The 54,363-nt window shown below is 70.7% G+C and carries 59 protein-coding genes and 1 pseudogene (2 of these 60 only partly in view); 17 read left to right on the top strand and 43 right to left on the bottom strand.

All coding sequences use genetic code 11. The annotated features are described in order from the left end of the window. The 4 genes from F6J85_RS18200 to F6J85_RS01850 form a co-directional block, all read right to left on the bottom strand. Nucleotides 1-208, bottom strand: partial view of a LuxR C-terminal-related transcriptional regulator gene (locus F6J85_RS18200; RefSeq protein ID WP_338037097.1) — the 5' portion only. The gene continues 203 nt to the left of window position 1, outside the view; only the first 208 of its 411 coding nucleotides appear in the window; its start codon is at nt 206-208; the stop codon falls past the left edge of the window. Next, nucleotides 136-414 (bottom strand): response regulator, encoded by a 279-nt coding sequence (locus tag F6J85_RS18195; protein ID WP_338037110.1) that lies wholly within the window; start codon nt 412-414, stop codon nt 136-138. Before F6J85_RS18195 ends, F6J85_RS18200 begins: the two co-directional genes overlap by 73 nt. A 32-nt stretch (nt 415-446) precedes the next feature. Beyond that, nucleotides 447-1,631, bottom strand: a complete 1,185-nt coding sequence (locus F6J85_RS01855) for a sensor histidine kinase (protein WP_150923606.1) — start codon at nt 1,629-1,631, stop codon at nt 447-449. A 92-nt stretch (nt 1,632-1,723) separates the two neighbouring features. After that, a complete protein-coding gene (locus F6J85_RS01850) occupies nt 1,724-2,755 on the bottom strand; it encodes an FAD-dependent monooxygenase (protein WP_202980864.1) in 1,032 nt (343 codons plus the stop codon). Between the two features lie 238 nt (nt 2,756-2,993). Here F6J85_RS01850 and merB point away from each other — a divergent pair, with 238 nt between their 5' ends. The 3 genes from merB to F6J85_RS17865 all read left to right on the top strand — a co-directional run bounded on the left by merB (nt 2,994) and on the right by F6J85_RS17865 (nt 5,269). Continuing rightward, on the top strand, nt 2,994-3,638 hold the full coding sequence (merB, locus tag F6J85_RS01845; RefSeq protein WP_202980863.1) for an organomercurial lyase: 645 nt from the start codon (nt 2,994-2,996) through the stop codon (nt 3,636-3,638). A 69-nt stretch (nt 3,639-3,707) separates the two neighbouring features. Beyond that, nucleotides 3,708-4,910, top strand: coding sequence for a multicopper oxidase family protein (locus F6J85_RS01840; RefSeq protein ID WP_238707027.1), 1,203 nt, complete (start codon nt 3,708-3,710; stop codon nt 4,908-4,910). Further along, a complete protein-coding gene (locus F6J85_RS17865) occupies nt 4,901-5,269 on the top strand; it encodes a multicopper oxidase domain-containing protein (protein ID WP_238707026.1) in 369 nt (122 codons plus the stop codon). Before F6J85_RS01840 ends, F6J85_RS17865 begins: the two co-directional genes overlap by 10 nt. Nucleotides 5,270-5,606: 337 nt before the next feature. On the opposite strand, the gene F6J85_RS01835 is transcribed toward F6J85_RS17865, so the two are convergent. Next, entirely contained in the window at nt 5,607-6,359 is a 753-nt protein-coding gene (locus tag F6J85_RS01835) for a TSUP family transporter (RefSeq protein WP_150923604.1), read from the bottom strand. A 15-nt stretch (nt 6,360-6,374) separates the two neighbouring features. Continuing rightward, nucleotides 6,375-7,019: an HD domain-containing protein gene (locus F6J85_RS01830; RefSeq protein WP_191906709.1), complete on the bottom strand. Its 645-nt coding sequence runs from the start codon at nt 7,017-7,019 to the stop codon at nt 6,375-6,377. A 133-nt stretch (nt 7,020-7,152) separates the two neighbouring features. Between F6J85_RS01830 and F6J85_RS01825 the strand changes: the two genes are divergently transcribed. Together F6J85_RS01825 and F6J85_RS01820 are read left to right on the top strand one after the other, a co-directional pair. Next, a complete protein-coding gene (locus F6J85_RS01825) occupies nt 7,153-7,740 on the top strand; it encodes a TetR family transcriptional regulator (RefSeq protein ID WP_150923602.1) in 588 nt (195 codons plus the stop codon). Between the two features lie 101 nt (nt 7,741-7,841). Beyond that, a complete protein-coding gene (locus F6J85_RS01820; RefSeq protein ID WP_150923601.1) occupies nt 7,842-8,201 on the top strand; it encodes a DoxX family protein in 360 nt (119 codons plus the stop codon). A 12-nt stretch (nt 8,202-8,213) separates the two neighbouring features. Here F6J85_RS01820 and F6J85_RS01815 read toward each other — a convergent pair whose 3' ends face one another. The 7 genes from F6J85_RS01815 to F6J85_RS01785 form a co-directional block, all read right to left on the bottom strand. Then, nucleotides 8,214-8,675, bottom strand: a complete 462-nt coding sequence (locus F6J85_RS01815; protein ID WP_202980862.1) for an SRPBCC family protein — start codon at nt 8,673-8,675, stop codon at nt 8,214-8,216. Nucleotides 8,676-8,919: 244 nt separating this feature from the next. Further along, complete coding sequence (locus tag F6J85_RS01810; protein ID WP_150923600.1) at nt 8,920-9,900, bottom strand: fumarylacetoacetate hydrolase family protein; 981 nt, start codon at nt 9,898-9,900, stop codon at nt 8,920-8,922. Continuing rightward, entirely contained in the window at nt 9,897-10,919 is a 1,023-nt protein-coding gene (locus F6J85_RS01805) for an amidohydrolase family protein (protein ID WP_420846118.1), read from the bottom strand. The genes F6J85_RS01810 and F6J85_RS01805 overlap by 4 nt, the downstream gene beginning before the upstream one ends. Further along, entirely contained in the window at nt 10,916-12,049 is a 1,134-nt protein-coding gene (locus tag F6J85_RS01800) for an FAD-dependent oxidoreductase (protein WP_150923599.1), read from the bottom strand. The genes F6J85_RS01805 and F6J85_RS01800 overlap by 4 nt, the downstream gene beginning before the upstream one ends. A gap of 33 nt (nt 12,050-12,082) precedes the next feature. Further along, nucleotides 12,083-13,099: a cyclase family protein gene (locus F6J85_RS01795; RefSeq protein WP_150923598.1), complete on the bottom strand. Its 1,017-nt coding sequence runs from the start codon at nt 13,097-13,099 to the stop codon at nt 12,083-12,085. Next, the gene (locus F6J85_RS01790) at nt 13,096-14,073 is read right to left on the bottom strand and encodes a fumarylacetoacetate hydrolase family protein (protein ID WP_150923597.1); all 978 of its coding nucleotides are present in this window, start codon (nt 14,071-14,073) and stop codon (nt 13,096-13,098) included. Before F6J85_RS01790 ends, F6J85_RS01795 begins: the two co-directional genes overlap by 4 nt. A 23-nt stretch (nt 14,074-14,096) precedes the next feature. Further along, nucleotides 14,097-15,107 (bottom strand): VOC family protein, encoded by a 1,011-nt coding sequence (locus F6J85_RS01785; RefSeq protein WP_150923596.1) that lies wholly within the window; start codon nt 15,105-15,107, stop codon nt 14,097-14,099. Nucleotides 15,108-15,217: 110 nt separating this feature from the next. Here F6J85_RS01785 and F6J85_RS01780 point away from each other — a divergent pair, with 110 nt between their 5' ends. Then, entirely contained in the window at nt 15,218-16,162 is a 945-nt protein-coding gene (locus tag F6J85_RS01780) for a LysR family transcriptional regulator (protein WP_150923595.1), read from the top strand. A gap of 18 nt (nt 16,163-16,180) precedes the next feature. On the opposite strand, the gene F6J85_RS01775 is transcribed toward F6J85_RS01780, so the two are convergent. The 3 genes from F6J85_RS01775 to F6J85_RS01765 are packed head-to-tail and all read right to left on the bottom strand — an operon-like array spanning nt 16,181 to nt 17,645. Further along, nucleotides 16,181-16,657, bottom strand: coding sequence for an SRPBCC domain-containing protein (locus tag F6J85_RS01775; protein WP_150923594.1), 477 nt, complete (start codon nt 16,655-16,657; stop codon nt 16,181-16,183). Further along, entirely contained in the window at nt 16,654-17,307 is a 654-nt protein-coding gene (locus F6J85_RS01770; RefSeq protein ID WP_150923593.1) for a dihydrofolate reductase family protein, read from the bottom strand. Before F6J85_RS01770 ends, F6J85_RS01775 begins: the two co-directional genes overlap by 4 nt. Beyond that, nucleotides 17,304-17,645 (bottom strand): ArsR/SmtB family transcription factor, encoded by a 342-nt coding sequence (locus tag F6J85_RS01765; RefSeq protein ID WP_150923592.1) that lies wholly within the window; start codon nt 17,643-17,645, stop codon nt 17,304-17,306. Before F6J85_RS01765 ends, F6J85_RS01770 begins: the two co-directional genes overlap by 4 nt. Nucleotides 17,646-17,714: 69 nt before the next feature. On the opposite strand from F6J85_RS01765, the gene F6J85_RS01760 reads away from it, so the two are divergent. Next, nucleotides 17,715-18,185: an acyl-CoA thioesterase gene (locus F6J85_RS01760; RefSeq protein ID WP_150917895.1), complete on the top strand. Its 471-nt coding sequence runs from the start codon at nt 17,715-17,717 to the stop codon at nt 18,183-18,185. Between the two features lie 33 nt (nt 18,186-18,218). On the opposite strand, the gene F6J85_RS01755 is transcribed toward F6J85_RS01760, so the two are convergent. From F6J85_RS01755 to F6J85_RS01725, 7 genes are read right to left on the bottom strand one after another with little or no spacing between them, the layout of a single operon-like run. Continuing rightward, nucleotides 18,219-19,823, bottom strand: a complete 1,605-nt coding sequence (locus F6J85_RS01755; protein WP_150923591.1) for an ABC transporter ATP-binding protein — start codon at nt 19,821-19,823, stop codon at nt 18,219-18,221. Then, nucleotides 19,820-20,968, bottom strand: coding sequence for a serine hydrolase domain-containing protein (locus F6J85_RS01750; protein ID WP_150923590.1), 1,149 nt, complete (start codon nt 20,966-20,968; stop codon nt 19,820-19,822). Before F6J85_RS01750 ends, F6J85_RS01755 begins: the two co-directional genes overlap by 4 nt. Continuing rightward, nucleotides 20,961-22,157 (bottom strand): anhydro-N-acetylmuramic acid kinase, encoded by a 1,197-nt coding sequence (locus F6J85_RS01745; protein ID WP_150923589.1) that lies wholly within the window; start codon nt 22,155-22,157, stop codon nt 20,961-20,963. The genes F6J85_RS01750 and F6J85_RS01745 overlap by 8 nt, the downstream gene beginning before the upstream one ends. Then, nucleotides 22,154-23,062 carry an N-acetylmuramic acid 6-phosphate etherase gene (murQ, locus tag F6J85_RS01740; protein ID WP_150923588.1) on the bottom strand — a complete coding sequence of 303 codons (909 nt, stop codon included), beginning with the start codon at nt 23,060-23,062 and terminating at the stop codon, nt 22,154-22,156. Before murQ ends, F6J85_RS01745 begins: the two co-directional genes overlap by 4 nt. 4 nt (nt 23,063-23,066) lie before the next feature. Further along, nucleotides 23,067-23,948, bottom strand: coding sequence for an ABC transporter permease (locus F6J85_RS01735; RefSeq protein WP_150923587.1), 882 nt, complete (start codon nt 23,946-23,948; stop codon nt 23,067-23,069). Beyond that, a complete protein-coding gene (locus F6J85_RS01730) occupies nt 23,945-24,916 on the bottom strand; it encodes an ABC transporter permease (RefSeq protein WP_150923586.1) in 972 nt (323 codons plus the stop codon). Before F6J85_RS01730 ends, F6J85_RS01735 begins: the two co-directional genes overlap by 4 nt. Before the next feature lie 55 nt (nt 24,917-24,971). Then, nucleotides 24,972-26,513, bottom strand: coding sequence for an ABC transporter substrate-binding protein (locus F6J85_RS01725; RefSeq protein ID WP_150923585.1), 1,542 nt, complete (start codon nt 26,511-26,513; stop codon nt 24,972-24,974). Between the two features lie 125 nt (nt 26,514-26,638). On the opposite strand from F6J85_RS01725, the gene F6J85_RS01720 reads away from it, so the two are divergent. Beyond that, nucleotides 26,639-27,547, top strand: coding sequence for a MurR/RpiR family transcriptional regulator (locus F6J85_RS01720; RefSeq protein WP_150923584.1), 909 nt, complete (start codon nt 26,639-26,641; stop codon nt 27,545-27,547). A 48-nt stretch (nt 27,548-27,595) separates the two neighbouring features. On the opposite strand, the gene F6J85_RS01715 is transcribed toward F6J85_RS01720, so the two are convergent. Next, on the bottom strand, nt 27,596-28,546 hold the full coding sequence (locus F6J85_RS01715; protein ID WP_150923583.1) for a manganese catalase family protein: 951 nt from the start codon (nt 28,544-28,546) through the stop codon (nt 27,596-27,598). Nucleotides 28,547-29,213: 667 nt separating this feature from the next. Continuing rightward, nucleotides 29,214-29,376 (bottom strand): annotated as a pseudogene (locus tag F6J85_RS17860) (WYL domain-containing protein); the annotation flags it as partial. A gap of 164 nt (nt 29,377-29,540) precedes the next feature. Here F6J85_RS17860 and F6J85_RS01705 point away from each other — a divergent pair. Next, nucleotides 29,541-30,068, top strand: a complete 528-nt coding sequence (locus F6J85_RS01705) for a PadR family transcriptional regulator (protein ID WP_150923582.1) — start codon at nt 29,541-29,543, stop codon at nt 30,066-30,068. Here the strand turns inward: F6J85_RS01705 and F6J85_RS01700 are convergent. After that, complete coding sequence (locus tag F6J85_RS01700) at nt 30,043-30,690, bottom strand: DedA family protein (RefSeq protein WP_150923581.1); 648 nt, start codon at nt 30,688-30,690, stop codon at nt 30,043-30,045. The genes F6J85_RS01705 and F6J85_RS01700 overlap by 26 nt on opposite strands. A 124-nt stretch (nt 30,691-30,814) precedes the next feature. Between F6J85_RS01700 and F6J85_RS01695 the strand changes: the two genes are divergently transcribed. After that, nucleotides 30,815-31,924, top strand: coding sequence for a serine hydrolase domain-containing protein (locus F6J85_RS01695; RefSeq protein ID WP_150923580.1), 1,110 nt, complete (start codon nt 30,815-30,817; stop codon nt 31,922-31,924). Here the strand turns inward: F6J85_RS01695 and F6J85_RS01690 are convergent. From F6J85_RS01690 to F6J85_RS01675, 4 genes are all read right to left on the bottom strand, one after another. Next, nucleotides 31,911-32,651, bottom strand: coding sequence for an ABC transporter permease (locus tag F6J85_RS01690; protein ID WP_150923579.1), 741 nt, complete (start codon nt 32,649-32,651; stop codon nt 31,911-31,913). The two genes, F6J85_RS01695 and F6J85_RS01690, sit on opposite strands and share 14 nt — an antisense overlap. Nucleotide 32,652: 1 nt before the next feature. Further along, nucleotides 32,653-33,402, bottom strand: coding sequence for an ABC transporter ATP-binding protein (locus F6J85_RS01685; protein WP_150923578.1), 750 nt, complete (start codon nt 33,400-33,402; stop codon nt 32,653-32,655). A gap of 92 nt (nt 33,403-33,494) precedes the next feature. Continuing rightward, entirely contained in the window at nt 33,495-34,097 is a 603-nt protein-coding gene (locus F6J85_RS01680; protein ID WP_150923577.1) for a hypothetical protein, read from the bottom strand. 94 nt (nt 34,098-34,191) lie between these two features. Then, nucleotides 34,192-34,638, bottom strand: coding sequence for a hypothetical protein (locus F6J85_RS01675; protein ID WP_150923576.1), 447 nt, complete (start codon nt 34,636-34,638; stop codon nt 34,192-34,194). Nucleotides 34,639-34,836: 198 nt separating this feature from the next. Here F6J85_RS01675 and F6J85_RS01670 point away from each other — a divergent pair, with 198 nt between their 5' ends. After that, the gene (locus tag F6J85_RS01670; protein WP_150923575.1) at nt 34,837-35,838 is read left to right on the top strand and encodes a helix-turn-helix transcriptional regulator; all 1,002 of its coding nucleotides are present in this window, start codon (nt 34,837-34,839) and stop codon (nt 35,836-35,838) included. Here the strand turns inward: F6J85_RS01670 and F6J85_RS01665 are convergent. The 6 genes from F6J85_RS01665 to F6J85_RS01640 all read right to left on the bottom strand — a co-directional run bounded on the left by F6J85_RS01665 (nt 35,769) and on the right by F6J85_RS01640 (nt 41,265). Next, nucleotides 35,769-36,974, bottom strand: a complete 1,206-nt coding sequence (locus tag F6J85_RS01665; protein ID WP_150923574.1) for an MFS transporter — start codon at nt 36,972-36,974, stop codon at nt 35,769-35,771. The two genes, F6J85_RS01670 and F6J85_RS01665, sit on opposite strands and share 70 nt — an antisense overlap. A 109-nt stretch (nt 36,975-37,083) precedes the next feature. Continuing rightward, on the bottom strand, nt 37,084-37,863 hold the full coding sequence (locus tag F6J85_RS01660; RefSeq protein ID WP_238707025.1) for an alpha/beta hydrolase: 780 nt from the start codon (nt 37,861-37,863) through the stop codon (nt 37,084-37,086). A 235-nt stretch (nt 37,864-38,098) separates the two neighbouring features. Beyond that, nucleotides 38,099-39,553 carry a glyceraldehyde-3-phosphate dehydrogenase gene (locus F6J85_RS01655; protein WP_150927097.1) on the bottom strand — a complete coding sequence of 485 codons (1,455 nt, stop codon included), beginning with the start codon at nt 39,551-39,553 and terminating at the stop codon, nt 38,099-38,101. Nucleotides 39,554-39,776: 223 nt separating this feature from the next. Then, nucleotides 39,777-40,460: an ArsR/SmtB family transcription factor gene (locus tag F6J85_RS01650; protein WP_150923573.1), complete on the bottom strand. Its 684-nt coding sequence runs from the start codon at nt 40,458-40,460 to the stop codon at nt 39,777-39,779. Continuing rightward, nucleotides 40,457-40,816 (bottom strand): amino acid-binding protein, encoded by a 360-nt coding sequence (locus tag F6J85_RS01645; RefSeq protein ID WP_150923572.1) that lies wholly within the window; start codon nt 40,814-40,816, stop codon nt 40,457-40,459. Before F6J85_RS01645 ends, F6J85_RS01650 begins: the two co-directional genes overlap by 4 nt. After that, complete coding sequence (locus tag F6J85_RS01640) at nt 40,813-41,265, bottom strand: OsmC family protein (protein WP_150923571.1); 453 nt, start codon at nt 41,263-41,265, stop codon at nt 40,813-40,815. Before F6J85_RS01640 ends, F6J85_RS01645 begins: the two co-directional genes overlap by 4 nt. Before the next feature lie 181 nt (nt 41,266-41,446). Between F6J85_RS01640 and F6J85_RS01635 the strand changes: the two genes are divergently transcribed. Then, on the top strand, nt 41,447-41,929 hold the full coding sequence (locus tag F6J85_RS01635) for a hypothetical protein (protein ID WP_150923570.1): 483 nt from the start codon (nt 41,447-41,449) through the stop codon (nt 41,927-41,929). 37 nt (nt 41,930-41,966) lie between these two features. Here F6J85_RS01635 and F6J85_RS01630 read toward each other — a convergent pair whose 3' ends face one another. Beyond that, on the bottom strand, nt 41,967-42,959 hold the full coding sequence (locus tag F6J85_RS01630; RefSeq protein WP_202980861.1) for a LysR family transcriptional regulator: 993 nt from the start codon (nt 42,957-42,959) through the stop codon (nt 41,967-41,969). Nucleotides 42,960-43,024: 65 nt separating this feature from the next. Between F6J85_RS01630 and F6J85_RS01625 the strand changes: the two genes are divergently transcribed. Beyond that, the gene (locus F6J85_RS01625) at nt 43,025-43,747 is read left to right on the top strand and encodes an alpha/beta fold hydrolase (protein ID WP_150923569.1); all 723 of its coding nucleotides are present in this window, start codon (nt 43,025-43,027) and stop codon (nt 43,745-43,747) included. A 44-nt stretch (nt 43,748-43,791) separates the two neighbouring features. Here the strand turns inward: F6J85_RS01625 and F6J85_RS01620 are convergent, their stop codons facing one another. Beyond that, entirely contained in the window at nt 43,792-45,066 is a 1,275-nt protein-coding gene (locus F6J85_RS01620) for a glycosyltransferase (RefSeq protein WP_191906708.1), read from the bottom strand. Nucleotides 45,067-45,204: 138 nt separating this feature from the next. Here F6J85_RS01620 and F6J85_RS01615 point away from each other — a divergent pair, with 138 nt between their 5' ends. Both F6J85_RS01615 and F6J85_RS01610 read left to right on the top strand, forming a co-directional pair. Beyond that, entirely contained in the window at nt 45,205-45,909 is a 705-nt protein-coding gene (locus F6J85_RS01615) for a spermine/spermidine synthase domain-containing protein (RefSeq protein ID WP_150923567.1), read from the top strand. Between the two features lie 72 nt (nt 45,910-45,981). After that, nucleotides 45,982-47,244: a phosphotransferase gene (locus F6J85_RS01610; protein WP_150923566.1), complete on the top strand. Its 1,263-nt coding sequence runs from the start codon at nt 45,982-45,984 to the stop codon at nt 47,242-47,244. Between the two features lies 1 nt (nt 47,245). On the opposite strand, the gene treS is transcribed toward F6J85_RS01610, so the two are convergent. From treS to F6J85_RS01585, 5 genes are all read right to left on the bottom strand, one after another. Further along, on the bottom strand, nt 47,246-49,543 hold the full coding sequence (gene treS / locus F6J85_RS01605; RefSeq protein WP_150923565.1) for a maltose alpha-D-glucosyltransferase: 2,298 nt from the start codon (nt 49,541-49,543) through the stop codon (nt 47,246-47,248). Nucleotides 49,544-49,633: 90 nt separating this feature from the next. Continuing rightward, nucleotides 49,634-51,061 carry an HNH endonuclease signature motif containing protein gene (locus tag F6J85_RS01600; RefSeq protein WP_191906707.1) on the bottom strand — a complete coding sequence of 476 codons (1,428 nt, stop codon included), beginning with the start codon at nt 51,059-51,061 and terminating at the stop codon, nt 49,634-49,636. Nucleotides 51,062-51,173: 112 nt separating this feature from the next. After that, nucleotides 51,174-51,545, bottom strand: a complete 372-nt coding sequence (locus F6J85_RS01595) for a VOC family protein (RefSeq protein WP_150923563.1) — start codon at nt 51,543-51,545, stop codon at nt 51,174-51,176. 127 nt (nt 51,546-51,672) lie between these two features. Beyond that, nucleotides 51,673-53,109 (bottom strand): multicopper oxidase family protein, encoded by a 1,437-nt coding sequence (locus tag F6J85_RS01590; RefSeq protein ID WP_238707024.1) that lies wholly within the window; start codon nt 53,107-53,109, stop codon nt 51,673-51,675. A 179-nt stretch (nt 53,110-53,288) separates the two neighbouring features. Continuing rightward, on the bottom strand, nt 53,289-53,747 hold the full coding sequence (locus F6J85_RS01585) for a hypothetical protein (protein WP_150923562.1): 459 nt from the start codon (nt 53,745-53,747) through the stop codon (nt 53,289-53,291). A 333-nt stretch (nt 53,748-54,080) separates the two neighbouring features. On the opposite strand from F6J85_RS01585, the gene F6J85_RS01580 reads away from it, so the two are divergent. Both F6J85_RS01580 and F6J85_RS01575 read left to right on the top strand, forming a co-directional pair. Continuing rightward, nucleotides 54,081-54,347: a PASTA domain-containing protein gene (locus F6J85_RS01580; protein ID WP_150923561.1), complete on the top strand. Its 267-nt coding sequence runs from the start codon at nt 54,081-54,083 to the stop codon at nt 54,345-54,347. Continuing rightward, a protein-coding gene (locus F6J85_RS01575; protein WP_150923560.1) for a hypothetical protein crosses the window boundary here: on the top strand, nt 54,344-54,363 show its start. Its footprint extends 925 nt past the window's final position; 20 of the gene's 945 nt are visible here — the first part of the coding sequence; its start codon is at nt 54,344-54,346; its stop codon lies beyond the right edge, outside the window. The genes F6J85_RS01580 and F6J85_RS01575 overlap by 4 nt, the downstream gene beginning before the upstream one ends.

Below are 54,363 nucleotides of genomic sequence, written 5' to 3'. Positions count from 1 at the left end.
GCGGGTCGGGGGTGGGGGCGGCCTGCCCCGCCGCGACGAGCTTCATCACGCGCTGCGTCACCGACGGCGACAGCAGCCATTCCCCGCGCCCGGCCCGCTCGACGGCATCCCGCAGGTCTTCGGCGGGCGCGTTCTTCAGCAGGTAACCGCTGGCCCCGGCCCTGATGGCCTCGACGATGTCGGCATCGTCGTCGAAGGTCGTGAGCACGACGACCCGCGTACGGGCCAGGCGCTCGTCCCCCGGATCTCCCGGGTGGCGGCGATACCGTCCATGCGCGGCATCCGCAGGTCCATCAGGACCACGTCGGGGCGGTACCTCCGAGCCGCCTCGATTCCGGCCCGTCCGTCGCCGGCTTCGGCCACGACCTCGATGCCGGTATCCCGCGCGAGCAGCGCCCTCAGCCCTGCGCGCACGAGGTCCTGGTCGTCGACCAGCACGACCGAGGTCACGACGTCACCTCCAGCGGGATGCGCGCACGCACGGCGAAACCGGAGTCCTCCGGGCCCGCGGTGAACGTCCCGCCCAGCAGCGCCACCCGCTCGCGCATCCCGATGATGCCGTTGCCCGGTGCGTTCGCCGCGCTCGGCTCCCGCCCCGGGCGGCGCCGCACGTCGTTGACGACGGCGACCGACACCGACGATCCCTCTTCCTCTTCACGGATCTCCACGGCCACTCCTCTCGCGTCGGCATGGCGCACGACGTTGGTGACGGACTCCTGCACGACGCGATAGATGGCGGTCTCCACGACCTGGGCCAGCTTCGTCGGCACCGACACGGCCACCGACACCTCCAGGCCCGCCTGCCGGGCCGGGGCGATCGCCGTCTCCAGGTCGGACAGCGCGCGGGGGGACCGCGCGGCCGGTTCGTCGCTGCGCAGGCCCGCGACCGTCCTGCGCAGGTCGGCGAACGTGTCGGCGGTGGTGTCCGAGATCGTCCGCAGGGCGCGTGCGACGGCGCTCTCGTCGGTGGGCAGCGCCTCCTGCGCGACCTGCGTGTGCAAGCCGATGACCGTGAGCGAGTGCCCCACGGTGTCGTGCAGATCGCGGGCGAGCGCGAGGCGTTCGGCCAGCACGCGCTGGTCGGCGGCGCGCGCGTAGCGCTCTGCGGTCAGCCGCGCGATCTCCTCCGCCTGCCGCCGCAGCAGCCTCCGCGAGCGCACGCTGTAGCCGAACGCGACCGCCCCGGCCAGCAGGATGGCCTCGCGCGGCAGCTCGTACAGCACCACGAAGGCGGCGTCCTGACCCTCCCAGAGCCGGTAGCCCACGGAGACGCCCAGGATGGCGGCCGAACCGGCGGCCGACACCCGCGTCCAGCCGAGGCTCGCGGCGGAGAAGACCGCGGCGGCGAGGGGGACCGCCACCCCGATCGGGGTGTTACCGGCGGCGTGATAGGCGAGCACCCCCACCACGGTGACGACCACCACCAGCACGGGATGCTGCCGGCGCAGCAGCAGCACCGCACCCAGGCCGATCGCCCACAGGTACGCCCAGCCGGAGGAGGTGCCGCCGCCGGCGTTCGAGGCGATGATCAGGGAGATCGTGAGGGTCACCGCCGCCGCCAGGAGCACGTCGAGGACCCACGGCGCCGGCTGGGCGGCCCCGTCTTCCACGTCGACGGCGGTGCGCGACATGCTGAGATCGTAGGGCGATCGGTGCGGCTCGTGTGTCGTTCCCGGGCGACATCCCCGGCGATGCTCGAGCCGGCTCGCCGCTCGGCCGAACGTCATGCCAGCAGCAGGCGAGCCGCGCGCGTGCGCACGGGCAGCAGCCGCTGCGCCGTGGCGACGCGGTTGACCAGGCGCGCTGCCGTCACGATCCGCTGCACGCGGCGCCGCCGCATCCGGTCGTAGCGCCGCAGTCCGGTCTCGATCCCGTCGGTGCAGACGCTGCGGGACAGCGCCCACACGTCCAGAAGAGATTCACAGGCGCCGCGACCGAGGTTCGGCGCCATCGCGTGCGCCGCGTCCCCGACGAGGACCACGTTTCCCCGCGCGAACCGCCCCGGCACGCGCACATCGAACAGATCGCGCCGGTCGACCCCGTCGTCGGCGATGGCGGCCAGCACACCCCCGATCGCCGCATGCCACGACGCGAAGACCGTCCGAAGAAGCGCCGTCGGGCTCGATGCCCCGGGGTCCACGCGGTCGGGGTGCAGGCACGCGAACCAGTTCACCATTCCGTCGCTGGAGGGCGTGATGCCGAACATCGCCCCCCGCCCCCACGTCTCGGTCACCGTGTCGACATGCCCCGGCACGACGCCGCGGAACGCGACGGTCCCCAGCGGCCGAGCCGCCGCATCCGCCCAGTGTCCGGTTCTGAGCCGGCTGTGGATGCCGTCGGCGGCGACCACGAGGTCGGCGCCGGGGAAGTGCTCGCCGGCCTCCACGGGCCGGGACCAGCGCACCGTGCCGGCCGGCAGCGCGTCGTGCAGCGTCTCCAGAAGCCGTGCGCGCGAGACCAGATGCGCGCTCCGACCAGCGGGGATGCGCCCGATCGTCGCGCCGTCGGGCCGGAGGATCGCCCCGCCGTGCACCTCGACGGCGTGACTGCGGACCGCCGCCCCCACCCCCAGCCGATCCAAGACCGCCATGGCGGAGGGCCACATCCCCAGGGCCGTCCCTCCGCGCCGAAGCGCGGGTGCCCGGTCGAACACGTCGACCTCCCACCCGTCGGCGACCAGCGCGTTCGCCGCCGCGAGACCGGCGATGCCTGCTCCGGCCACGACGGCGCGGTGTGGACGCAGCGGTGACGGCACGGCGCATTCCCTTCCCGAGATCCGCCGCGCGGATGCCTCGGCGTGCGCGCAGGCTAGCCCCGGCGTCGCCCGCCGCGCAGTCGTCACCGCTCGACAACCGGGCACGCCCGAGGTCGACCGGGGCCGACCTGACGTGTCGCTCCGGGGCGTGGCGCCGGCTGCGCACCCGGGGGTAGCGTGCCGGGCACGAGGAGGACCCGTGTCACTGAGCCCCGAGCACGAGTCGTTACGTCGCGCCGTGTACGACTCCTTCGCCGCACGCGGTCGCGCACCCGGCGACGACGAGCTCCGCAGGGCGACCGGCCGCTCCGCACGGTGGCTGGAAGAAGGGCTGCGCGTTCTGGCGGACGCCCATCACATCGTCCGGGACGAGGGCGGGATCGTCCTGGCGCACCCCTTCGCATCGCGCGACTTCGGCTTCTCGGTGAAGGGGGCGCACACGCTGTGGTGGGGCGGGTGCGCGTGGGACGCGTTCGCGATCCCCCAGCTCGTCGACCGCGAGCCGCGCGCGCTGGTGGCCACCGCGTGCCCGGCCTGCGGGGCGGCACACGCGTGGGTGGTCGAGCGGCAGGCGCCTCCGCCGGGGGATCAGGTGGTCGCCTTCCCCATCCCCGCGGCCTCGGCGTGGGATGACGTCATCCGCACGTGCAGTCTGCAGCGCGTGTTCTGCGGGAGGGGATGCGTGGACCGCTGGAGCGCGACGTCGGGGATCCCGGCGGACACGGTCGTGGACATCCCCACGCTGTGGCGGCTGGCGCGGCACTGGTACGACGGCCGGCTGGACTCGCCGTACGAGCGCCGCGACATCGCCGCCTCGGCGCGCTACTTCCAGGAGGTGGGCATGCCCCCCGCCTACGTCGCATCCCTGCGGGGGCGAATGTAGACGCCGGGCGACGCCAGCTGTCGATCCACGCCGGACGCGTCGCGGTGAGCGGATACCTACCGTGGCGGCATGGAACCCCGCGCTGCCCGCATCACCGTCTCCCGTCGCCGCCGGAGCATCCTCGGCCCGGTGCTGCTGGCGGGCGCGACCCTGCTCACCGCCGTGGCGACGGTCACCGCGTGCTCGGTGCTTCCCTCCTTCCCCTCGAGCGGCCCGGCGTTCGTGCCCGACGGGCCGCCGACCTTCGACACGGCACTCCCCATCCCCCCGCTTGCCGAATCGGAGGTCGTCGACGGGGTGCGCGTGTTCTCCCTGACGGCGCAGGAGGGATCGCGCCAGCTTCTGCACGACGAGCGCACCACCCCGACGTGGGGGTTCAACGGCGATTTCCTCGGCCCCACCCTCCGCGCGCAGCAGGGCGAGGAGGTGGCCGTGGAGGTGCAGAACGACCTGCCCGAAGCCACCACGGTGCACTGGCACGGCATGCACCTGCCGCCGGCGATGGACGGGGGCCCGCACCAGATGGTGGAGCCGGGCGACCAGTGGCGTCCGACGTGGCGCATCGATCAGGAAGCGGCGACCCTCTGGTACCACCCGCATCCCCACGGCAGCACGGAGGACCACGTGCTGCGGGGACTGGCGGGCATGTTCCTCATCGACAGCGCCGAGGAGCAGGACTTCGGTCTTCCCTCCGAGTACGGGGTCGATGACATCCCGGTCATCGTGCAGGACAAGAAGTTCCTCGACGACGGGCAGTTCCAGCTCGACGCCCAGGGCAACGAGGTGGGAGTGCTCGGCGACGTCGTCCTCACCAACGGAGCGTGGGGCGCCGTCCTGGATGCCACCACCGAACGAGTGCGGCTACGGCTGCTGAACGGATCCAGTGCCCGCACGTACGACTTCGGGTTCGAAGACCGCCGCTCCTTCGCCCTCGTCGGCACCGACGGCGGCCTGCTGGCGGCCCCTCACGAGACCGACCACGTGCGCCTCTCCCCCGGCGAGCGCGCAGAGATCGTCGTGTCGGTCGAGGCCGGCACCGAGGCCATGCTCCAGTCGTTCCCCCCGGACCTGGGGATGTCGCCCTGCCCTCCGCCTACGGCGGCGATGACACGTTCGACGTCCTGCGCGTCCGCGCGGCGGCGACCCTCACCCCGTCGCCGCCCCTCGCGGCGCAGTTCGCCGACATCCCCCGGCTGGACGCTTCCGACGCCGACACCGAGCGCACCTTCGAAGTGCAGAACCGTGAGATCAACGGCCGGCGCATGGACATGAACCGCATCGACGAGGTGATGCAGGTCGACTCGACCGAGGTGTGGGAGGTCACCAATCGCGACCTCTTCCCGCACAACTGGCACGTGCACGACGTGCAGTTCCAGGTGCTCGACATCGACGGCGAGCAGCCCCCCGCCGAACTGCTCGGGTGGAAGGACACCATCTACCTGGAGCCGCGTCGGCAGTACCGCATCATCATGCGGTTCGAGGACTACGCCGACGACGAGCATCCGTACATGATCCACTGCCACCTCCTCCTGCACGAGGACGAGGGACTCATGTCGCAGTTCATCGTGAGCGACGGAGAGCCCAGCCGCGACGGCGGCAGGGTCGGATCCGGAGGCCATGCCTCGCACTGAGGGAGGTCTGGCCATCGCCACCCCCGGCCCCACGGTGCTGCTGCCGCGTTCTCGATCGTGAAGTGGATCGGCGTCGCCTACCTCGTCTTCCTGGGCTTGCGCATGCTGATCGCCCGAGGCAGCCTCCTGCACGGCGACCCGGCTGCCGATCCGCGGGGTTCGGGCATGCTGGGGTACGCCCTCATCGGTGCGCAGGCGATCCGTCTGCTCAGACGCCGCGGGGGCGGTGTGGATCGAACGCGTCTGCGGGGCCGTCCTGCTGGCTCTGGCGGCCTGGCTGGCCGCCTCCCGCCGCGCGACGGCGTGACGGCGTGTCCCGACGCGGGCGGTGACGGCGTCACGCGAGGAGCGCGAGGGCGCCGCGCACCAGCACGAGCACCCCGCCCGCCGTGCTCACCGCGAGCAGGATGCGGCGGGCGACGGCCGCGCGGATGACGCGCGCCATGGCTGCGGCCAGGGTGGCGCCGCACAGGGCCGAGGCGGCGACGGCGGCGAGCAGCGCCCAGTTCACGGAGTCCTCGAGCGCGCCGGCGGGAACGAGGACCTTCGCGGCGAACGACGTGGTGCCCAGCGCGAGGAAGACCGGCTGCACGGTGGCAGCGAAGCGGTGCGGCTCCCACCCGGTGGCGACGGCGTGGAGCGCCAGCGCCGGCCCGCTGATCCCGGCCGTCATGCTCATGATCCCGCTGGCGACCCCCGCGCCGGCCGTCCCACCGGCGCGGGCGCGCATCATCCGCACCCGCGGACGGCTCACCAGCACGACCGACACGATCACGAGCAGCCCGATGACGACCTCGAGCCACGCCCCCGGGACGGCGCGCGTGATGAGAGCCCCGACGCCGACGCCCACGACGCCGGAGCAGATGAGCACCGTCGCACGGCGTCGGTCGATGCCGCGCCACAGGTGCACCGTGAGCACCGCGGCCAGGAGGGCCGAACACGCGTTGACGACCGCGATCCCGCCGGCCGGCCCGGCGACGACCACCGCGACCGGCGCCACCGTCAGGGCGAATCCCATGCCGGAGATCCGCTGCAGGCCCGCGCCCAGGAGAGCGAGGACGCACAGGGCCACCGCACCGAGGACGTCCATGGGATGCGAGGGCGGTCAGAAGGCCGGATTCAGGCCGGGGCGAGAGGGATCGGCCAGGAAGGCCGCCCTCATCGCCCCGGCCCACGAACCGGAGGGTGCCTTCTCCGGCCGGTCGATGGCCTGGCGCACGACGGCGTCGCTCAGCACGCGCTCGATCTCCAGGCGCGGATACTCGCGCTCCACGTCACGCCGCACGGCGGGTGAGACGGCGCCGGCGCCGAAGTCGGCGAGCACACCGAGCCGCGTCAGGCGGGGCACCGGCCCTCTCCGCTCGGCGATGCCGGGCGTGGTGTGCAGCGCGATGGCCTGCCAGACCTCGTCGATGCGCTCGGCATCCCAGCCCGCGTCCGCCAGGAACCGGGCTGCGGCATCCGCCCCCTCCACTTCGAACCGCTCGGGGCCGGGGTCGACGGCGGCGGTTCCGCAATCGTGGAAGATGCAGGCCAGGAACAGCGTCTCGGCGTCCGGCGCCGCATCCGTCTCGGATGCCTGGGCCTGCGCGAGCAGATAGGCGCGAACGCTGTGGTTGAAGATCGCCGCCTCCTCGTGAGTGCGGACGTGATCCCACGCCGCCTGCATCACCGGCGTCCACCCGAAGTCGGTGACGCTCGCCGTCGCGGCCGCGGCGTGGGGCCGCTGCGGGTGGTCGGGTCGTGTCATGGCGGGCATGCTATCCGCGCGCATGGGTGCCCCGATAGCGTCTCCCGGCGACGTCGACGGAGGTTGGCAGTGGATGTACGACCGGCGGCGATGCGGCTCCCTTCCGTGCCGTACCGGATGGTACGGTCGCCCGATGAGCGCCGCACGGGATCGATGGCTGGACGAGGGGTTGCGAGTCCTCGCGGAGGAGGGCGCCGCCGGGTTGCGCATCGATCGGGTCGCGGCGCGCATCGGACTGTCGAAGGGCTCGTTCCACCACCATTTCGAGGGTGCCGAGGGGTACAAGCGTGCGGTGCTCGAGCGGTTCGAGCGCCTCTGCATCGACGCCCTGGAAAACGCCATCGCCGGGGAGGGCGAATCGGCGACCGGTGTCGCGCCGCGCGAGGTCCTCGCTCGGCTCACCGCGCTGATCCAGCCGCACGACGCCGGCCTGTACCGCCCGCAGCTGGAGGTCGCGGTGCGCGCGTGGGCGACGACCGATGCGGAGGCGCGCGCCGTTCAGGCGCGGGTCGACGAGGCACGCGTCCGCGCTCTGCAGAGCGTGTGGCGTCCGCTGGTGGACAGCGATGACCGAGCGCACGCCGCCGCCTTGCTGCCCTACCTGGTCGCCGTCGGCGGGGCCATGGCCATGCCGCCGATCGACGCCGAGGAGCTCAAGGGGCTGTTCGAGCTGCTCCTCCCGCTCGTTCCCGACGCACCGGGTTCCGCGCCGCGCGGGTGAGCCGGATGCGGCGGCCGGGCCGCATCCGCCGTGCCGGCCTTCTCCCCTGTCCATTCTCCATACCATACGGTATGGTAGGGCAACCCGACGTGAGGAAAGTGATGTGGACTCTGCCTGATCCGGTGTGGCCGGTCATCGTGCTGGCCGCGATCCAGCTGGTCGACGGCCTGATGTGCCTTCGGCCGGCAAGCTTCATCGCTCGCTGCTTGGAAGGCGTGAAGTGGCCGCGCCGGTACTGGCGGCTGATGCCGCCGATCAAGTTCGCCGCCGCCGCGGGGCTCATCGCCGGGATCTGGATCCCCTACCTCGGCGCAGTCACCTCCGGCGCCCTCGTGCTGTACTTCGCCGTCGCGGTGGCGATGCACATCCGCGCGAGGTACCTCGGGCGCGACTTCTATCTGAACGCGCTGGGGATGCTCACCATCTGCGTGGCGACCTTCGTCTTCTGCTTCGCGCTCTGACCGCCCCCGGCGTCAGGCCCGAGGCGGCCGGGCCGCCCTGCGGGCGATCCCTTCGAGGAACCGACGCGTGATGACACGATGCGCCCCCGAGCGGATCACCAGGAGCCGGTAGCCCCATCCCAGGAAGCCAGGGAACTCCGCGCTCGTGTGCGCGGAGAGCAGTGCGCCGGCCGGGGCCCGTTCCACCGTGAGCCGCAGCTCGTACCTCGAGAAGTGGTGGTGGCCGGCGAGGGTCAGGCTGCGGGAGGGCACCACGTCGGTGACGGCGAAGCCGGGGACGGCCGACCCGACGGCGGGGATGGCCCCGACCGGGGCCCCGGGATCCGCCCCGATCAGGCGCAGGTACGGCGACGGGAGGGCCAGCGCGGCCGGGATGCTCTGGATGAGCGCCTCCCACACGCGCTCGGCCGACGCGCTCACGCGCACCGAGTTCACATCGATGCGGGGCAGCGACAGGTCACCTGCAGCACTCATCCCGACCTCTCCTCTGTCCATTCCTCACTCATACGTGCGTACGGGACGCCGCCGCACCGGCGCCAGACGATCGGGGGATGAACACCGACGGAATACAGCCAGTCATCGGGGTGCCGGGCAGGAGAGGACGGAGGATTGTCGACGCGAGGCGACGGAGCCGTCGACGCCGTGCGATGACACCCCGCGGGGCTCGGGCGGCATCGTCGTCAGCGACTGGTTCGCGCGCAGTGAGGCGACGGTGTCGTCACGCCCGCTGACGGCGCCTGGGCCGCGGGCGGGCGACCGCGATCGGTCCACCGTCGACGGCGGCTCCGACGGCGGCGGTGAGTTCGCCGATGCCCTCGATGCGCATGGCGACCACGTCGCCCTCGGCCAGCGGAGGCGGTGACAGCTCGCCGTTGCGCCCCCACAGCTCGCCGAGGCATCCGCCGTTTCCGGCCGTGCCCGAGCCGAGCACGTCGCCGGGCACGACGCGGGAGTTGCGGGATGCGTAGGCCACGAGTTCGGGGAAGGGCCAGCCCATGTTCGACATGAGGTCCTCGCCGATGAGCTCGCCGTTGACGCGCACCTCCGCTCGCACCGCGAGGAATCCGTCGTCGTCGAGGAACGGCACGAGCTCGTCGGCGGTCACGATCCACGGACCGAGGCTCGTGCCGAAGTCCTTGCCCTTGCACGGGCCGAGGCGCACCTTCATCTCGCGGGCCTGCAGGTCACGGGCCGACCAGTCGTTCATGATCGTGTACCCGAAGATGTGCCCCGCTGCCGTCTCGGGGCCGAGGTTCGTGCCGTCCGAGCCGGGCACCCCGCCGATGACGGCGGCGAGCTCGAGCTCGAAATCGAGCCTCTCGGTGGCCGGCGGGCGCACGGGCTCGCCGGGACCGAGGATGGTGTGCGGATTGGTGAAGTAGAACGTGGGCGCGTCGTACCACTCGGCGGGGACGTTGCTCTTGCCCTCCACACCGGCACTCACGCCCTCCACGTGCTCCTCGAACGTCACGAAGTCGCGTACCGACGGGGGCGCCACCGGTGCCAGCAGGCGCACCTGCGACAGCGGTCGACGTCTGCTCACCTCGCGCAGCGTCCGCGCATGCAGCTCGTGCGCGGCATCCAGGCCCCCGGCGAGGACGCTCGCGACGCTCTCCCCGTCGGCGAAGGGGATGACCTGATCCGCTTCCACGAACCCCTCTGCGACGTCGGCGCCGTCGCGCCACCGGGCGATCCTCACGCGTGCCTCCTGCTCTCCAGCAGCGCGGCGGCGTTACCCGCCAGGATGCGGCGCGTGGTCTCGTCGGGCAGTCCCGCCGCACGGATCGTGGCGACCGGATCGTCCAGTCCCATGTCGAACGGGTAGTCGCTGCCCAGCACGACGCGGTCCTCTCCGGCGACCTCGATCAGGGCGCGCAGGGTGCGGGCATCGTGCACGACCGTGTCGAACCACAGCTTGCGCAGGTACGTCGAGGGCGGATGCGCGCAGCCGCGGGCGTCCGGTCGCACGCGCCACGCATGGTCGGATCGGCCCATCACCGTCGGCAGGTAACCGCCGCCGTGAGCGGCGACGAGCTGGAGCCCGGGGTGGCGGTCCAGCACGCCCGCGAAGATGAGGTGCGACAGGGCCACGGCGTTCTCGGTCGGCTGCCCGACCGTGTTGGCGAGGTAGAACCGGTCGAGTCGCTCGTCCAGGCTGCATCCGAACGGGTGCAGGAAGACGACGACCCCGAGTTCGGCAGCCCGCGCCCAGAAGGGCTCGAGCCGTTCGTCCGAGAGCTCGACGTCACCGGCGAAGGAGGAGATCTCCACGCCCGCCAGGCCTCGGCCGAGCACGGCGTCATCGAGGTACTCCACGATGCGCTCGGGATGCTGCAGCGGCACGAGGCCGAGGCCGATCAGGCGATCGGGCGCTGCCGCGACGTGCTCGGCGATGAGGCGGTTGGCCTCGCCGGCGGCCCACACGGCCAGCCCCTCGGGCGCCCACGGGTAGAAGTGGTTCGGCGATGCGCTCACCCACTGCCGCTCGACGCCCTGCGCGTCCATGTCGGCCAGGCGCACGGCCACGTCGGTCAGCTTCGGGATGCGGGCGCCGACCATCGGGCCCGACACGGCCTGGCTGGCCGCGCCGTGCCGGCGCAGCTCCAGCGCGGCCGCCTCGGCGACCAGCTCGGGAACGCGACGCTCGACCTCGGCGTGGAGGGTGGGGAGCAGAACGTGGGCGTGCACGTCGGTGACGCCGTCGACATGGCCCATCATGCCGGCTGCGCCATCTTCTGGGCGATGCCGAAGATCAGCCCGCCGGCATCCGCGTCGCGGTCACCGTCGATCTGCCACTGACCGAGCTGGACGGATGCCTCGACCACCGCCTGCGCCCGCGGCATCCGCCGCGCGTGGAACTCGTCCCACAGGTCCTGGTCGAGCTCGTCGCGCGAGGTGAGCAGCTGCGTGAGCACGAAGGCGTCCTCCAGCCCCTGCGCGGCGCCCTGCGCGATCGTGGGCGGGCAGCTGTGGGCGGCGTCGCCGATGATCACGGCGCGCCCGCGGTTCCAGGGAGCGGGGACGATGTGGTGCGTGAACCACGTGTAGTGAGCCCGCGCGCCCCGCTCCAGGTCGCCCCGGATCTGGTTCCACGGCCCCCCGTAGGCGCGCGATTCGGCCAGCATGATGCCGGTCGCCTCCTCGTCGCTCACGCCCGACCGGTCCTGCGCCTTCTCCACCAGGAACGCGTACATCGAGTCCTCCCCCGTCGGGGTGTACCCGGCGATGTAGACCGGTCCGCCGTAGTACAGCTCGCTGCGCTGCACCTCGTCGGGACGGGAGACGAAGGTCCGCCAGATGCCCATGCCGGTGGGCTGCGGCTCGACGTCGATCCCGATCAGCTCGCGCACCGTCGAGTGCAGCCCGTCGGCCCCGATCACGAGGTCGTACTCCCCCGCACGTGTTCCATCGACGGACAGCTCCACAAATGCGTCGGACTGCTCGAGCGCGGTCGCCTTCACCCCGAAGTGCATCCTCGCCCCCGCCTTCTCGGCGTGGGCCAGGAGGATGCGGGCGAGTTCGGCCCGCGGCATCCCCATGCCGGCGGGGTAATCGGGGCCGCCCGTCTTCACGTCGGGCAGCTCGGCGACGACAGGGGCGTCGGGACCGGGCGCGCGGAGGGTGAGGCCTTCGAAGGCGAACCCGGCGGCGCGGATGTCGCCCCACGCGCCCAGCGCGTCGAACACGCGCAGGGCGTTGCCCTGCAGGGAGATGCCGGAGCCCAGTGCGGTCAGCTCTGGCTTGGCCTCGAAGACGTCCACGTCGACGCCGGCCTTGGCCAGCTGGATGGCGGCGGCCAGGCCGGCGATCCCGCTGCCGACGACGGCGACTTTGCTCACTGCGGTCATGTTCAGAACCTCTCTGTTCTGGATCGTGGCGGATTAGAGGAGAGCGACGGGGTTGATCGGAGACCCCACGGCGCCGGTGATCGGCAGCGGCGGCGCCGAGAGCAGGAACTCCCAGCGTCCGAGTTCGACGCACGCCGCGGCCAGTTCGTCGAGGTTCCACATCTCGCCGATCGTGAGGCCCATGTTGGGGATCACGATCTGGTGGAGGGGCTGGAAGGCGGGTGCGTCGAACTCGTTGGGGCGCACTTCGAACCCCCAGGTGTCGGTGGCGATGGCGGCGATCTGGGTGCGGTGCAGCCATCCGGCGGTCGTCAGCGACAGGCCGGGGGCCGCGCCGCCCGCGTATTCGCCCCAGCCCTCGCGGAGTGCGCGCGTGTAGCGGCCGGTGCGCACCAGGACGATGTCGCCTCGGCCGACGGCGCTGGAGGCACCCTGCGCGGCGATGCACGCGTCGAGCTCGGATGCGGTGATGGCGTAGCCGTCGGGCAGCTCTCCCGTCTCCGGAGCGAGGTGCCGGCCGAGATCCAGCAGCACGCCGCGGGAGACGATGACGTCGCGGGCATGCTCGATGCCGGTGACCAGGTCGCCGTCGCTGGTGACGACATCACCCGCCCGGCGACCGTTCCACGCGTTGCCGTGGTCGAAGATGTGCCCGAGCCCATCCCACTGCGTCGAGCACTGCAGGGGCATCGTGACGTAGTCGTCGGCGCCGCCGATGCCGTGCGGGAAGCCCTGCGTGCCACGCTCGGCATCGGTTCCCGTGTCGGTCATCGTGTGCACGGGGTTGATGCGCCGGCGCCACCCCTTCTGGGGGCCGTCGGTGTCGAAGTTCTGCGACAGCGAGATGACGCGCCCCGCCGAGACGAGCCGCGCGGCGTCCGCGCGCTTGCGCTCGTCGATGAAGTTCAGCGTGCCGAGCACGTCGTCCGAACCCCAGCGGCCCCAGTTGCGGTAGGCATCGGCCCGCGCGGCGATCTCGCCCTCGGGGTTGCCTCGGTCAAGATCCGCCGGGTTCTCCGACGGCTCGGCCACGACCCCCTGAGCGGTCATCGCGCACCGCCCTCGGCCACGCAGCGCACCACCTGGGTACCGAGGCCCTCGATCGAGCCGGTCATGACGTCCCCGTCGCGCAGGAATCGCTTCCAGTGCTGGCCGTTGCCGGCCGGGCTTCCGGTCAGCAGGAGGTCGCCCGGATTCAGCGGCGCGGTCTGCGACGCGCCCGCCACGAGCGACGGCACGTCGAAGATGAGCTCTGCCGTGGTCGCATCCTGCATCACCTCGCCGTTCAGCTCGAGCCGCACACGCAGGTCCGACGGATCCACGAACGGGGCCGGAACGAGGAAGGGGCCCGTGGGCAGGAACCCGGGGGCGTTCTTCGCGCGGTACCAGTCCGCCCCGATGTCGCCCACGTCGGCGGGGAAGAGGAGGTCGCGGGTCGTGATGTCGTTGACGATCGTGTACCCGGCCACGTGCTCCATCGCCTGCTCCCGGTCGACCCGGAATCCCGGGCGCCCGATGACGACGGCCAGTTCCAGCTCCCAGTCGTGCGTCTGACTGTACGCGGGCAGCTCGAGCGGCACCTCATCGCCCACGACGCACTGCGGCAAGCCGATGAAGACGAACGGCCGCCCGCTCGCGGCCCGCGCATCCATGATCCGCTCCGCGTGCGCGCGCGCCTCCTCCGGGTCGCGCGCCGCGTCGCCCTTGGTCAGCCCGGCCACGATCAGCTGCACGACGTGCGTGCGGTAGTTGGCGCCGGCCTGCAGCACCTGCCGGGGCTCGACCGGCGCGGTCAGCGTCACCTGCTCGAGCGGACGCCATCCCTCGCCCCCCTCCTCGGCGAGCGCGCCCAACCGGCCCCAATCCGGATCGGCGAAGAAGGCGTTGAGGTCGTCGGCACCGAGCTCGGCCGGCGTCAGCGGGCGGATGCGGTCGCCGGCGACCAGGGCCGGCCACGCACGCCCGCCCTCGTCGACGCGGGCCAGGGCGAAGGGTGCGGTCAGGCCGCTGGACGTCTTCGTCATCGGATTCTCCTTGCCGGCCCGGCTCAGCCGTGCTGCGTGTACGGGTTGATGAGGGCGGCGCGGATCTCCTCCGGGACGCCTTCCTCGGTCGCCGACGGTCCGTCGGCGGGCGGGAAGGACTCGGTCATCGACATGGGCATGGCGCCGTTGCGATAGAGGTTGCTCGATCCCTGCGAGGGCTTCCACGTGTTGGGCGTCCAGTCGGGGACGTAGTTGCGGTACCCGCCGGTGTTGAGCTCGATGCGCATCGTGGACGGCTCGCGGTAGTACAGGAACGTCTGCTCGCCGATCCCGTGGATCGAGGGTCCGTACTCGATCGGGATGACGTGCTCCATGAGGGTGTCGGCGGCGATGAGCAGTTCCTCGTACGTGTCCACCCAGAAGGCGTAGTGGTTGACGCGCCCGGCGCGCGAGGAGCCGTCCAGCACGACGCCGAGGTCGTGCGACTTCTCGTTCGTGGTGAGCACCGAGAAGACCGACAACGGGGCTTCGTCGAGCACCGTCCGCGCCATGATGCGGAAGCCGAGCACCTCGTTGTACCAGGCCGCGAACCCGTCGACGTCGCTCGTGGCGATCGTGACGTGGTCGAGCTGGCGCGGGGCGCCGGCGACCTTGGAGCGCTTCTCCGGGCGGTCGGGGTAGATCGACGCGACATGTGCGGGCGCCTGGTGGCGCTCGACATCCCAGTGCAGCGTCATGGGGTGCCCCCACGGGCCGACGAAGCGCAGGGCGCGGCCGATCTTGTAGCCGTCGAACCACTCGATCTCCACGCCCGCGGCCTCCAGGCGACGGGCCGCCTCCTCGAGGGCCTCGGGGCTGGAGGTGCGCCAGGCCATGGTCTCCAGCGCCGGCTCGTCGCCGGGGACGACGACCACCGAGTAGGAGTAGTAGTCCCCCCAGCACCGCAGGTAGACGCGCCCGTTCTCGCGGGCGACCTCCGTCAGCCCGACATGCGTGGTGTAGAACTCGACGGATGCGTCCACATCCGGCGTGGTGATCGCGACATAGGAGAGGTGCGCGAGGAGTTTGATCATCGTTGATCCCTTTCAAGACGTTGCGGGGCACGGATCCGCTGTCTCCATCCTGGAAGCACTCCACGTATAAAGGAAGTCGATTTGACCGATGTTGGCTATCATCCGTTCTTATGGTCGACCGCTCGCGTTTGAACCGCCTGGATCTCAACCTCCTCGTCGCCCTCGACGCCCTGCTGACCGAGCGCAGCGTCACGCGCGCGGCCGAGCGCCTGCATCTGACGCAGCCGGCGCTGAGCGCGTCCCTCTCGCGCCTGCGCACCCACTTCAACGACCCGATCCTCGCCCGCCGCGGGAACACGCACGAACTTACGCCGTTCGCCGTGCGCCTGTCTGAGCACGTGACGACGGCGCTCGAGTCGACCCGGCGCGTCTTCGACAGTCAGGCGACGTGGGCGCCGGCGGAGTCCACCCGTGAGTTCTCGATCTACGGCTCCGACTACGGCTTCGCCACGATCGGCACCGTCGTGTCGCGCCTCGCCGCCGAGCGCAGCCCGGGGGTGCGGTTCCGTTTCATGCTGCACACGCCGGCGGTGGTGGAGGACGCCGCCAGCCGGCTGCGTTCGGCCGATGCGATGATCATCCCGCACGGATTCCTGAGCGATCTGCCGTATCGCGACGCGTGGCGCGATACGTGGTTCGCGCTCGTCGCCGATGACAACCCGGCCGTCGGCGAGGAGCTGACGATGGAGAACCTCGGCACCCTGCCGGTGGTGATGACCTACGCCTCCCGCAGCGCGTTCACGTTCGTGAGCCGGCAGATCCAGCAGCTCGGGATCGAGCCGCGCGTCGCCGTAGTGGTGGAGAGCTTTCTGAGCCTGCCGCACTTCGTGCAGGGGACCGACCGCGTGGGCCTGATCCAGGGGGCACTGGCCCCCTTCGCCGCACAGCTGGGCGGGACACGCCTCCTGCGCCTGCCCTTCCCTCCCACTCCGATCGTCAACGCCCTGTGGTGGCACCCGGTGCACTCTCGTGACCCCGAGCACGCCTGGATGCGCGACCTGTTCGCCGAGGCCGGCCGCATCGTCGAGCAGGACGTGAGCGAGCACACGCCCTGACACCGGCGCGGGCATCCGTCAGCCGCGACGCGACGCCAAGAAGCTGCCGAGCCGGTCCAGGACCCCCTCCGAACCCCGCTCCCGCATCGACCCGTCGTCGAACCCGTCCAGGTGGATGCCGTGCTCGCCGTGGGTGAACCGCGTGCCGCCTTCGATCTCCTCGAACTCGTACGACACGACCGACGTCGAGATGTGCGTGTCATCGAGCCACATGTCGTACGTCACGACGATCCGCTCCGGGGCGACGATGTCGGTGTAGGTCGCCTCGAAGCGCGAGACCGGCCCGCCGTGGAAGGCGCCGACGGCGACGTCGCGCCCGCCGACGCGGAAATCGAAGCGCCACTCCCCCGTCTCCCACTCGAGGCTCTCCCCGAACCATTCGCGCTTGCGGTCCTCCTCCGCGAAGGCGGCCCACACCTCGCCCACCGGGACGGGGTAGTCCCGCACGAGGGTGAAGCCGGCATGTGCCACGCTGCGCCGGCCCGTGGCGCTCATCGCCGCTCCCGCGTGAAGGTGACGTGGATGGTGCCGCTGGGGGCGACCACGGTCTCGACGCGGCAATCCCGCTCGAGACCGCGCAGGTCGTCCCACAGGTTGATGCCCTGCCCGAGGATGATGGGTGCGATCGCCACGTGCAGGTCGTCGACGAGACCCGCGGCGAGGAACGGCCGCACCGTGGTGGGGCCGCCCCCGATGCGGACGTCGGCGCCGCCGGCCGCATCCGTGGCCATCGCGAGCGCCTCCTCCGGCGAGGCGGTCACGAAGTGGAAGGTCGTGCCGCCGGTCATCTCCAGCGGCGGGCGCTGCTCGTGGGTGAGGACGAACACCGGCACCCGGAAGGGCGGCTCGTCACCCCACCACCCACGCCAGTCGGGGTCGCCGGGGTGGGCGTGCAGGCCGAACATCCCCGCGCCGAGGATCTCGGCTCCGATGCCCTCGAAGTAGCGGGCGGCGAATTCGTCGTCGAGGTCGGTGGTGCCGGCGCCCGAGGTGTCGTGCAGCACGCGTGCGCGGAACGTGCGCGTGGCGACGTAGGCCTCCGTCAGCCGGCCCCAGTCCTGACCGAACGGGTCATCGGGGGTCTGGTCGACGGTCGTGGCGCGACCGTCGAGGGAGATGTTGAGATCGACGCGGACACGGGTCATGAGGGGGCTCCTTCGTGATGACGGGCGAGGTGGATTCCGAGCCGGTCGGCCCGCCGCTCGGCGTCGGTGCGCTGCTCGTCGAGCCACAGGTGCAGCACGTCGAGGGCGCCCGGTCGCAGGCTCACCGTGCGCACCCGGCCGGTCTTCTCCGACGTGATGATGCCCGCGTCGGTGAGGATGCCCAGGTGCTGCACGAACGAGGGCAGCGACATGTCGAACGATTCCGCCAGCACAGAGACGGCCGCGGGCGCCTTCGCGAGCCGCTCGACGATCCCACGGCGGGTGGGATCGGCGAGGGCGCGAAGCACCCGATCGACATCGTCTCGATACTTAGGCATGTGCCTAAGTTAAGGGTGCACGATCGCGGCGTCAAGAGCCGCCGACGGCATCCGGCGTACCGTTGTGTCATGGCGGACAAGAGCGACGGGTGGTACTGGTCCGAAGAGGGCGTGAATTTCCACACCCGCAAGTGGGTGCGGCCCGAGGATCTGAATGCGAACGGCACGCTCTTCGGCGGCAGTCTGCTGCGGTGGATCGATGAGGAGGCGGCGATCTACGCCATCCTGCAGATGGGCAACCACCGGGTCGTCACCAAGCTCATCTCGGAGATCAATTTCGAGGCATCCGCCCTGCAGGGCGACCTCATCGAGATGGGCCTCACCGCGACGCGGTTCGGGAAGACGTCGCTGACCATGCGCGCCGTCGTGCGCAACATGATCACGCGCGAGCGCATCCTCACGATCGAGAAGATCGTGTTCGTCAACCTCGACGACGAGGGCCGGCCGACCCCGCACGGCTACACCGACATCACGTACGACCGCGACCGGATGCCCCGCGAGCACCCCGGCACCGGCACGATCAAGCTCCCCTCGCACTGACCGCTCGCCCGCAGGCGGCCGGATGCGCTCTCCCTACGCCAGCGCGCCGCCCGGGATGGCGGCGAGCAGCTCGCGCGTGTACTCCTGCTCGGGCGCGCGGAAGATCTGCTCCGGCGTCCCCGACTCCACGATGCGGCCGCGCTGCATCACGTGGACCTCGTGGGAGATCATGTTCACCACGGCGAGGTCGTGGCTGATGAACAGGTAACTGAGGCCCAGGCGGTCCTGCAGCGCGACGAGCAGCTCGAGGATCTGAGCCTGCACGAGCACGTCGAGGGCCGACACCGCCTCGTCCAGGACGATGAGTTCGGGCTCCAGGGCCAGGGCGCGGGCGATCGCGACGCGCTGGCGCTGTCCGCCGGACAGCTCGTGCGGCAGCCGCTCGACGAGGGAGTCGGGCAGGGCCACCTGCTCGAGGAGCTCGCGGACACGGATGCTGCGGCTCTTGCGGTCGCCGATGCCGTGCACACGCAGCGGCTCGGCGATGGACTGGGCGATCGTGTAGCGCGGGTCCAGCGACGCGAACGGGTTCTGGAACACCGGCTGCACCTGGCGCCGCACCGCGAACATCTGCCGCCGACGCAGCCCGGACAGGTCCTTCCCGCCGATGCGGATGACGCCCTCGCTGGGAGACTCCAGCCCGAGCAGCATCTTCGCGGTCGTCGATTTGCCCGACCCGGATTCTCCCACCACCGACACCGTGCGTCCGCGCGGGATGGTGAAGCTGACATCGCGGGCGGCCCAGAACTCCTCGCCGCGCGCACTCCCCCGCATCCGATAGCTGCGGCCCACGCCTTCCAGGCTCACGAGCGTCTCCGGCGCAGGCCCCGCCGGAGGCCGGGTGATGAGGGGAACGGTGACCAAGCTCGGAGCGGCGGCGACCAGCCGCTGGGTGTACTCCTCGTGCGGTGCCTCGAGGATCGCGCGGGCGGGACCGGATTCGACCAACTCCCCGCGGTACATCACGAGCACCCGGTCGGCGCGTTCGGCGGCGAGGGCGAGATCGTGGGTGATGAGGATGACCGCGGTGCCCGCTTCCCCCGTCAGTTCCGCCAGCGTGTCCAGGATCCGGCGTTGCACGGTCACATCCAGTGCGCTCGTGGGCTCGTCGGCGATGAGCAGTCTCGGCTCGCACGCGAGCCCCATCGCGATGAGCGCCCGCTGGCGCATGCCACCGGAGAATTCGTGCGGGTACTGCTGGTAGCGCCGCCCCGCATCGGGGATGCCGACGGACTCCAGCAGTTCCACGACGCGCTCGCGCCCGCCGGGGCGGCCGTGCACCTGGAGCGCCTCCAGGATCTGCGCCCCCACCGTGTGCACCGGATCGAGGTTCGACATGGGGTCCTGCGGCACCATGCCGATGCCCGCGCCCCGCAGCGAGATCATCTCGCGCTCGGGCACACCCGTGAGATCGCGCCCCTCGAAGCGGATCTCCCCCGCCGCGATGCGTCCGTTCTCGGCGAGGAGCCGGTTGATGCTCGCCGCCACGGTGGACTTGCCGGAGCCGGATTCGCCGACGATCGCGACCGTCTCGCCGGCGGCGACGTCGAAGCTCACCCCCTTGACGGCGTCGAAACGCCCACCCGGGGTGGTGAAGGAGACCCGCAGGTCGCGGACGGAGAGGAGAGGGGCGGTCACGGAGTGGCTCCCGTCGTCGAGGGGTGGAGGAGGGCGTCGGCGCGGGAGATCGCCTCGCGCCAGAGGAGGTCGACGGGCACGAGGTGTTCCCTCCGGGGTGCGGGCCGGCCGTGCAGCCGGTTCGTCAGCAGGACGGTGAGCACCGCGGGCTGACCGTCGCTCGCGGGCGCTGCGGCGACGAGGGTTCCGGTGAAGCCGCTGTGACCGAGGAAGAGCCGTTCCCTCCCCCGCCAGCGCACGCGGTAGTGGAGGAGACCCTGCCCCTGCCCGGCGTCGACGGCTGTGCGGAAGGCCGCGCCGCTGGCGACGCCCAGACCCCAGGCCTCCGGCGCGGCGATCGCGGCGGCGATCCGCAGCATCCCCTCGGCGTCGCCGAACCACCCCGCATGACCTGCCGCGCCTCCGAAGGCGTGGAAGGCGTTCCCGTCGGCGATCTCACCGCGCAGGATGCCGCTTCGCCACGGGAATCCCGCGGCATCCACGTCGACGGGGTACGGCACGCCACTGCGCACCATCTCGCGCTCGATGGCGTCGCCGTCAGGCCCCGCCGCCACGGGCGTGCCGGCGACGGGGCCGCCGGGTGACACACTCGCGGCGGCGAGCGGGTCGAGCAGCACCTGCCGGACGGCCGCGGCGAAGTCGGAGCCCGTCACCTGGGCGATGACGGCACCGAGAGCCTGCATGCCGAGATCGGAATAGTGCCGCCCCGCCCCGCGGGGATATCGCGGGGCCAAGGACAGGGCGCCGGCGACGGGATCCGCCACCGCCTCCGGTGCGAGGTACAGCGGCCACCACTCCCTCAGTCCCGCGCGATGGCGCAGGAGGTCGTCGATCGTCACCTCGGCCGCCCCGCCCGCGCGTGCCCCGAGGATCGCTCCGAGGGTCGTGTCATCGGCGAGGGCACCGAGATGGATCAGGCGCCGAACCGTCAGCGTGGTGAGCGTCTTGCTCACGGAGGCGAGGTCGAACGCGTGGGCGACGGTCATCGGCGCACCGGTCTCGACGTCGGCCACCCCGCTTGCCGACACGTCGGTGCGACCGTCCTCGACGACGGCGAACACGGCCCCCGGCGGTGCGTGCCCTTCTGCGCGGGGCGCGGTGACGCCCGCCACCGCCGATGCCGGCTCGCTGTCGTTCTCAGCCATGCTCCCGCGCCCTCGCCTGCGGCGGCGCCATCCGCAGGAAGGCCGGCCGCGGGCACGGCTCGGGAAGCCGCAGCGGCTCGGCGCCCGGCGTGAGTGTGCCCAGGAGGCGCCCCCCGCTGGCCCCTGTCGCGCTCGGCGTCGTGCCGGGCACCCCGTGCCACGACAGCCAGCCGATCAGGGCCATGAGCACGGCTTCCTTCTCATCCGCCCCCAGTCCGAGCTCATCGGTGCGCCCGATGCGCGCGCCCGGGAGGGAGCGGGCGATCCCGTCCGTCACGACGCGGTTGTGCACGCCGCCTCCCGACACGAATACCTCGGCAGGGTCGAGCGGGGCGAGCGCGTCGGCCACGGTCCGGATGGTGAGGGCCGCGAGCGTCGCGAGGAGGTCGGCGTCGTCGACCTCGCGTCCGAGCCGCCCGAGCGCCGCGTGCACGTAGTCGAGGTGGAACAGCTCCTTGCCGGTGCTCTTCGGTGCCGGGAGGCGATAGTACGGTTCGTCCAGGAGCACCGCGAGCAGCTCCTCGTCGATGCGTCCGGACGCGGCGATCGCGCCGGATTCGTCGTAGCCGGCGGCGTGCAGGCCCCGCTCGCGGACGACCGCGTCGATGAGCGCATTGGCCGGGCCGATGTCCCACGCCCGCGGGAGGTCGGCCCCGACGACGGTCACGTTCGAGATCCCGCCGAGGTTCAGGGCGGCGACGGGCCGGCCGCCCGTGGCGCGGCCGGCGAGGATGAGTTCATCGATCGTGGAGGCCAGGGGCGCGCCCTGCCCTCCGGCGGCGATGTCGCGGATGCGCACATCGGACAGGATGGGCGTGCCGGTCGCCTCGGCGATCCACCCCGGCTGCCCGATCTGCAGCGTGCCGAGGACGCGGGGCCCCTCGACCCAGTGGTACACCGTCTGGCCGTGGGACACGATCAGGTCGACGGGGCCCGCGTCGGCGATCGCGGCGACGGCGGCGCGCGCGAAGGCCTCCCCGATGAGCGTGTCCAGCTGCGCCACCTCCTCGAACGTGGTGTTCCGGGGCGGCAGCGCCCGCACGAGCCGGTCACGGAGTTCCGAGGTGTACGGCGTCGACCCGTGGGTCACGACGAATGCCTCCAGACCGGCCTCGTGGCGGCGGAACTCGACGACGGCACTGTCGATGCCGTCGTGCGACGTACCCGAGATCAGTCCGAGGATCCTCATCGCCGTGCCTCCTGCCCTTCGTCCAGCGCGACGCGCAATCGGCCTTCCGCCGCATCCAGCACGGCGCGCGCCTCCTCGATGGGCAGTGACCGGCGCAGCGCGACGACGGCGACCGGAACGGAGTACCCCGCCTGCTCCAGCGCCTCGCGTGCCCGCTCGTGGCCGACCGCCGCGATCTGCGCCACGATGCGCGTCGCGCGCACACGGAGTTTCTCGTTCGACGCCTTCACATCAACCATCAGATTGCCGTAGGTCTTGCCGAGGCGGATCATCGCGATCGTCGAGAACATGTTGAGCACGAGCTTCTGGGCGGTACCGGCCTTCAGCCGGGTGGATCCGCTGACGAACTCCGGCCCGACGATGACTTCGATGCCGTGATCGGCGGCGCGGCTGAGTTCCGTGTCGGAATTGCACGACAGCCCGATGCCCAGCGCGCCCCGCTCCCGCGCCCGCGAGACCGCCCCGATGACGAACGGCGTCCGCCCGCTGGCGGCGATCCCGATCACCGAATCGTCGGGTCCGACGCCGGCGGCGTCGATCGCGGCCGCGCCCGCGCCGGCGTCATCCTCGGCGCCTTCGACCGCCTCGACGACGGCCCTGGGTCCTCCCGCCATGATCCCGATGACGCGATCGCGCGTGGAGAAGGTCGGCGGGATCTCCGACGCATCCAGCACGCCGATCCGTCCGGGCGTGCCGGCACCGACGTAGAAGAGCCGACCGCCGCGCTCCATGCGCTCGGCGACCCCCTCGATGGCGGGGATGATCTGTGCCAGCGCCGCGCGAACGGCCAGGGGCACAGCCTGATCGGCCTCGTTCATGAGGGTGGCCAGCTCGGCGACCTCGAACGTGTCGATCCGGGCGTAACGCGCATCGGCTGCTTCGGTCGTGAGGGTTTCGAAGTTCACCGGGTCAGCGTCCTTTGCGGTGGGGGTCGAGGGCGTCGCGCAGTCCGTCGCCGAGGAGGTTCAGTCCGATGATGAGCAGGATCAGCACGAGGCCGGGTCCGGCCATCGTCCACGGGGCGGCCACGATGAGCGTCTGCGCGTCGAACACCATCGATCCCAGTGACGCGGCCGGGGGCGGAGTGCCGAAGCCGAGGAAGCTCAGCGACGCCTCCGTGAGCACCGCCCACGACAGCGAGAGGGTGATCTGGACGATGAGGATCCCGGTGATGTTGGGAAGGATGTGCCGGGCCATGATGCCCACGCTTCCCATCCCCGTGGCCTTGGCGGCGCTGACGTAGTCGATCTCGCGCAGCGAAAGCACGGGTCCGCGCGTCACGCGCACGAAGATGGGCGTGTACACGACCGCGATGGCCACGGCCACCGTGAACCAGTTCCGCGTGAACACCGATGCCAGCGTCAGCGCGAGAAGCAGCGGCGGGAAGGCGAAGAGCACGTTCGTGATGCCGCCGATGACGCTGTCGCCGATGCCGCGCAGATATCCGGAGACGACGCCGCCGACGGTTCCGACCACAGCGGCGAAGCCCACGGCCACGAGGGCGACCAGCGCCGAATTGACGACCCCGGACGCGACGCGGGCGAACACGTCGCGACCGAACTGATCCGTGCCGAACAGATGCGCGGGTGAGGGCGGCTGGAGGCGTGCGGTGGTGTCCTGCGCGCTGGGATCTCCCAGGAGACCCGACGCGGATGCGATCGACAGCAGGACGAACACGCCGACGATGATGAGGCCCGTCAGACCGCTCGGGCTGCGCAGCAGCGGCGCGAAGGCCCGCCCTGCGGAGCGAGGGGCGACGGCGGGTGCGGCGACGGTGACGGTATCGCTCATGCGGCACGCACCCGCGGATCGATGCGGCGGTACAGCAGGTCGGTGAGGAGGTTCACGATCACGAAGAGCATCGCGATGACGAGCACGGTGCTCTGCACGACGGCGAACTCCTTCTGGTTGATCCCGAGGAGGACCTGCCGGCCGATCCCGGGGAGGGAGAAGATCTGCTCGACCACGACGGCGCCGCCCAGGAGGTAGCCGAATTGCAGGCCGGTCATGGTCACGATGGGGATGAGTGCGTTGCGCAGCACGTGCCGCCACTGCAGCCGGCGCGGCGGTACACCCTTGGCGCGGGCGGTGCGGACGAAATCGAGTCCGCGCACTTCGAGCACCGCGGTCCGCGTCGTGCGCATGATCGGCGCGGCGATGCCGAAGCCGAGCACGAGGGCCGGCATCAGCATCTGCTGGAGGTTGCGGACGGGGTCCTCCCACAGCCGGGCGAACCCCAGCCCGTTCGGATTGAACCCCAGCGCCTGCGCCGACACGGCGAGCATGGTCGTCGCCAGGAGGAACGCAGGCACCCCGAGGCCGGCCAGCCCCACGCCCTGTCCCACCCAGTCGCGCAGCGCATTGGGGCGGGAGGCAGACAGCATGCCCAGCGGGATGCCGATGAGCAGCGCGATGACGATGGCGAGGAGGGCGAGTTCGAGCGTCACCGGAAGGGCGAGCACGGTCATCTCCAGGACCGACTGCTGGGCCCTCGCGGAGAAGCCGAGGTTTCCCGTCACCACCGCCCCGAGCCACGTGAAGAACTGCACGATGAGCGGCTGGTCGACGCCGTAATAGGCCTCCAGCGCGGCCCGTTGCTCCGGGGACAGGGCTGCCGCCTCGGTGCCGTACGCGGCCGTGATCTGGTCGCCGGGGAGCGCCCGGAGCATCAGGAACACCGCCACGGCGACGCCGAAGAGGGTCAGGAGCGCACTGCCGACGCGGCGCGTCACAGGCGAGACGAGAATGCGGTGCAGCATGGGACTCCCACGCGGGTCGGACGGGGCGGTCACGCCCTGCCCGACCCGCGAGTGCTCAGTCGACGGTGACGTCGCGCAGGTTCTGCAGCGAGCCGTTGGACAGGGGCACGAAGCCGGAGACGCCCTCGGCGGTCGCGGTGTAGTTGAACGAGGTGAACAGCCACACCCACGCGGCGTTGTCCTCGAGCTCCGCGGCCACCTGATCGTAGATGGCCTTGCGGGCGGCGTCATCCGACTCGGCCTTGCCCTCTGCGAACAGGGCGTCCAGTGTCTCCGAGCTGTAGCCGGCGACCGGGTTGAGGCTGCCGGCGCTGGTGAAATACCGGCCGTAGGAGGCGTCGGGGTCGGGCTGACCGCCGTTGAGCGCGACGGCGAGCTCGAAGTCGGCGGCCACCCAGCGGTCGACGTATGCACCCGACTCGAGCGACTCGATCTCCAGGGTGATGCCGGCGTTCTTCAGCTGAGCCTGGATGTTCTCCGCCTCGGCGACCGCGGTGGAGTATCCGTCCTGGTTCACGATGGCGCGCAGCGTCAGGCCGTCTTCGTATCCCGCGTCCGCCAGGTAGTCCTTCGCCGCGTCGACGTCGCCCTCGGGGCACGGGCGCGCATCCGGGTCGGAGCGGAAGGCCGGCGAGGTGATGGGGCCGGTGACCTCGCCGGCGCCCAGAGCGGCGGTGTCGAGCACTTCCTGGCGGTCGATCGCGCACGCGATCGCGAGGCGGACGTTGACGTCGTCCAGCGGCGCGACGCGGCTGTTGATCTGCAGCACGTGGTAGCTCAGCTGCGGCGTCTCGGTCACCTCGACCGATCCGCCGATGGTGTCGGCCACCAGCTGATCGTCGAAGACCGCCATCTGCACGCTGCCGGCCTGCAGCGCCGAGACGATCGCCGACTGGTCGGGGATGACCCGGAACTCCACGGTGTCGACCTCCGGCTCGCCACCCCAGTACTCCGGGTTGGCGGCGAGGGTCAAGGACTGGTTGGGCTTGCGGTCTTCGAAGACGAACGCGCCGGTGCCGTTGGGCTCGGTCTCCACCGCCTCCAGATCGACATCGGAGGGCAGGATCGCGGTGGTGATGACGCCGAGCTTCGAGAACAGCGCGGCGTCGGGGGCACTCAGCGTCAACTGCACAGTCAGCGGATCGACGGCTTCGATCGTCTCCACCGAGGCCAGGTTGCTCGCAGAAACGGCCGCGGTCGCCTCATCCTTGATCGCCTGGTAGGAGGCGACGACATCCTCGGCATCCAGCTCGCTCCCGTCGGCGAAGGTCACGCCCTCGCGCAGCTGGAACGTGACGGTCAATCCGTCCTCGCTCGTCTCCCACGACTCGGCCAGACCCTCGGTGACGGCGAGGTCGTCGTCGAACTCGGTGAGCGTGCCGTACAGGTTCTGCAGCACGTGCGTCGCCTGGAACTGCGTGCTGGTCCACGGCAGGAGGGTGTCGACGTCGGCCGTGACGCCGATCACGAGGCTCTGCGGCGCGTCGGAGTCTTCGCCGGATGTCTCGGGGGCGGAGCAGGCGGCCAGTGCGAATGCCGCGACGGCGAGGATCCCCACGGTGCCGACGGCGGCGCGTGGAGCAGAAGCTCTCTTCATGAGGTTCTCCAGATCGGGTACCGGCGGCCTCATTGCCGACCGCCATCGGATAGGTCAATTATTTACGAGATTTGTTTCCCGGAAGTAACTTACTGCCGAAGCCCGGATTCGGCTAGCGTGGGTCTATGACGGGACAGCGCGGCAGCGGCGCGCGTACGAGTGCCGTGCGCCCCCTGCTGGCCACGATCCGCGCGACGATCCCCGCCATGCCGCCGTCCGAGAAGCGACTCGCCGAGACCCTGCTGAACGATCCGGAGACCTTCTCCACCCTCAGCATCAACGAGGTCGCCGATGCGGCCGGAACCTCGACCACGACCGTCGTGCGCTTCTACCGCCGGCTGGGCTTCACCGGGTTCAAGGACCTCAAGCACGACCTCGCGCAGGAGACGCTGCGCGCAAGCCTGCTCGTTCACTCCGTCCCCGCGACAGCGAGCGATATCGCACCCGATGACACCCTCGAGCAGATCGTCGCGAAGGTCGCCCGCGATGAGACGCTCTCCATCAGCGACACGGCCGACGTGCTCGACGTCGCCGTGCTCGCACGGGCCGTGACAGCCCTCGCCCGCGCCGACCGCATCGACGTCTTCGGTGTGGGCGCCAGCGCTGTCGTCGGCATCGACCTGCAGCGGAAGCTGAGCCGGATCGGACGGACGGCGATCACCTGGCCCGACGCCCATACCGCGTGGACGGCAGCCGCCGTCCTGGGGCCGCGAAGCGTAGCGGTGGCGATCTCTCACTCCGGGGAGACGATGGACACGGTGGAGTTCCTCCGTCTGGCCCGCGCGGCCGGGTCGGCAACCGTCGCCATCACGAACGTCCCCGACTCCTCGATCACGCGCGAGGCGGACGTCGCGCTCTACACCGCGGCACGTGAGACACCGTTCCGCTCCGGCGCGCTGGGCAGCCGAATCGCACAGCTGATGGTCGTGGACTGCCTGTTCATCGGCGTCGTCCAGGCCGACTACACCAGTTCGGTCGACGCGATCCGCGCCACGTACGACGCGGTTCAGTCGCGCTCGCTGCACCCTCGCTGAGCACCGTGCGCCGGGCGGGAACCCGCCCGGCGCACGGTGATCGGGGGATCAGCTCATCTCGCCGAAGGTCCGCTCGATGTCCGCCATCTCCATGGCTGCGGTGGCTTCGATGAGCTCCTGCAGCTCGGTGTCGGCTCCCGGAGAGAACTCCTCGAAGCGCTCCGGGGCGATGGTCATCGGCACCCCGACAGGCGCCTGCTCGCTCGCATCGAGCTTGGTGCCGTCGTTCGAGGGCGACATCCCCTGGAAGATCCTCCCCGCCTCGGAAAGGTTCGTCAGATCGAACGAGTACTGCTTGCTCTGCAGTCCCATCTCCAGCAGACGTGCGACCTCGGGGAACTTCTCCGCGTTGGTCTTGGGGATGGGAAGCGACGTACGCCAGTTGACACCGAGGGTCTCCAGCGCCTTCGCGTACGCGTTCTCGTGCGCCTGGTCGCGCACGATCAGGTACGAGATCGTGCTGCGGGCCGTCTTGTTGTCGGTCATCTCGTACAGCCGGCACTTCTGGAGCCGCCCGGTCGATTCGAGCATGAGGTTGTAGAGCAGGTCCAGGACCAGGTTGCCCGAGTTGTACACGTAGCTGCCGAGCCACGGGTTGCCCGCCGCATCCACCGGCATGGCTCCCTGCGCGCCGACGAGGTAGTGGTGGATGTTGCTCTCGGACAGCGCGATGTTCAAGGGGATGGCACCCTTGGCGCCGGGCGCGTCGACCGGGTCGGTGGGCTTGCCCTGGTAGCGGGGCGAACCGTCGAGCAGACGCGAGATGGTCGTCCCGATGAGTTCGACGTGACTGATCTCCTCGGTGCCGATGCCCTGGATGAGGTCCTTGTAGGGCTTAGCGGACGGTCCGCGGAAGTTCATGCTCTGGAACAGGTACTGCATCATCGTGCGCATCTCGCCGAACTGGCCGCCGAGCCCCTCCTGGAGCGCGTTGGCGGCGGCGGGATCCGGCTCGTCCTGCTCGATCTCGTTGATCAGCTGCTGAACGTGAAAGTACATGAAGCCTCCAGGGTGTTGGATTTCCTGGTTCCAGCCTCCCCGCACGAGGATGCGAACAGACACCCCCTCGCCCTGGGGCCCGAGCCCAGGTAGTCTGCGCAGAAGGTCTCGTGAATCCGGTTCGAGCCGGTGACCGTGGGATCGGCTCACGGCGGGTGGATTCATCCTGTGGGCGCGGCGAAGCCCGAGCGACCTCGCGCGCGATCACGGCGGCGCGCCCGCCCCATCCCCCGTCTGCGCCACTTCCGCGCAACCGCGCCACTTCTTACCGGCGCGATCGCACCGAACAGGCGCAAACGTGGGAAACCTCGCCGGCGGATTCGGTTGCGGATGCCGACAGCCGCCGGAGCCCGCACCGCCGCCCCATCCCGTGCCCCACGGCCGGGCTCGTGCACAACTGCGGACCCGCGCCGCGACACGCCGCCGGGGGGCGCCGCATCCGGCGTGTCGCCGAGGATCTCCGCCGTTGTGCGCAGCGGCCAGCGAGGGCTGCACCTGCCCGCGCCGCCGCCCCATCCCGTGCCCCACGGCCGGGCTCGTGCACAACTGCGGACCCGCGCCGCGACACGCCGCCGGCGGGGCTCCGCATCCGGCGTGTCGGCCAGGATCTCCGCTGTTGTGCACGCGGGGACACCGCCGGCACCGCCGCGCGCGCCCAGCCGTTCCGACCGGAGAGGTGGATCGGTCGGGCGTTCGGTGGCGGTTCTCCGACCTCGTGGACGGCATGGCCGCTGCAAGGCGTCTTGGTGACGCTGGCTCGCTCGATGCGCGACACGGCGAACCATCGCATTGCGCTGCGAAGTCGGCACCACCCCGAGGAGGTACCACTGGGTTCGGACCCGCTGGTGATCGGGCCGCTCCGCGCCAGCGCTCCGATGGAACCCGGCCACGCTCTCTTCGGCGCGCTGCTGCGGGAGGACGCCGAGGGCGTCCGCGCAAGCGGCTCCTGACGGGCGTCACCGGATGGCGCACATAACGCTGTTAGCCTCCAGAAGTGTCGTTGCGATTTGCGATCCTGGGCCTGTTGTCGAACCGGCCGATGAGCGGGTACGAGGTGAAGAAGGTGATCGACGCGAGCGTCGGACACTTCTGGACCGCCGACCAGTCTCAGATCTACCGCACCCTGGCGGCCCTCGTGGAGGACGGGTTGGCCACCCGGCGGACCGTGCCGCAGGACGACCGGCCGAACCTCCATCTGCACAGCATCACCGAAGCCGGCACCGAAGCCCTCGACGTGTGGCTGACCTCCCCGCTTCCCCCCGAGCCCAAACGCGAGCCCTTCCTCGCGCGGCTCTTCTTCGCCGATCGACTGCCACCGGCAGCCGTGCGGGAATTGCTCGAGGGTCGCCGGGCAGAGATGCTCGCGCAGCTCGCCGAACTCGAGTCGGTCGAGGCACCCGAAGAGCCCACGACCGTCCCCGAACTCTTGCGGGTCGCCACTCTCGACAACGGCCTGCAGCACGTCAGGGCGGAGCTGGCCTGGATCGCGACGCTGCTCAGCCGACTCGAGGGGCAGGCCTGAAGGTCTCGCGCCGGGCCGCGGACCCGGATCGCCGGCGTCGAGCGACCGTGACGCGGTCGATCACCACGCCGATGACGACGGCCACTCCCACCCCCAGTGCGGCGCTGAGCAGCGGCTGCCCCTCCAGCCACTTCCCCGCGAGAACCCCGATCGCGGCACTGTAGATCGCCCACGTGGTGCCGGCCAGGATGCTGAGGGGCAGGAAGCGCCGCCATGGGTAGCCGAGCGCTCCCGCCGACATGTTGACGGCGACGCGACCCACCGGGATGTAGCGGGCGCCGAGGATCAGCGGAGCACCCCGCTCGGCGAGTCCCTGCTGCGCGCGCGCGAAGAGCGCGGCGACGCGCGGGCGTCGCATCCACCCGAACCGGGTCGTCCCCAACCCACGCCCCAGGGCGTAGGCGATGTTGTCTCCGATGACCGCCCCGACCGCCGCGACCGCGCACAGCAGCGCGACGGTCGGATACGCCTGACTCGCCGACGCCACGGCCGCGGCTGCCACCAGCACCGTTTCGCTGGGGATCGGCGGGAAGACCCCGTCGATGACGGCGGTGCCGAACATCACGAGTAACACCCACGGCGAAGCGGCGGCCTGAACCACGAAGTCATTGATGACGTCCACTCTTCGACGCTAGGAACCCGGGCCGGCCGCCACATCACTCCGGAGTATCGGCCGCCCGCTACTTCCGAGTGACATGTCGCATCGTCCTATAGGACTTCCCCTATATCTGCGTTAGCATCCTTGCATGTCAGCCAACCCCTCGAGCGAGGGCATCAGCCGCCGCCTCGACCGGCTCGCCCGGCGCTACGCGCGCAAGCCCGCCGTCGGCGAGCTGAGCCTGGCCGTCGCGCATCCGCCCACCGGCTTCGCGTGGACGTGGGGCGCGGACCGGCCCTACTTCATCGCCAGCATCACCAAGCTGTTCACCGCGGCGTCGATCATGCAGCTGCGGGCTGAGGGCCGGTTGGAGCTCGACACCCGGGCCGTCGACATCCTCGGATCGGCGACGATGCGCGGCCTGGCGGTCGTGGAGGGCATCGATCGCTCAGCGGAGGTGACGGTGGGCCAGCTCCTGCGGCACACCTCGGGCATCCCCGACTACTTCGAGCTCCGTGGCGCGGATGGCACCTCCCTGGCAGAGAGGATGCTGACCCGCGACGAGTCGTGGGATTTCGATCGACTCGTTCAGCGCGCCCGCGAGTTGCCGAGTCCGTTCGCACCCGGATCCCCCGGTCGCGCCCACTACAGCGACACCAACTATCAGCTCCTCGGACGCCTCATCGAGCTGTGCACGGGCCGTCCGTTCGAACAGGTCGTGCGATCGCGCATCATCGAACCCCTCGGGCTCTCGGCGACGTGGCTCTTCACCCGGGACACCCTCGGGCGCTACGACTCCGTCGCATCCATCCGCCACGGTCGCCGGGATCTGCGGATCCCGCTGACGATGGCGTCGTTCGCACCCGATGGCGCCGTCGTCGCGACGGCCGAGGATCAGCTGGCGTTTCTGCGGGCATTCCTCTCCGGCGAGCTGTTTCCCGCCGAGTACCTCGCGGAGATGACGGCGGAGTGGAACTCGCCGCTCGGCGGCTGGGTGCCCCTGCAGTACGGGGTGGGGATCATGCGGTTCGCGCTGCCTCGGTGGCAGACGTTCCCGATCCGCGTGCCCCCGATGATCGGGCACGCCGGCGCGACGGGGAGCGTGCTCTTCGCCGATCCGGTGCACGGGCTGCTGGTCGCGGGAACCGTGAACCAGATGCAGCCGCGGCGGCTCCCCTATCCGCTGCTCGCGCGGATCACCGCGGCCGTCGGCCCGCTCGTCTCCGCCGACCGAGCCGCGAGCGTCACCGCCACTTGAAGACGCGCAGCGCGACGACCCCCGCCACCACGGCCCACGCGGCCATGACGAGGAAGGGCGACCATGTCGCGGTCCCCGCGTACCAGGCGTCGGTGAGGGCCTGGGTCATCGCGCCCACCGGCGTGAACGATGACACCGTGCGGATCGGCTCGGGCATCATCGGGCCCGGAGTCCACACGCCCGCGGTGAACAGGCAGGCCACGAAGACCAGGAATCCCATGCCGTACGCGATCTGGGCACTCGCCGCGACGGCCGCGATCACCGAACCGACCGCCATCATCGCGACGGCGCCGAGGAGGACCACCGCCACCGCCAGCGGGGCGCTGCGCGGCGCGCGGGCGTCGAAGGCCAGGCGAGCAAGCGTCGAGGCGACGAGGATCGACGCCAGCAGAGTCGCGACAGCGACCAGCCACTGCGCGAGCAGCACCCGATGCGCACCGACGGGGGTCGCGGCCAGGCGGCGCAGCACGCCGCTCTCGCGGTACGCGCCGACGGCCGACGGGTAGTTCGTGATCGCCACGCTCGTGACCGCGATCGCGATCGCGATGGGCAGGAAGTAGTCGATGGCGCGCTGCCCCGAGGCGCCCGCCGGCTCCAGCGTCCCCCCGATGACATACCCCTGCAGGAGCAGGAGCAGGGAAGGAAGCAGGAGCGCCATGAACACGCTCGTCGGGTTTCGCAGGAAGAGCAGGAACTCCACCTTGGTCAGTGCGCGCGTCGCCCGCATGTCAGCTCTCCTCCTTCTGCCCCGACCGGCCGGCGCCGAGCAGGCGCACGTAGGCGTCCTCGAGTGTGGCCGGCTCTTTCGCACCACCCGCCGATCGCTGCCGCAACTGGGCGGGTGTCCCCACGAAGACCGTCCGCCCCCTGTCGATCACGGCCACCCGGTCGCACAGCCGCTCGACCTCGTCCAGATAGTGCGTGACGAGAAGGATCGTCACGCCGCCGTCGCGGATGCGGTCGACCAGATCCCAGACCAGCCGTCGGCCGATGGGATCGAGTCCCGTCGTGAGCTCGTCGAAGACGGCGACCTTGGGCGAGCCCACCAGCGCGAGGGCGATCGAGAGTCGCTGCTGCTGGCCGCCGGAGAGCTTTCCATAGGGGCGCCGACGCTCCTCGGCCAGCCCGACGAGGTCCAGGATCTCCGCCGTGTCCACCGGAGAGTCGTAGAACGCGGCGAACAGGTCGACGGCTTCGCCGACGCGGAGGGTCGGCGGCAGCGCGGACGATTGCAGCTGATACCCGACCTGCTCCTTCACCAACCGTGGCGAGCGTCGCGGGTCCACCCCCAGCACCCGGATCGAACCGGAGTCCGGCGCCAATGCGCCGGCCACGCACTCCACGGTGGTGGTCTTCCCCGCGCCGTTGGGTCCGAGGATGCCGAAGACCTCGCCCTCCGTCACGACGAAGCCGACGTCTTCTACCGCTCTGACGTCTCCGAACGATTTGCGGAGTGCGTCGACGACAACCGCTGGCATGTGATCCTCCCGAAACCGCGCAGGTGTAACCCCTGGGGTGACAGAATGGCAGGCGCCGCACGCCCTGTCAACCCTGGGGTGTCGTGCGGCCGTTACGTCGGGAGTAGCCGGGCCGGCACGCACCGGATGCGTCGGGGGACCAGGCGCACGAGCAGGAGCAGCGTCACGTAAGTCACGAGTACGCCGGCACCCATCAAGAATCCCGACTGCTCCCAGCGGCTGCGATCGAGAATCGTGGCGATGCCGTTGGCCAGGACGAGGACGGAGCCGAAGGCGAACGCGGTGGCCACTGCGGCGGGCGCTGCATCCACGCGGCGCTCGCGGGGCGCGAGTCGGTCCCACAGGAGCGCAGCGAGCTCGGCGAGCGCGAGTGCCGCCAGCGCGCCGACGGCGACCGGTCCGGCCAGCGTCGCCGCCTCCCGCGCCCCCAGCGCCGACACGTAGGCCCCGAGCGCCCACGCGAGTGCGCACAGCGGGAAGAGCTTCGCGACCACCGACCACAGCGCCGGCTCGTCGCGCCCGGGATGCTGTCGCCGCCGGGGGATGAACGCCCAGGCTTCGGCGCGGTGGTGCCGTTCGACGTAGGCGCAGATGCCGAGCCCGACCACGGCTCCGAGGACCGGCATCACGATGTTGTCGCTGATCGCCCACAGCACGAGCATCAGCGCCATCATCGCGTGGGGCGACGACGCCATGCGCAGTGCCGTGGCTTTCGCGTAAGCCGTCCGCGCACCCCGCACCTGCACAGGATGCAGCGGAGGCGGACCCCCCGCGGCGCGCTCGGGCGCATCAGAACGGTCGGTCATGGCCTCTCGCAATCGATGCCCGCCGCTTCGCGCTGTCGCGTGCGATCTCGTAGACCTTCTGCCGGGACACACCGAGTTCGCCTGCGACCGATACCGCACTGAAGTCCTCGAGCAGCGCGTCGACGGCGACGGATCGGACGGCGGAGGCGCGGGCGACGAGATGGGACGAATACGCCGCGACCTCTGCCGCGATCAGCGCGACGGCCAAGAAGCCGCCGTACGGAGCAGCCCAGTCCTCGCGACCGCTCGCTGCCGCCGCCGCGATGCCCGACCCGCCGTCTCGCAGTGCCGCCGCGACCGCCTCGGGCGTGACGCCGTGGTCGATGAAGCGATCCTTCACCTGCGCGACGGTCGAGGCGTCGCCGCGGTGCGCCAGTACGGCGTCCCATTCGAGCGCCAGGACGTCCGCCGCGTCAATGGGGTTCTGCATGCGTAGGTTCTCTTCTCGGCCCGATGTCGCCCCTGAGTTTACGGCGCCGCATCCCGTGAGTGAAGCCCTTCCGGCGCACCCCGCTCCGCGGCATCCCGCCTGTCACTCCCGGGTGACACGCGGCAGGAAGTGGCGCACAGGCGCGCGGTCCGTCGACGCCGGTGGAATAGCCGCCGCGGAAGAGGCGTTGGCGCCCGCATGGCGACCGTGGATTCGGATGGGCTGACGCAACTGCTGTCCTCCATCCATCTGGACGTGGGCACCACGCGCCGCGCGTGGCTGGCGCCGGCCGCCTTGCGGCCTTTCCCACCCGCCGCGGTCACGCTCGTGTATCTGGCGGAGGGCAGCGCCCACGTGCATCCCGCGGTCGTCCTCGCCGGCCGGCTCGACGCCGGATCTTCCCCGCGGATCGACGCTGAGGGCGGCAGCGACCGGTCTGCACTGCTCGCCGGCGACGCCATCCTCACCCTCGGAGCCCGGCCGTTCGCGCTGGAGTCGGAGCAGGGGGCCTCGATCGTGATCGTCGACATCCAGCTGGCGGATGCGGCCGCCGGCATCCGTGCCGTCCTTCCGGACGTGGTTGCAATCCCCGGTTTCGCTCGCCTCGAGCCGGCCGCGGCCGCCCTTGCCACGAGCATGGGGATCACCGATCCGGGTGCCTGCGGTGATCGCGCGAGCGATCCCGTCATCTGCCGCCTGATGGCCGCCACGGTGCTCCTGTCGGCCATCCGAGCGTGGGCGGAGCCCCCAACCGCTCCGACCGCTGGAGCGTCGACGCCGATCGACCCCTTCCTGGAGCGGGTGGTCAGGGCGATCCACGATCAGCCCGGCCGGGATTGGACGGTGGAGCTTCTCGCGAGCGTGGGCGCGATGTCGCGGTCGGCGTTCGCCGAACGGTTCCGAAGCGCGCTCGGACGCTCCCCCGCCAGTTACGTCGCGGCGGTGCGGATGAGCACGGCGAAAGGCCTGCTGGAGCAGGGGATGGCGGTGTCCGCCGTCGCCCGCGAACTGGGATACGGGTCCGACGAGGGATTCAGCCGCGCGTTCCGCCGGCACACCGGCGTCACTCCTTCGAGGTGGCGGAGACGACCTGCGCCAGTCCTCTCCGTGCCGGCGGCCGACGCCGAGGGTCAGCGCGCCCGGTTGGACGCGCCGAAGACGGCCGCCCCGAGCAGGAGGGTCGTCCCCGCGATCGGATAGACCAGCTCGACGCCGACGGTGTCGACGAGCAATCCCCCGAGCGCGGCGGCGACCATGATCGCGAGCTGGAAGCCCACGACCACCAGGCTTCCCCCGGCCTCGAGTCGGTCGGGCATCCGGTGCCCCACCCAGGTGTTGACGACGATGAGCCAGGAGGCGAAGAAGAACCCCCAGACGAAGGCGACGACCGCGACGACGACCACCGACGTGGACAGGAGCAGTGTCGCGAAGACGGCCCCGGCCATCAGCACCGGCGCGAGCACTGCGAACAGCGCGAACGAGCGGTCCACCACCATCCCGATGACGATGTTGCCGATGAGGCCTCCCGCGCCGAACAGCGCGAGCAGAAGCACGATCGTCGCCGCGTCGACCGGAGCGCCATCGGGGCCGGCCTGCACGCGTTCGAGAGCGAGACGGATGTAGGTGTAGGCGAGGAAGTGGCCGAGCACGACGAGCACGTGACCGACCAGGGCGAGGGCGACGCCGGGTCGCCGGATGGTGTCGCCGACGATCGCCAAGCTCGACGACGGTGCGGCCGGGACCGACGGCAGCAGGGCGCGCAGTGCGATCGCCACCAACCCGGAGGCAGCGCCGGCGAGCGCGAAGACGACGCGCCAGTCCAGGATCCCGCTGAGGAAGACCCCGAGCGGGACGCCCGCGACCGTGGCGAGGGATGCTCCGGCAGACGCGAACATCACTGCTCGCCCGAGGCGCTCGGGACCGGCGATGCGCGCGGCCACCGAGATCGACATCGTCCAGAACGCGCTGATCGCAGCTCCCAGGAAGAACCGCGCGGCCAGCACGATCACGAGGTTGGGCGCGACGGCGACGATCACGTTCGAGACCGCGGCCGCGATCGCCATCCACACCAGCAGGGAACGGCGATCCAGGCGGGGGAAGACGAGCCCCACGGTGAGCGCGGCGACAAGGCCCACCAGAGCCGTGACCGTGACGGTCTGACCAGCCTGACCGGCGCTGACGCCGAGTCCCGCCGCCATCTCGGTGAGCACCCCGTTGGGCAGGAACTCGGCGGTGACGAGCAGGAAGCTCATCATCATCAGGGCGATGAGTCCGCCGTAGCGCATCTTCTGAGCGACTCCGGCCGGTGCGAGGGGAATGGGCGCGGTCGTGGGCATATCGACACGATCCCAGCGCGGTTGCAGGGCCACCCGACCGCTCGTCCGCCGCATCCGACCGATCGTCCGCGGGCGCGAGGCGCGCTGTCGCACGGGCGGCCCTGAACTGCTAGAACTCGTGCGGATACGCGGCGGCCGCCTCGGCCGCCACCGCCTCGACCCCGTCCACGAGCTCCTGCAGACCGGGCTCTTCCAGAGGGAAGTGGCCGCACCCTCGCAGCAATCGCGTGGTGCTCGGACTCCGCATGCCGCGCAATGTGTCCTCGCTCAACGCCATGGGCGTCCAGTCATCCAGTTCAGGGTGCATCAGATGGACGGGCACGCGCGAGGCACGGGCCTCGGCATGCGGATGCTGCAGGTAGCTGGCGACGAACCCCAGCGGCACCCACGCTCCTCCCCCGCGACAGTCCCTCGCGCAGAGACGCCCCAAACCCGGGTCGCGCCCCATGCGGCCGAGGTCGGCGACCCACGCCACCTTGATGGGCACTCGGGCGATCGGTCCGCGAACCAGCCGGAGCATCGGCATGAGAAGAGGGGCGAGTGGGCCCATTCGCGTCATCACCGCCCGCGCATCCCGGGTGCGCGGGTCGAGCAGGCACGTGGCGACGACGGAGGCGACGCGGCCCGATCGAGCTGCCGCTTCCACGGCGAGCAATCCACCGATACTGGCGCCGAAGAGAATGAGGGGGCGGCCATCGTCTTCAGCGGCGATGAGATCCACGAGCATCCCGACCCAGTCCTCATAGGTCACCGCGTGACGGGATGCCGTCTCGGTCCGTCCGTAGAGGGGAAGGTCGACGGCGGCCAGATCGATCCCGCGGCCGCCCAGCAGGGCCGCGACGGGCCACAGAGCCGACGCGTGGGCTCCTGCGCCGTGGACGACCAGCATCCGGACCGGGGCATCGGGATCGGGTCGTCGAAGCAGATGGACTCGATGATCTCTCCAGGTCCACCACTGCGTGCTCGAAGATGCCGATGACACTCTGCGGGCGGGAGGAAGGAAGCTCGCGTAATCCCCCGCGTTCACCTCGGGTCGACTGCGCACCAGGATCACCCTCCAGCGAAAGAGCCGGTCTTCCACGGCCGGCTGGTCGGTCGAGCGCACACGACGGCGCCGCAGGCGGTCAGACGCCGGTGAGCTCGCGTCGCACCTCAGTGCGCGGCGGCACGACGACCGGGTGGGTGCCGGCCATCTCCTCCAGAACGCGGATCACCTGGCACGAGTAGCCGTACTCGTTGTCGTACCAGACGTACAGCACCAGGTTCACCCCGTCGGCGATCGTGGCGAGGCCGTCGACGATGCCCGCGCGGTGCGAACCGACGAAGTCGGTGGAGACGACCTCGGGAGACTCGACGTAGTCGATCTGCTGCCTCAGGTCGGAGTGCATCGACGTGCGCCGCAGGTAGTCGTTGACCCCCTCCTTGGTGGCCGGGCTCGCCAGCGTCAGGTTGAGGATCGCCAGCGACACATCCGGCGTGGGGACGCGGATGCTGGAACCGGTCAGCCGGCCGGCGAGCTTCGGCAGCGCCTTGGCCACCGCCGTCGCGGCCCCCGTCTCGGTGATGACCATGTTCAGCACGGCCGACCGACCCCGGCGGTCGCCCTTGTGGAAGTTGTCGATCAGGTTCTGGTCGTTGGTGAACGAATGCACGGTCTCGACGTGCCCGCGCTCCACCCCGAACGCGTTGTCGATCGCCTTCAGCACCGGAGTGATGGCGTTCGTCGTGCAGGACGCGGCGGAGAGGATCCGATCCGTCGCCGTGATCGTGTCGTGATTGATGCCATGGACGATGTTCTTCAGCGCTCCCTTGCCGGGAGCGGTGAGCAGCACACGCGAGACTCCCGCACTCTGCAGGTGGCGCGAGAGACCCTCCTCGTCCCGCCAGCGACCGGTGTTGTCCACGACGATCGCGTCCTGGATGCCGTACACCGTGTAGTCCACGCTTGCCGGGTCGTCGGAGTAGATCACCTGGACGCGGGTCCCGTTCGCGATGAGGACGTCCGCCTCCGCATCGACGGTGACCGATCCCTCGAACGGGCCGTGCACCGAGTCGCGCTGCAGCAGGCTCGCGCGTTTGATCAGGTCGTTGTCCGAGCCGCGACGCACGACGATGGCCCGCAGTCGCAGGCCGCGCCCATTGCCCGCGTGGGCGATCAGGATGCGGGCGAGGAGGCGGCCGATGCGGCCGAAACCGTACAGCACGACGTCGGTGCCATCGGCTCCCCGCGCGGGGAGGTCGGCGAGCAGCTCGCCGAGCACGTCCTCGGCCGCGGCATCCTCGGCCCGCAAGGCCTTCGCGAGCCGAGCCACGTCCACCGATGCGGGTCGCGGCGCGACGGCGAGGAGGGCGTCGAGAACCCGCGCGGTCTCCTCCAGCCGCAGCTGCTCATGGCCGAGGTGCGCGGCGCGCTCGTGCACGGCGATCACGCCCGTCGCCGACAGATTGATGAGCCGCTGACCGTGGATGGAGGTGACCACGCCGTGGTCGCGGTACAGCCGCCCGATCCGTGGGATCAGCTGCTCGGCGAGCGTCTCCTGGGCCGCCCAGGTGTCGCGGTGGGAGTTGTAGCTCTCGATCGTCACGTGCGGTCTCCTGGCCGCGTCACACGGGTGACGCCATCGTCGTGACACGCCGGAGGGATCGCCGCGCGTGTCTGCGGACGCGGCGCACCGGTCCGGCGACACCGCGGGCGGAGCCGCGGACAAGGATGCGGCCCCGATGATGATTCTACGGATGCACCGCCGGGGACTCTCACGCCCGGTCGCTGACGCGGACGCCTCCGCAGCGGGCGCGCCGGGATCAGCCGGGGATCCGGATGCCGAGCGCGGAGAATCCCTCCTCCCCCCGTGGCGTCGTGCGCAGCGAACGGTCGTCGCGGCGGCGTGTGAGCCACCCCTCCGTCAGCAGCGCGGTCAGGATGGCGGCGCCCAGGCGCCCGGCGAGGTGGGCACGGCGGGCGGTCCAGTCGGTGCAGCCGCGCACGAGAGGTCGCGGCGACTCGGCCGGCGTCAGCGTGAGACCGAGCCCGCGGGCGATGCGGTCGACGGGGGCCGTGGCCGCGCCGACGTCGGGGTCCACCCAGCCGTGCGCAACCAGGTGATCGGTCACCGCGATGCCCAGGTCGCCCGCGAGGTGGTCGTAACACGACCGCGCCCGCCGCATCGCGAGCCGTCGGTCACTGCCCGACCAGGACGAGACGACCGGCTCCGCCGACATCCGCAGCAGCGCTTCGACGGCCTCGGCGACGATCGGATCGGCGAGGCTCGCCATTCGCGCACGGCCTCGCTGCTCGACCCGCACGAGCCCCGCCTCCTGCAGGCGGGCGAGATGTCCGCTGACCGTGGATGGCGCGACGCCGATGCGTGCCGCGAGCGCCCCGGCCGGGAGCGGAACGCCGCCGAGCAGCTCCTGCAGGATGCGCAGCCGACGTGGCTCGGCGAGCGCCTGCCCGAGGGATTCGACGGACGCACGCGGTTCGCTCATCCCAGCACCTCCCGGGCCCGCTCGATGTCGTCGACGACGAGCACCTTGCGGTTGTCGTGGTCACTGTACTGGGCACCGACGACGACGCCCGCGGCCGCCAGTGCCGACATGATGCGACCGAGTTCACCCGGGACATCTGCGCGCAGCGGTGTCACCAGCGCAGGGGTCGCCCGCGCTCCTCGCACGCCGGCAGCCTCGAGCGCCGCGACCGCTTCCGCGCCGTCGGCCACGAGGTAGTGCGCCTCCCCTGCCCACACCCCGCCGCCTTCGAGGCCGATGCCCGCGGCCCCCAGCACGGCACCGATGCGGGCGACCTCGGTCGCGACGTCGGTCACCGCGATCGCGAGGTCGTTCACGACACGACCTCCACGACAGGCGCCACGACGACGTCCGCCGTGAGCGAGTTGGCCACGAAGCATCCCTCGTGGGCGTCGTGGACCAGCCGGCACACCGCCGCAGCATCCGCGTCCCGCACCTGGATGTGCGGGGCGAGGTGGATGCGAGTGATGCGCATGGGGGCGGGCACGGCGGGCATCACCGCCGTCGCGTCGTCGCGGTAGGCCAGCACGGCGACGCCGGCGCGAGCGGCGACGGCGAGGAACGACAAGAGCTGGCACGAGCTCGCCGCGGCGAGCAGGAGCTGCTCCGGGTTGGGCAGCGACGCGTCACCGCGGAACGCGGCATCCGCGCTGAGGGTGAGGATGTCACCGGCGAACTCCACGTCGTGCGCGCGGCCGTAGCCTGCGTACCCGGACCCGGTGTCGCCCGTCCACATCAGGGTCGTGGCGTAGTGGTGGTCGGTCATGCCGCGAGCGTAGGAGCGGGATGCTTCGGCCGGGGCCGAAAAAACGGCGCCCCGACGGACCCGTCGCAGTACTACGTCGGTCCCGCGCGCGTCCATCCCTTCCGTCCCGGGTCCCGCCCGGGTCATGGTGGAGACGGGTGCGGACGCGTCACGTCCGCATCCGAGGACTGAGGAGGTTCCCATGGCCGAGAACAGCAAAGCGGCGAAGGCCGCCGGCGAGGCGCTGGATGCCGCAGCCGCAGCCGCCAAGGACGCCAAGCGTCTGAGCAAGACCCTGCCGAAGAAGGTCGCGAAGAAGCTGCGGGCGCTGGCGGACGAAGCGAAGAAGGCGTCGCAGGCGTCGAAGAAGAAGATCGCGCGCCACCCCCGAAAGGTCCAGAAGAAGGCGGTCGCCGCCACCGCCCGCGTTCAGAAGGCCGCGGCCAAGGCTGAGGCCAGGAGCGCCGCGGAATCCCCTGTCGCCGAATCCGCGGTCGCAGAATCCACGGTCGCCGAATCCGCGGCCCCCGCCGCCCTCCTGGACGAAGCCCTGCGCGCCACCCTGCCGACGACCGACCTGCAGTCGCTGACGGTCGTGGAACTGCGCGAGCGGGCGCGAGCCGCAGGCCACCGCGGCTTCTCTCGCTTCACGAAGGCCCAGCTGATCGATCTGCTGTCGTCCTGAGCGGCCGCCCCTCGAGGATCTGCCGGCCGGCCGGAGGCTAGACCGGCCACACCAGTTCGTCTTGGCGGCCGGCGACTTCCTGGTGCAGAGCCAGACGGACGGCCTGAACATCCCGTCGCTCCCTCGCCTCCTGGCGAATCGCGAGCGACACGTCGACTCTGGCAGGGGTGATCGGGGCTGCGATCCGCCGGAGCTCACGTGTGGTCTCTGCGATGAACCTGGGGAGGAGTCCGATACCGCCGCCCTGCCGTGTGGCTTCGAGCAGGGCGAAGATGTTGGTCGACGCGAACCCCACCGTCGCCCCCGGCGCGAAGGCGCTGAGGTCGAGCTCCCGCACGCGCTCCAGCGAATCGACCAGATAGATGAGCGGGTGGTGCTTCAACTCTTCAGCCGACCCGGGGTCGCCATGCTCTTCCAGGTACGAGCCCGTTGCGTAGAAGGCGGAGTCATACGCGCACAGATTCTCCAGGAACAGGCGATTCTTGGGCGGTTCGCCGATGAGGAGCGCGATATCGAAGTTCGTCTGGCGCCCGCTCAGATGCTGAGCCCCGGTGAGCAGTTCGACGGTGAGGCCGGGATGTCGGGCTCGGAGCCTCGTGAGAGCGGGAGTGACGAAACGCGTGCCGAACCCATCGGCCGCGGTCACTCGAACCGTTCCCGTGATGTTCGCGGGCGCGACTCTGGCCGCGAACTGCACTGCCTTCTCGACGGCCTGCTGAATCGTCCGCGCCTGCTCCGCGACGATCCGGCCCTCCCCCGTCAACACCCAGCCGTCATGACCACGACTGATCAGCCGCGCGCCCAGGGCGGCCTCCAGCGCGCGGAGGCGGCGGGAAACCGTGCTGTGATCCACGCCGAGGACCCGTGCCGCAGCGATCACGCGTCCCGTGTCTGCGACGGCGGCGAGGTAGCGGAGATCGTCCGCCCGCACGTTGCGGATGTCGACGCTCTGACCCATCGTGGACCCCCGGGCTGTCCGTGCAGATATGCACAGCTGTTGTGCAACTTCACCTCTTTCTGACGAGGTCAACGTACTCCTACAGTGGGGAACTCGCCGGCGATCCTCCGAAACGGCCAACTGATGCGGAGACAATCATGAGCAAGCCCACCATCGTCCTGGTCCACGGAGCATTCGCCGACGCGGGGAGCTGGACCCCCGTCACTCGGGAACTCCTCGATCGGGGTTATCGAGTGGTGGTTCCTCCGAACCACCTACGGACGCTCTCCGGCGATGCCGCGAGCGTCCGCCTGGTCGTGGAGGCCGTGGACGGTCCCGTCGTCCTCGTCGGTCATTCCTACGGTGGCGCGGTGATCACCGTTGCCGGAGCCGCCGAGAACGTCGTCGGCTTGGTCTACATCGCCGGTTACGTCCCGGACGAGGGTGAGAGCGCGGCTGACATGGGTGCCCGCTACCCCGATTCCGACCTTCCGGCGCACATCCTCACCCTCCCCAACCCGGTTCCGGGGCGGGAAGACGGGGTGGACCTGTCCGTGGATCCCGAGTGGTTCCTCCCGGTTTTCGCCGCCGGTCTCGACCCCCGGACGGCGGAAGTGCTCGCCGTATCCCAGCGCTCGTTCGCCGACGCCGCCCTGACCGGGAAGGCCACGGCCGCCGCGTGGAAGACGAAGCCGAGCTGGGGCCTCCTGGCGACGGCCGACAAGACCATCAACCCGGATGTCGAGCGTTTCGGGTATGAGCGCGCGGGGACGCAGGTCGTCGAGGTCGAGGCTCCGCATCTCGCGATGCTGACCCACCCGACGGAAGTCGTAGAGCTCATCGAGACCGCGGCGGGAGCAGTCAGCGGCGCCTCCGCGTAACGAGCGACAGCGGCGACGCACGAGACGCTGCCGCGCCGGGAGCTTCACTCCGCCGGGAGCGTCTCGAACAGCTCGGCGGCACGGGGCGCGCCGCCGCGGCCGCGGAGGTCGGCGCCGACGCGGGCCGCCGCATCCCGGAACGTCGGATCCTCTCTGATCCGACCGACGGCGCGGCCGACCGCCGCGGCCGAGGGCGTGCCTGTCCGAAGGTTGACGCCGGCGCCGGCCCACGCCACCCGCGCAGCAACCTCAGGCTTGTCCAGGTCGCCGCCCGCGATGACGAGTGGGATGCCGTGGCTCAACGCCGCAAGCACACCGCCCCACCCGCCGTTGGTCACGACGACGTCGACTCGGGGAAGGAGTTCGGCGTAGGGCAGGAATCCCGCGACGCGGGCATTCGAGGGGACTGCGAACGGCAGGACGTCGCGGCCCGGCATGCCAGTGGCGACCACGACGAGGACATCGCTCTTGCCCAGTGCCTCGAGAGCGGGGCGGATCAGGTCTTCGGGGTCGATGTTCTGCGTTCCCTGCGTGACGTGCACCACGGTCCGGTCGTCGAGCTCGCCCCACCAGTCGGGGAGCGACGGCGGCCGGGTGGGGAGCTGTTGCACGGCGCCCACGAAGTGGACGGAGGCCGGCCGGTCGTCGCGCGCGTAGTCGAGGAGCGGCGAACCGCTGGCCACGACGAGCCGGGGTGAGAAGACCACCTGGTCGAAGGTCCGGGGCGATGGCGGAAGTCCTACCGCCGCCCGGGCCGCCGCGAGCGGCGCGCGCAGGGGTCGCGAGAGGAGGGGCACGGCGGCACGGAGCGCCGCATCCCGTGCCTTCGTGAGGGCGTTGCGGCCAGGTGCGATGCCCAGCCCGCTGGGAGGGCCACCCGGGCCCACCATGTTCAGGGGCAGCACCGCGAAGGTCCCCCGCGGGCACCCCGTCCTCTCCGCGAAGAACACGGCACCGACCGACACCTCGTCGCCGACGATCGCGTCCCAGGGCACACGTTCCCACTCGGCCATCAAGTCGGAGACCTGGGCGGGGGCAGTCCGGATGAAGACATCGACGACGTTGATGAGAAGCTGCCCCACCCCCTTCTTGCCGACCAGTCGGGGAAAGGACGATGCCAGGTCGTTCTCGTCGAAGTCCGGCGCGGCATTCCACGGGACGAAGGTGGATCCGGTCTCCTCGATCCGCCCTCGGAAAGCCGACCCGCTGTAGAAGCGCACCTCGTGCCCCCGTGCGACGAGCGCCGCCGCCACGGCGCACAGCGGCGCGACGTGACCGGTGAACGGCACCGCGGTCAGCATGAATCGGGACACGGCCACCTCCCGGTCACAGTGTGCCCGTTGAGGTCTTCGGATCACAGGGGGGCCGCGACCACCGGCTCGATCCGCAAGGATGAAGGGACGGCGCGACATCCGTCCGACGCGAATCACCCCGAGGCGAAAGGACGAGAGCACGCCATGATCGCCCGATTTGAGGAACTCGACTGGCAGGAGACGCGGATGGGCGAGCTCACCCTCCGCCGCCGCGCAGACCCGGCCACGGGTGAGCTGATCTACGAGGTGAAGCTGAAGGACGAATACCTCATGTCGAGTCTGTTCACTCACGCCGAGGAGCAGCTGGCGACGCTGGGACTCGCCGCCGCGGAAGGCACTGACCTCGACGTGCTCGTGGGCGGTCTCGGGCTCGGCTACACGGCCGCGACGGCGCTGCACGACAGCCGCGTGCGGAAGCTGGATGTGATCGACGCCCTCCCCGCGGTGATCGGCTGGCATGAGCGGGAGCTGCTCCCGATGTCGGCGCAGCTGGTGAGAGACCCCCGGGTGACCCTCGTCCACGACGACTTCTTCGCCGTGGCGCGCCGCCACCCCGCCCCCGAGGGCGCCCGCTATGACGTCATCCTGCTTGATGTCGATCACTCTCCGCGGCACACCCTCGATCCCAGTCACGCCGACCTCTACACCTCGGCAGGAATCGAATCCCTCGCTCGGCACCTCACCGATCGGGGCGTCTTCGCCCTGTGGTCGGACGACCCGCCCGACGCCGACTTCCTGACCACGCTCTCCTCGGTTCTGAGCGACTGCTCGGCCCACGTCGTGGAGTTCGACAACCGTCTCACCGGCGGAATCTCCTCGAACACGGTCTACATCGGGACCCGCCGTTAGCCCGACGTACTACGCGCCTCCCGCGCCCGTCCACCCCTTCCTCGCGGTTCCCGCCCCGGGTCATGGTGGAGTGTGCAGTTCACGGATGACCTCAGCGCCTGGGTGGCGCAGCAGCGATGGTACGCGGGCAAGAGCCACGAACCCCGGTTCCGGATCCTCGACGCCCAACCTGCCCCGGGGGGTGCCACGCGGTACCTGCTCATGGACGACGCGGGGTCACTCCCGGCGCTCTACCACGTCCCGCTCGCGTCCGTCGCCTCCCCCACCCCCGCGGACGCCGTCATCGTCCTGGACGGCGAGGGCCCGCTCGTCGATGCGCCGCGGCATCCGGCCTTCGCCATCGGAATCCTCGCCGAGATGGGTGTCGATGTCAGCCGGGTGACCGGTTCGCGGGTGCTCACGGGCGAGCAGTCCAACACCTCCATCGTGTTCGACGAGGACGGGCAGCCGACGATCATCCTGAAGCTCTTCCGCACCCTCCATCACGGCGAGAACCCCGACGTCACGGTCCAGCGCGTGCTGAGCAGCGCGGGGTCACCGCACGTGCCCCGGTTCCTGGGGAGCCTCGACGCCGAGTGGCCCGATGTCGGGCGGGAATCCGGCGTCGCGCGCGGCACCCTGGGCTTCGCGCAGGACTTCCTCCGCGGCGTGCGGGACGGATGGGAGATCGCGCTGGAAGCGGCGCGGGATCAGCGGGACTTCACCGAGGCCGCGCGCGATCTCGGGAACGCTGTCGCCGGGGTGCACGGAGCTCTCGGCGCCGCACTGGAGACCGCCGATGCCGGGCCCGACGACGTGATGGCCACGGCGGCCGCCTGGCGGCGGAGGCTCGAGGTCGCCGCGGCCGAAGTGCCCGCCGTCGCCGACCGGTTCGCCGCGATCGACGCGGTCTACCGGGCCGCACTCGATCGCCCGTGGCCGCGGATGCAGCGCATCCACGGAGACCTGCATCTGGGGCAGGTGCTCGCGGTGCCCGAGGGCGGCTGGCGCATCGTCGATTTCGAGGGCGAGCCCCTCCGCCCGATGGAGGAGCGCGCGATTCCCGACCTGCCGCCTCGCGATGTCGCCGGGATGCTGCGGTCGTTCGACTACGCCGGCGCGGTGGGCGGCGCACCCGATGCCGGCGAATGGGCGGCGGCGTGCCGCGCGGCGTTCCTGGACGCATACGCCGGTGCTGCCGGCGCGGTCGCGCTCGACTCCGTGCTGCTGCGGGCGCTCGTGCTCGACAAGGCGGTCTACGAGTCGACCTACGAGGCGCGCAACCGCCCCGACTGGCTGCCCGTGCCCCTCGCGGGCATCGACGCCGCCCTCGCCCCTGAGGCGCTGCTCGGCTGAGTCACTCCGCCGACGGCTCCACCGGCTCGAGGACGAGGAAGAGCGCTCCGTACGCCGGCAAGGAGACGGCGAAGCTCTGCAGGTCGTCGACGCGCCCGACCGTCTCGCCCGAGGCAGCATCCACGACCTCGCTGTGCGGCACCAACTGCTCCGAACGCACGGTGCCCTCGGTCGGCTCGGCCGAGAAGTTGAGCACGGTCACCTGCATGCGAGCATCCGCCTCCGGGTCGCCGTCGTCGAGACGGTGCACGAGCACGAGCATGCCGGGGTGGGCGACCTCGGGGATGTCGACCTGCGAGGCGGTCGCGATGCCGTACTCCCGGCGCAGATCGATGATGCGCGCCAGACGCGAAGCGAACGACTCCGGGTCTTCCAGCTGCGCCGGCAGCGGACCGTACAGCGCGCGCCCGCGCGGCATGCCCGCCGCCGAGCGCGTCGCGGTCGGATCCACGTCGAGCAGATCGTGCGCCCCACGCTCGATCCACCGTGTGTCGCCGGCGGCGATCAGGTCGGCGACCTCGTTCGACGGGACGGTGAGCATGCCGACGAGATCCCAGCCGGAGAGCGCGAAAATGCCGGGCTGCCACGCGTTGTACGCGCAGAGCAGGAGGTGCGCATCGCGGATGACGGGGATGTCGGCTTCGGCGATGTCGTCGAGCCGTGCGATCCCGCGCGTCGCCGCGATGAGCGACGTCGTCGTGCAGGCGATGCCGTTCTGCGTGAAGACGCGGTTGTAGTCGGCCGCCCCGGTGAGCCCCTCGGTGAGCTCGGCGCGCACGACTTCGGCGAGCTGGCTGCCCGTGATCTCACTTCCGCGGAAGCGGTAGAGATCGTCGCCGTGCCGCGTCGCCCAGTGCACGAGCTCGTACGTGAGCTCGTCATGGTTCTGCATCCCGTGCACGAGCTGGACGGGCTGGACGCCGAGCTCGATCGAGGTCGTCAACGCGAGCCGGAGGAACTCGGTCTGTCCCGTCGCGAGGGCGTGGTGGTAGCCCGGGCGCCCGATGAAGTCGTAGGAGAGGTCGGCCCCCACGGCCCCGGTGTCACGGATGTCCTCGATGGTGAGGTTGAGCTCCTGGAACGTGAAGCCGCCGACCTTGCGCACCATCCCGGCGATGATGTGGTTGGCCGCGTGGGAGAGCGGATGCCCCTCCGACCAGGCCGGGAGGCCCTCCGCGCTCTTCTCCACGCCGAGGAAGCCGTTGGCGTCCAGGCGCAGGGCGCTCGTGCCGAGCTCGCCGAGCGAGTGCAGGGCATCCCCGATGACCAGACGCATCCCCGCGAAGGTCGGGTCGAGCCAGTTGATCGAGGGCTGCCCCTGCTTGAAGTAGTGCAGATACACCCAGCGACGCGTGATGCCGTCGGGGCCGATCACGGGAGCCGTCGCGCTCCAGTTCGTCTCCTTCACGCCGGGGGTGTAGAAGATGACGCGCTGAAGGGCGCCGATGATGTATCCGCGCCCCTCGAGCTCCTTCTCGGTCGCGGGATCGAGGTTCACGCTGTCGACCCCGTCGGGCACGTCAGGGAGCAGTCCCCAGTCCTCCGGCAGGATCTCGACCATGTGGTAGATGCCCGGGTAGTCCTTGAACCCCATCTCGGCGAGGCGGAAGTCGGCACCCTTGCCGGTGTGCCCGGGCACGATGTCATCGATCACGCTGCCGCCGTGGGTGTCGGCGACGTCGCACAGCGCGCGGAACTGCTCCTCGGTGCCGAACGCGGGGTCGATCTCCGTGCTGATGCGGTCGAAGTGACCGTCGACGCTCGGGGTTTCGCGCCATCCGGCTATGCCGCCGGCTCGTTTCACCGGACCGGTGTGGACCGCGGTGATGCCCACCCGGTCGAAGGCGGCCCACAGCGCCTCGTCGCCGAGCGCGGACAGGAACGACTCCCCGGGCCGCGTGATGAGCGAGATCGGGTAGGCCGTGAACCACACGTCGCTGGTCGCGATGGCCCGCCGGGCATCGGGACGCGCGTAGGCGTTGCGCCACATCGCCGGCTGTCCCGCGAGCTGGCGGGCGAGGACATCCGCGTCCTTGAGCATCGACTGCCGCACGAGCCATTCGACGTACGACGGGTTGGTGCCGTTCGCGGTGCGCGGGTCGGTCTTGATGCGGCGCACACTTCCACCGCGGAACTGGTCGCGCGGACGCAGCCGCCTCGGCCGCGCGGGATAGCGGGCCTCGTCGTAACTGATCTCGATCTTCTCGGGATCGGTCTCCTCGTGATCCAAGGTCGCCATTCCCGGCAGGTCTATGGGGCCGGTGTAGAGGTCCTCCGGCCGAAGCTCGTCGTGCGCCATTCCGCAAGGTTACGGACTCGAATCCCACTGACCGGGGGACTGGCATCTGGCTCAGGGAGAAGCTATGAAATACGTGAGGTGCCGGTCGCGTCAGCCACCGGGGCTGCGCGCACGCAGTGTATGAAGCAGGCGCACGGGCGATTTCGTGATCGGACGCCATCGCAGGGAGATGTCCCACCAGGACGGACCGCGCACTTCGGGGACGCCGTCGCGCATCCGCACGTGCCACCCGCTCGAGTCCAGCGTGCGGTGGTGGTACCAGCACAGCAGCACTCCGTTGTCGGTGTGTGTCGGGCCGCCCGCCACGTGCTCCACGACATGGTGGATCTCGCACCACGAGGCCGCGACGTGACAGCCGGGGATGATGCATCCGCCGTCTCGCAGGGAGATGGCCTTGCGCTGGTGTGCCGCGAACACCCGATCGGTGATGTCGATCGCCAGGATGCGCCCCGTGGCGTCGGTCGTGACCCGCTGCACGGCCCCGGTGCACGCCACCTGCCGAGCGACTGCGAGCGAGACCGGCTCGTCGCATCCGTCGAGGTGGGCCTGCCCTCGGCCCGAGCCGACGTCGCCCGCGTCGGCGGAGACCACGAGCGTGGGCGCGGCGCCGCCGATGGTCGGCAGGGCACCCGAGCGCGCGGCGACGGTGAGGATCGTCGCGAGGGCGTCGTGCTGCTTCATGACCCGCGAGCGCAGGTCGGCCGAATCTCCGCTCGGAGCGTCCGGCGGATCGTCCACGAAGCGCGGCCCCAGCGGGCTATCGGGGCCGTCGCCCTTGGGGTTCAGGATGCTGTCGAACAGCCGCTGCAGCTGCGCGGCCACTTCGGGCAGCAGGTTCCCGCGGACCGGCACGATGCCGTCGCGGCACACCCCCACCGTGAGGGCGCGCTTGCGCATCGCGCGCGACTCGCGCGGCTCGGCGCCGTCTTGGTCCAGGTACATCGCCCACACCTGCGCCTGCAGCCGCAGCTCGTCGGCACTCGGTGCGGGGCCACCGCCCGCACCGAGACCGCGTGCGGATGCGGCCAGCTCGAGATCGGCGGCCGCCCGGGCGCCGGGCGTGCACAGGGCGGCATCCAGCGTGCCCACGACCGCCGCGAGGGCATCCAGCCCGAGGCCGGCTGCGGCTGCCTCCCGCATCGCGGGATACTCCGCGGGGAGGACTTCTCCCGTCGACGGCGACACGGGGCGGCGGATCGCGCACGCCGCGCGCAGCACGTCGGCGACGGTGCGTCCGGACGCCTGCGTCGTCCGCTGCACGAGCTCTTTCATCGACCGGCACCCGTGCCGCGTCGTCGGTCGCTCGGCGAAGGGGGCGACATCCGTCCGCTCCTGCACCTCGGCGACCGTCGCCACCAGCAGCGCCTCAGCCTGGTGCACGACGCCCGCCGCGGCGGCCAGGAGCGACATCACCGAGCCTTCGTCCAGCCCGCGCAGCTCGTCGGTTCGGAACGCCGCACCGAGGGCCTCGCCGAGCTGCTGCTCGACGTGGCGGAGGGTGTCGGCGAGGATCTCCATGACCCCCATTCTGACGAGGGCCACCGACATTGCGCCCGCGAATAACCCCAGGTCGACAGGCGCTATTTCGTCCTGCGGTACGACGATTCGAGGTGGCGCTCTCGCCTGCGGTTCAGGCTCGGGCCGGCAGCTGCTGCAGCGTCCACGAGTTGCCGTCGGGGTCGGCGAACCGCACGAATCGACCCCACTCCTGCTCGTCCACGCCGTCGGCATCGACGCCCAGCTCACGGAGCCGGAGGAGCTCGGCATCCGCGTCGGGCACGACGACCTGGATGACATCCAGGGTGCCGGGCGCGACGGCCGAGTCCAGTCCGGTCCCGAAGGCGATGGAGCACGCGGAGCCCGGCGGAGTCAGCTGCACGAAGCGCAACTCCTCATTCACGCGCTGATCGAAATCGGCGACGAATCCGATGTGCGTGTAGAACGCCTTCGCGCGGTCGACATCGGTCACGGGTATGAAGATGAGTTCGATCTTCCAGGTCATGGTGTCCTCCTTCAGATCTGGCGAACGCTACGCCTGGCCGAGGACACGGGATGTCCGCGATCAGACGTCGACTTCGTTCGGGCGAGCGGCGGACGCCCCGCACGAACGCCGCCCGTCTGTGCCGCCGTCAGTGCTCCGCGCCATGGCCCGTTTCCGGGGCCATGTCCCCCGCGCCGGGGAGAGTGGATGGTGCGGTCAACGCGTCCTCCACGACGGTGAACTGCCCCATCATGCCGGCGTCCTCATGCGCGAGAAAGTGGCAGTGGTACATGTAGGGAGTGTCGGGATCGGTGTAGTCCTCGAACCGCATGATGAGTCGGTACTGCACTCCCGGCCGGGTGTAGATGGTGTCTTTCCAGCCGGCGAGTTCGGGCGGCGGCGGCTCGCCGTCGATGGTGAGCACTTGGAACTGCACGTCGTGGACGTGGAAGGAGTGCCCGAACTGCATGCGATTGCGCACGGCCCAGACCTCCACCGTGTCGACCTCGACGATCTCGTTCACCGTGTGCATCTGCATGGACTGACCGTTGATCTGCAGTCCGTCCATCTCGAAGTGACGCTCTTCCGCCGCGTCGGATTCATCGAGTCGCGGAATGTCCGCGAAGCGATCCGCCAAGGGCTCGCTGGGCTCCAACGCAGACGCGGCGCGCAACTGCAGGACGTCCAGGGTGTCGGCGCCTCCGTTCAGCTCCGCGATGGCGTCCGGCATCCCCAGGTCGGGTGCGGTCGAGCGCAGCACCGGCCGCTCTCCGGCTTCGACCTGCACGACGATCTCGGCACGTTCGCCGGGTGACAGCTGCACCTCCCCGGTGCGGTGCGGCGCCTCGAGCAGCCCGCCGTCGGTACCGACGAGGTCGAACGATCGACCATCGTCGAATGCGAACCGATAGGTGCGAGCCGACGAGGCATTGAGCACCCGGAGCTTGACACGTTCGGTCGTCACGTCGAGGTACGGCGCCGCAGTGCCGTTCACGAGGACGGTGTCACCCAGAGAGCCGACGAAACCTCGCGTCGACAACGTGAACTGCCCCGCGTCGGTGAACTGCTTGTCCTGGACGATGACCGGGATGTCGTCGACGCCGTATCTATGAGGAAGCCCGAAGCGACCGGGGTCGGGGGGTTCGAGGATGAACATCCCGGCGAGCCCCATCTCCACGTGCTCCTCGGTCTCACCGTGGACGTGCGGGTGGTACCACAGCGTCGTGGGCTCCTGATCGATGGTCCACGAGGGCGACCAGGTCCGACCAGGATCGATGACCTGGTGCGGGCCGCCGTCCATCTCCGCCGGAAGGTGCATCCCATGCCAGTGCACGGTCGTGGGCACGGCGAGTTCGTTGTCGACGCGGACTCTCACCGGTTCACCGATCGTCGCCGCGAGCGTGGGGCCCAGATAGCTTCCGTTGAATCCCCACGTCGTCGTCGACACCCCGGGCTTGAACTCGGTGGCCCCCTCGTCTGCGAGCAGGGCGAACTCGCGCACGCCGTCGGAAGCCACGGTGCCGCGGTCGATCGGTGGAATGGCAAGCGGGTTGTCGAAGTCGACCTGACCGACGGTATCGACCACCGGTGCTCGCGCGGCTGCGTCGCACGCGCTCAAGGCGCCTGTCGCGAGGACGGCTGCTGACACCAGCCCCAGGCAGCGCCGCAGCCCGCGGCGACGGTTCCTGCTCGGACTGGTTTCCGCCTGGATGGGCATGCTGCTCCTCGGAGAATCGATGGAAGTGCGGCGGCGATGCCGAGGGCCTACGCGCGGCCGGTGCGACGGTTCGTCGCCGCTTGAATGACCCACGCGATCAGTCCCCCGACGGCGCCGGCGGCGGCGCCCGTGATCAACCCGCCGAGAACGGCCACGAGGCGGATCGGCAGGCCGCCGCCCCCGACCGAACCGGGGTCGTCCTCGAACAGCTGGCTCCAGAGGAGTTGGTACGCGATGACGAGCAGTACGCCCGAGATCGCTCCGATCGTCAGAACCGTCAGGAACGGGTTTCGAACCCGGCGGATGACCGCGACGGCGATCCACAGCGCGACCGGCGCCCAGGACAACAGCAACGAAGTCCACCGACCGGCCTCGAGGATGCCGAGGTCTTCCAGGAGGGGTCCCGGTACGCGCAGCGCAGCCAGCCCGATGATCGCCACGAGGGGCAACCCCGAAGGGCGTGGGCGTTGCGGCGGATGGGAGGGAAGGTTTGCAGCGTGTGACATGCCGCCACGGTAAGGATCGGGGTGGTCTCCGGTCGTCGTCCCTCAGACGACATCTGCGTCACCATCTGACGACTGCGGCGGTGGACAACGGCCTTACTCCCGGGGGCACGGCGCGACCTGCGCCTGACGCTCCACGAAGCGTGGTGGAGTGAGACGGGGCTGAGCAGCTCCGGCGCTGTGGCCCTGGCGGTTCGCGCTTGAGGCGCCTCAGCTGCTGGTCATAGGTTGAAGCCATGCGACGGCGGGTAGCACTTGCAATCGGCCTGGTCTTGGTGGATGCGCTCACCAGGTGCCCCGGCACATCGCTCGGCGGGGTCGGTCAGGGCTAGGGCGATGGCCGAACGAATGTGCCCCCGGGTCATCGTCCCGGACGTGGTCGGACTGCCGTTCCATATCGGGCGCGACGTCGCGTCCGACGCCGGCGTCGCGCTGGCCAATCCCGACCCGGACGGTCCGCCTATCGCAGCTCTCGCATGGCCGGGACTCTTCTACATCACCTCCCAGCGCCCGCCGGCAGGCACAGAGGTGAATCAGTGGGATTCGGTCATCGTCGAAATCGTCGAGCACGCAACAGGCGAACCCCACGAGGACAGGCCATGACCGAGAGCGGCGCCGT

The organism is Microbacterium lushaniae (genome assembly GCF_008727775.1).
GTDB lineage: Bacteria > Actinomycetota > Actinomycetes > Actinomycetales > Microbacteriaceae > Microbacterium > Microbacterium lushaniae.
Note: the sequence above shows the minus strand (reverse complement) of the source record. Positions and strands in the feature narration are given on the sequence as shown.

What these genes read in the sequence shown, in the direction of transcription:
- F6J85_RS01855 (WP_150923606.1), bottom strand. Translation starts at nt 1,631, where the DNA reads ATGTCGCGCACCGCCGTCGACGTGGAAGACGGGGCCGCCCAGCCGGCG.
- F6J85_RS01840 (WP_238707027.1), top strand. Translation starts at nt 3,708, where the DNA reads ATGGAACCCCGCGCTGCCCGCATCACCGTCTCCCGTCGCCGCCGGAGC.
- F6J85_RS17865 (WP_238707026.1), top strand. Translation starts at nt 4,901, where the DNA reads ATGGACATGAACCGCATCGACGAGGTGATGCAGGTCGACTCGACCGAG.
- F6J85_RS01835 (WP_150923604.1), bottom strand. Translation starts at nt 6,359, where the DNA reads ATGGACGTCCTCGGTGCGGTGGCCCTGTGCGTCCTCGCTCTCCTGGGC.
- F6J85_RS01830 (WP_191906709.1), bottom strand. Translation starts at nt 7,019, where the DNA reads ATGACACGACCCGACCACCCGCAGCGGCCCCACGCCGCGGCCGCGACG.
- F6J85_RS01825 (WP_150923602.1), top strand. Translation starts at nt 7,153, where the DNA reads ATGAGCGCCGCACGGGATCGATGGCTGGACGAGGGGTTGCGAGTCCTC.
- F6J85_RS01820 (WP_150923601.1), top strand. Translation starts at nt 7,842, where the DNA reads ATGTGGACTCTGCCTGATCCGGTGTGGCCGGTCATCGTGCTGGCCGCG.
- F6J85_RS01815 (WP_202980862.1), bottom strand. Translation starts at nt 8,675, where the DNA reads ATGAGTGCTGCAGGTGACCTGTCGCTGCCCCGCATCGATGTGAACTCG.
- F6J85_RS01805 (WP_420846118.1), bottom strand. Translation starts at nt 10,919, where the DNA reads ATGATGGGCCATGTCGACGGCGTCACCGACGTGCACGCCCACGTTCTG.
- F6J85_RS01800 (WP_150923599.1), bottom strand. Translation starts at nt 12,049, where the DNA reads ATGACCGCAGTGAGCAAAGTCGCCGTCGTCGGCAGCGGGATCGCCGGC.
- F6J85_RS01795 (WP_150923598.1), bottom strand. Translation starts at nt 13,099, where the DNA reads ATGACCGCTCAGGGGGTCGTGGCCGAGCCGTCGGAGAACCCGGCGGAT.
- F6J85_RS01790 (WP_150923597.1), bottom strand. Translation starts at nt 14,073, where the DNA reads ATGACGAAGACGTCCAGCGGCCTGACCGCACCCTTCGCCCTGGCCCGC.
- F6J85_RS01785 (WP_150923596.1), bottom strand. Translation starts at nt 15,107, where the DNA reads ATGATCAAACTCCTCGCGCACCTCTCCTATGTCGCGATCACCACGCCG.
- F6J85_RS01780 (WP_150923595.1), top strand. Translation starts at nt 15,218, where the DNA reads ATGGTCGACCGCTCGCGTTTGAACCGCCTGGATCTCAACCTCCTCGTC.
- F6J85_RS01775 (WP_150923594.1), bottom strand. Translation starts at nt 16,657, where the DNA reads ATGAGCGCCACGGGCCGGCGCAGCGTGGCACATGCCGGCTTCACCCTC.
- F6J85_RS01770 (WP_150923593.1), bottom strand. Translation starts at nt 17,307, where the DNA reads ATGACCCGTGTCCGCGTCGATCTCAACATCTCCCTCGACGGTCGCGCC.
- F6J85_RS01765 (WP_150923592.1), bottom strand. Translation starts at nt 17,645, where the DNA reads ATGCCTAAGTATCGAGACGATGTCGATCGGGTGCTTCGCGCCCTCGCC.
- F6J85_RS01760 (WP_150917895.1), top strand. Translation starts at nt 17,715, where the DNA reads ATGGCGGACAAGAGCGACGGGTGGTACTGGTCCGAAGAGGGCGTGAAT.
- F6J85_RS01750 (WP_150923590.1), bottom strand. Translation starts at nt 20,968, where the DNA reads ATGGCTGAGAACGACAGCGAGCCGGCATCGGCGGTGGCGGGCGTCACC.
- F6J85_RS01745 (WP_150923589.1), bottom strand. Translation starts at nt 22,157, where the DNA reads ATGAGGATCCTCGGACTGATCTCGGGTACGTCGCACGACGGCATCGAC.
- F6J85_RS01735 (WP_150923587.1), bottom strand. Translation starts at nt 23,948, where the DNA reads ATGAGCGATACCGTCACCGTCGCCGCACCCGCCGTCGCCCCTCGCTCC.
- F6J85_RS01730 (WP_150923586.1), bottom strand. Translation starts at nt 24,916, where the DNA reads ATGCTGCACCGCATTCTCGTCTCGCCTGTGACGCGCCGCGTCGGCAGT.
- F6J85_RS01725 (WP_150923585.1), bottom strand. Translation starts at nt 26,513, where the DNA reads ATGAAGAGAGCTTCTGCTCCACGCGCCGCCGTCGGCACCGTGGGGATC.
- F6J85_RS01720 (WP_150923584.1), top strand. Translation starts at nt 26,639, where the DNA reads ATGACGGGACAGCGCGGCAGCGGCGCGCGTACGAGTGCCGTGCGCCCC.
- F6J85_RS01715 (WP_150923583.1), bottom strand. Translation starts at nt 28,546, where the DNA reads ATGTACTTTCACGTTCAGCAGCTGATCAACGAGATCGAGCAGGACGAG.
- F6J85_RS01695 (WP_150923580.1), top strand. Translation starts at nt 30,815, where the DNA reads ATGTCAGCCAACCCCTCGAGCGAGGGCATCAGCCGCCGCCTCGACCGG.
- F6J85_RS01690 (WP_150923579.1), bottom strand. Translation starts at nt 32,651, where the DNA reads ATGCGGGCGACGCGCGCACTGACCAAGGTGGAGTTCCTGCTCTTCCTG.
- F6J85_RS01685 (WP_150923578.1), bottom strand. Translation starts at nt 33,402, where the DNA reads ATGCCAGCGGTTGTCGTCGACGCACTCCGCAAATCGTTCGGAGACGTC.
- F6J85_RS01680 (WP_150923577.1), bottom strand. Translation starts at nt 34,097, where the DNA reads ATGGCGTCGTCGCCCCACGCGATGATGGCGCTGATGCTCGTGCTGTGG.
- F6J85_RS01675 (WP_150923576.1), bottom strand. Translation starts at nt 34,638, where the DNA reads ATGCAGAACCCCATTGACGCGGCGGACGTCCTGGCGCTCGAATGGGAC.
- F6J85_RS01670 (WP_150923575.1), top strand. Translation starts at nt 34,837, where the DNA reads ATGGCGACCGTGGATTCGGATGGGCTGACGCAACTGCTGTCCTCCATC.
- F6J85_RS01665 (WP_150923574.1), bottom strand. Translation starts at nt 36,974, where the DNA reads ATGCCCACGACCGCGCCCATTCCCCTCGCACCGGCCGGAGTCGCTCAG.
- F6J85_RS01660 (WP_238707025.1), bottom strand. Translation starts at nt 37,863, where the DNA reads ATGCTGGTCGTCCACGGCGCAGGAGCCCACGCGTCGGCTCTGTGGCCC.
- F6J85_RS01650 (WP_150923573.1), bottom strand. Translation starts at nt 40,460, where the DNA reads ATGAGCGAACCGCGTGCGTCCGTCGAATCCCTCGGGCAGGCGCTCGCC.
- F6J85_RS01640 (WP_150923571.1), bottom strand. Translation starts at nt 41,265, where the DNA reads ATGACCGACCACCACTACGCCACGACCCTGATGTGGACGGGCGACACC.
- F6J85_RS01635 (WP_150923570.1), top strand. Translation starts at nt 41,447, where the DNA reads ATGGCCGAGAACAGCAAAGCGGCGAAGGCCGCCGGCGAGGCGCTGGAT.
- F6J85_RS01625 (WP_150923569.1), top strand. Translation starts at nt 43,025, where the DNA reads ATGAGCAAGCCCACCATCGTCCTGGTCCACGGAGCATTCGCCGACGCG.
- F6J85_RS01615 (WP_150923567.1), top strand. Translation starts at nt 45,205, where the DNA reads ATGATCGCCCGATTTGAGGAACTCGACTGGCAGGAGACGCGGATGGGC.
- treS (WP_150923565.1), bottom strand. Translation starts at nt 49,543, where the DNA reads ATGGCGCACGACGAGCTTCGGCCGGAGGACCTCTACACCGGCCCCATA.
- F6J85_RS01600 (WP_191906707.1), bottom strand. Translation starts at nt 51,061, where the DNA reads ATGGAGATCCTCGCCGACACCCTCCGCCACGTCGAGCAGCAGCTCGGC.
- F6J85_RS01595 (WP_150923563.1), bottom strand. Translation starts at nt 51,545, where the DNA reads ATGACCTGGAAGATCGAACTCATCTTCATACCCGTGACCGATGTCGAC.
- F6J85_RS01585 (WP_150923562.1), bottom strand. Translation starts at nt 53,747, where the DNA reads ATGTCACACGCTGCAAACCTTCCCTCCCATCCGCCGCAACGCCCACGC.
- F6J85_RS01580 (WP_150923561.1), top strand. Translation starts at nt 54,081, where the DNA reads ATGGCCGAACGAATGTGCCCCCGGGTCATCGTCCCGGACGTGGTCGGA.